We start from the raw sequence: 57,671 nt of genomic DNA, 5'->3' as shown, positions 1-57,671 counted from the left end.
GTGAAGACTACCGAATGGTCGCGTGGGTTGTCCGTGTCGGTGGGCGGGTCGGGGGTCGTGTCGCATGTCGGCGCGGTGGCCACGCGACTGTTGGCCGACCGGGTCGGGTTGACCGGGGCGTTGGCCCAGGTCTTGGCCCGGCGGCGGTTCGTCCCGGGCCATGATCGGGGCCGGGTGCTGGTCGATCTGGCGGTCATGATCGCCGACGGCGGGGAGGCGACCGCCGACATCGACGTACTCCGCCACCAGGACCAGGTGCTCGGCCCGGTGGCCTCGCCGGCCACCGCCTGGCGGGCGTTGAAGGAGCTGACCCCGGCCCGGTTCGCCAAGATCGCCAAGGCGAGGGCGCGGGTCCGCCGGCACGTCTGGGACCAGTTCGACCAGGTCCCGCCGTCGCGGGTGGCGGGCGCAGACCTGGGGACCACGGTCGTGCTCGATGCGGATGCCACGATCCTGATCGCGCACTCGGAGAAGGAATCGGCGGCCCCGACCTACAAGCACACCTTCGGGTTCCATCCGATCGCGGTCTGGTGTGACTGTGAGGATGGTGGGTGCCATCCGGGGTCGTGATCTGACTCGTGGTGCGACTGGCGTTGATGCCTTGGTGTTGAGCCGTCGGTCCGGTCCCGGGTGGCACCCGCTACGACAAGACCGCCACCATCTACCGAGCCGGACTCCTCATCGCAGGCATCTTCCTCTGGTCAGCCCACTGATCCAGAAGAAACGCCCTAGCTCACGGTCACGCTGTCGTAGACCGTCGTGGACAGGTCGTTGGGGTTGCTGTCGGCATGGCTGACCAGTCTCAGGGTGTACGAGGTGCCCGCCGTCACGGCCGCCGTGAGCTGGAGGAAGGACCCGCTGGTCGCGCAGGTTCTCGGCAGCAGCGTGGCTGTGGTCCCGGTCGTGTTGTTGGTCAGGGTCACGGTCGCCCAGTCGTACTGCACCGTGTCGACGCAGTTCATCCTGTACCAGAGCGCCAGCGTGCTCTGTCCACTCTGCACAGTGAATGCCTGCGACACCGCCGAGTCCTTGTTCGCGGCGCCGAGCCTGGCGGCGTAGGTACCCGCCTGGACGGGGCTGGTCACGGCCGACGCCGTGCCGGTGCTCGTCCAGCCGGTCAGGTTCCCGGTCTCGAAGCCGCCGTTGGCCAGCGGTGTCCCGCCACCGGTACCCAGCGGGACGCGGTAGATCCCCCGGCCGAACGTGGCGGCGAAGACGGCACCGGTCGCGGCGTGGTACTCGATGTCGGTGACGGGGGCCAGCGGCAGTCCGGTACCGAGGCGCGACCACACGCCCGAGCGCCCGGCCGCCGTGAAGACCCCGACGTCGGTGGCGACCAGGAGCGTGTCACCGGGCGCGGTGACGATGTCGTTGACCGGGGCCTGCGGGAGGTTGCCGGTGATGTTCTGCCAGGTCAGGCCGGCGTCGGACGTGGCGAGGACCTGCGGGGCGCCGCTGCCGGCCCGGTACCCGGACAGGGTCACGTACGCCCGGCTCCCGTCGATCTTCACCCGGGTCACCCACGGCTGCCCGCTCAGCGCGAGCCGCCACGACGAGCCGCTGTTCGTGCTGACCCACACGCGCCCGTCATCGGTACCGGCGTAGATCACCGGGCCCTCCGCAGACACCGTCGTCAGGGTGCCGTACGGGTATGCGGGGTCGCGGCCCGGGCCGCCGCTCAGGTCGGGGCTGATCACGGAGAAGGACTGGCCGCCGTTGGTGGAGCGGTTGAGGCGCTCTCCCCCGAAGTACACAGTGGAGGGATTGTCCCTGGCGAACTCCAGCGGTGAGAACCAGTTGAACCGCGCGGAGGTCGCGCCCCCGAGGGACTGCATGGAGGAACCGCCGTTGGTGGAGCGTCCGCAGGCCCCGTTCTGGGAGCAGGCGAAGACGTTCTCCTGGTTGGCGGGGTTGATGAGGTTCTGCTCGCCGTCCCCGCCGTAGTAGGAGTTCCAGCCGGTGCCGCCCCACGTGCGCAGCGAGCCGTTGTCCTGCGTGCCGCCGGAGATCCGCGTCGCGTCCTGCGCGGAGACGGCGACGCTGTAGAACTGGGTGAACGGCTGCACGGTGCCCTTGATCCACGAGTTGTTGCCGCCGTTGGAGTCCGAGCGGTAGGCTCCGCCGTCGTTGCCCTCGTAGACCCGGCCCGGCACCTTCGAATCCCAGGCCATCGCGTGGTGGTCGACATGCATGCCACCGATCGAACCCCAGGTCGACCCGCCGTTCGTGCTCTCCTTCAGGCTCACGCCGGGCGCGAAGACGTGGTTGGCGTTCGCCGGGTCGACCCAGACCTTCCCCGTCCACCAGACCGCGCCGCCGACGCCGGGCAGGCCGGTGGTCGTGAAGCTGGCCCCGTTGTCCGTGGAGGCGTAGAAACCCTTCTCGTGCCCGTACGAGCCGTAGGTGGACGTGATGACGTAGACCTTGCCGGTACTCGCGACCGCGACGCCGATCCTGCCGAGCTGCACGCTGGAGTCGAGGCCGACAGTGTCACCGGGGCTCTTCGTGGTCACGTTGGACAGCCGCGTCCACGTCGCCCCGCCATCGTTCGAGCGGTAGAGACCCGAGCCCGTACCGCCGTACCGGCGCAGGTCAGGCTCGCGCAGCCGGTCCCAGAGCGCTGCGTAGACCCGGTTCGGGTTGCTCGGGTCGATCACGACGTCCACAGCACCGGTCGTCGCGTTCGGGCCGGCCAGGACGCGCTGCCAGGTCGCGCCGGCGTCGGCCGTCCGGTACACGCCCCGGTCGCCGCCGCCGCGGAAGAGGGAACCGGTCGCGGCGGCGTACACGATGGCCGGGTTGGCCGGGTGCACCGCGATCGCACCGAAGGTCGCTGACGTGGGCAGGCCGGTGTTCTGCCAGGTGGCGCCGCGATCCGTGGACTTGTAGACGCCGTCGCCCTCATAGGTCATGCTGCCGCCGCCGGGGTTGGCCTCGCCGGTACCCGCGTAGAGCGTCCCGTCACTGGCCGCCGCGAGCGCGCCGACGGCCTGGGGCGCGGTGTCCGACCAGGCCGGCTGATAGGTCATGCCCTTGTCGGAGCTCTTCCACACGCCCCCGCTGGCCGCAGCCAGGTACACGGTGTCGGCCAGCGCCGGATCGACCGCGAGCCCGGTGACCCGGCCACCCACGCTGGACGGCCCCTGAGCGCTCCACGCGGCCCCGGTCACGGGCAGGCGGCTGGCCTCGTCGGCGGCTCGCAGCAGCGCGCGCCGTGGCAGGCCGTGCCCGCCGGACAGGTCCTGCCGGGCCTTCCACTCGCCCGGGGCTGACGGGCCGCACCACTGCTCGCAGGCCGCCAGCCCTTCCCCGTCACCGGCTGCCGTGCCGGGCGGGGGCGGTGCGGCGAGTGCGGCGAGTGACGGGACGACGAGGGTTCCGGACAGCAGTACGGCGGCGAGCAGCCGCTGGCCTGGGCGCATCTGACACCTCACAACATCGACATATGTGCATGCTTCGGTGTCGAGTATGTGAGGTACCACTGCCCGGGACAACCGTGGTGGCCGGACTGGCACATCCGCAGCAGGGCCTCCCGGCTCCCCTTGGCGATGCCATAGTGGACGGATGACGCTAGGGGTAGCGGAGACGGACGGCGGATACCTGGCCTACGAGATCGGAGGGGCCGGGCGGCGGGTGGTCATGCTGCACGGCGGGCTGCTCAACCGGTCACAGTGGACAGCCGAAGCCCCGGCCCTGGCCGCGACCGGGCACCAGGTGGCCTGGATGGACGCGCGCGGGCACGGCGAGTCGAGCACACAGGCTGGCCCGTACCACCCGCACGAGGACGTGATCGCGCTGCTCGACCATCTGGGCTGGGCTGACGCGACCCTGGTCGGGCTGTCGGGCGGGGCGCGGGCCGCGATCGACGCCGCGCTGGAGCATCCGGAACGGGTCGCGGCGATGCTGCTGGTGGCGCCCGGGTACAGCGGTATGGAGCTCCACGATCCTTTCGTCACCGCGTGCGACGCCGAGATGGCCCGGTCGGCCGGCGCCGGAGACCTGGCAGGCTTCACGGAGGCCTTCCTGCGGGCCTGGGTGGACGGGCCGATGCGGCAGCCCGGGGACGTGGACCCGGCGGTCCGGCTGGCATGCCAGGAGATGGTCGCCGGCACGCTCGCCCGGCACGCGGCCGGCGGCCCGCCCGAGTGGGAGGAGGCGGGGGCAGCAGACCGGCTCGGGGAGCTGGCCATGCCGATCGAGGCCGTGATCGGGAGCCTGGACTCCACCGACATCGCCGCGGCCGTGCAGAAGATCGGCGCGGAGGCGCGCGATGCCCGCGTGAGCGTTGTGGAGGGCGCCGGGCACGTGGTGAATCTCGACCAGCCGGCCGCGTTCGGCAGGCTCCTGGCCGCCTTCATGCAGCGGACGGTATTACCGGAATAGGCCGCCCAGGCGGCGGCCTGCGCCCATACTGTCCTCAAGCGCGAGTCGCTGCGGGGGAAGGTGGGCGCGATGAGTCACGCGGCCGGGCCGGAAGACAAGAACGGCAGGTCCTGGCTGACACCGAAGCTCGTCCTCGGTGCCGTCATCGGGATCCTCGCCCTGGTGTTCGTGTTCCAGAACACGCGCAACGGCCGGTTCACGTTCCTGTTCTGGGAGGCCAACGCCCCGGCCTGGCTGTGGATGCTGGTGCTGTTCCTGGCCGGGATGGTCGTCGGCTCGATCTTCCCCTGGTTCCGCCGCCGGCGCGGCTAGCAGCCAGGGCTGCCGGGGTGGGTCATGCGGCGCTGGAAGAAGTTCCTGCTGGTCACGGTCTCGGTGGTGGTGGTCCTGGGCGTGGTCGCCGCAGTGGCACTGTGGTGGTTCGTGCGGACCATCCCCGACCGGCTCGTGGACAGCCAGGTCGACCGGCAGTACTCCACGCCGTCCTACCAGGGTGCGCGGCCACCGGATCTGACGCCGTTCGCCGCCGACCTGGGCGCGGTCTCCGACGCGCAGCTCGGCACCTGGGACAGCCAGATCGCCGGGGCTGACATCCGGGGGCTCCGCGAGCAGATGGCCGCTGGCCGGCTCACCGCCGAACAGCTCACGCTGTACTACCTCAAGCGGATCGAGAAGTACGACTCCGGCAAGCTGCGCGCCGTCCTGACGGTGAATCCCGACGCGCTGACCGTGGCCAGGGACAAGGACCGCGAGCGGGCCGCAGCCACGCCGGGGCTGGGGGCGATGCACGGCATCCCGGTACTCCTGAAAGACAACATCGCCACCGGTGACCGCATGCCGACGACTGCCGGTGCGGCCGTGCTCCGCGACGCGCGTTCCAGCCGGGACGCCTTCATCGTCGCGAGGCTGCGCGAGGCCGGGGCGATCATCCTCGGCAAGACCAACCTCAGCGAGTGGTCGTACTACATGGACTCGGAGGCGCCCAGCGGGTTCAGCGTGCTGGGCGGGCAGACCCGCAGCGCCTACGGGAAGTACGACGTCGGCGGGTCGAGCTCCGGGTCAGCGGTGGCCGCCTCGGCCCGGCTCGCCGCGGTGACCGTCGGCGCCGAGACGACCGGTTCGCTGATCTATCCCGCCTCGCAGAACTCGGTCTTCGCCCTGCACCCGAGCATCGGCCTGCTGAGCGGCGACCGCATCATCCCGATCTCCGGTGCGGTGGACACGGCTGGGCCGATGAGCCGCACCGTCCCGGACCTGGCCGTGCTCCTCAACGGGCTGCGCGGCCCCGGTGCCACCGGTACCGACGCCGAGGCCGCCCGTTCCCTGGCTGCGACCGACTTCACCACGTTCCTCAGCCCGGGTGGTCTCAGCGGGCTCCGGGTCGGGGTGCTCCCGTCCGGCGCGCCCCGCGACGGCGACCAGGAGATCAAGGACAGGGCGATCGCGAACCTGAAAGCCGCAGGTGCCGTGGTCAAGGACGTCAGCTTCCCCGAGGACGACGTCACGTTCGTCACCGGCACGCACGGCGACGTGCTCCGGCACGACTTCCGGCGCGACGTCGACAGCTACCTGACCGAGACCGCGGCACCCGTCGCTTCCCTGGCCGAGGTCGTCGCCTTCAACAAACAGGATCTCGCCAACCGGGCACCGTGGGGGCAGAAGCTGCTGGAGGAGGCGTTGGGTGACCCGGGTCCCGACCACGCGGCCGAGTCACGGGCCAGGGCCAGGGCGGCGATCGACCGGACACTCCGCGACAACCAGGCCGACATCCTGCTGAGCCTCGCCAACAACGATTCCATCGTGTACGCCCACGCCGGCTATCCGGCCATCAGCGTGCCCGCCGGCTACCGCGCCTCCGGCGAGCCCCTCGGGCTTACCCTGATCGGCGGCTACCTCGACGACGGCAGGCTCATCCGGGCGGCCTACGACTACGAGCAGCGCTTCAAGCCCCGCAAGGACCCGGCACTCTAGGAGCTATCGATTCTCAGTACCTCGACGCGGTCGCGGCCCGTGCCGAACACCGCGACGGGGTGCCCGTGCGCGACGGCACGGCGGACACCAGAGTCGGGCAGCTGGTACTCGCGTACCGAGTTGGTCGCCAGGACGTAGTCGTACTGCGCCCACTCCCCCGGCACGTCCGGATCAGCCCCGACTTTCGTGAACCACACGACGTTGTCCCGGTCGAAGCCAGCGCGCGTCAGGTCCAGCCAGAACACGTCGTCGACCATCAGGCGGCTGTCGCGGGGCACGTTGGCCAGTACCCACGCGCGGGCCTCCGCGATCGGCGCGTTGGCGTCGGCCATCGCGGGACCGGACACTGTGGACACCCACCTGGGCACGGTCAGCGCCGTGGCGACCAGGGCCCCGCTGGCGACGGCGATGACGGCCAGCCGGTACCGGCTGCGCGCCGCCCACAGCCAGCCCCAGAACGCGGCACCGGCCCCGGCGGACAGCAGGGCGGCGAACGGCAGGAGGCCGATGATGTAGGGCACCGGCAGGTACCCGCCCGGCCGCGCCCCGGCCACCACCAGCAGCACGAGCGCGAGCACCAGTGGCCGGAGCCGCCGGACGGCCCACGCCGCCGGAGCCAGGGTCAGCGTGAGCAGGACCGGCACCGGGTCCAGCTCCAGCCACAGCGCGACGATCCGCCGGGCCAGGCTGTGCTCGTCGAGGAGGCTGCCGCTGGAGTCACGGCCGGCCAGCTGGTACGCGATCCCGCCGAGCAGGCTCACCCTGTCCCGGCCCGGCAGCAGTTCGCCCTTCACGACGGCGAAGAGGACGTACACCGCACCGGTCATGACGAGCAGCGTGCCGCCGACCGCGAGGGCGTACCGGCGGATCTGCGGCTCGGCGGCCCGCCTGACCTGCCACACGAGCGCCGGCAGTGCCAGCAGCAGGGTCTCCCTGGTCAGCACGGCCACCCCGAAGCACACGCCGGCCCCAGCGAACGCCGACAGCCGGCCGCGCGGCGAGGCCGCCAGCAGGAACGCGGCGAGGAGCCAGGGGACGGCGACGTTGTCCAGGTACACCATGCGGTGGTAGACCACGGCGAGCGGCGAGAAGGCGAACAGGGTCAGGGCGACGGCGGACGCCCCGCGCGACAGGCCGAAGCGGCGGCACAGCGCGAACAGCAGCAGGCAGCTCACGAGGTGCGCGGCGAGCATCGCCTCCCGCCCGGCCAGCACCGCGTCGGCGTACCGGCCGAACCCGCCGGTCAGCGCCGCCCACCCGCTGATCTGCACCCACCCGGCCGGCGGATGGTCGTACCAGTAGGTGTAGTGCGTCAGCTCGCCGAGGTCGCTCACCGCCCACGCCTGGGCGACGTACGTCCCCTCGTCGTCCGTGTACTGCGGATACCGGCCCATCCCGATCGCCTGCACGGCAAGGCTCAGCAGGGTGAGCGGCACGGCGATCACCAGGGACCGCGCATGACGGGCGACCCAGGTGCGTATGGCCGTGAGCGGCGCGGCCGGGACGGTCACGGGCACCGGGCGCGCCTCGGTGACGGCCATCCGTTACGCCTGGCCACTGAGGGCGCGGTGCGCGCCGACGTGCTCGGTCTTCTCCCAGTCCCGCCGGCCGCGCACCTCACGCAGCACGGCACGGATCGCCGCGAACGCCAGCAGCACCTGGTAGGGGAAGGTGCCGAGCACGAGGAGGACGTAGTCCCGGATACGGGCGCGGACCTTGTAGACGGAGGCGAACTCCGCCAGCCCGCACAGCTCCACGGTCAGCGTCACGGCGGTGGGCACCGCTGGCAGGAAACTGATCAGGACCACCAGCGTCGGCACTCTCGCCCAGATCATCAGCGCCGCCGACACCGGGATCATCAGCCCGGAGAAGGTCTGGAGAAAGGGCATGGCGAGGGTGTACCTGGCCAGCCAGCGCTGCCGCCACGTCGGCAGCCGCCGCCACTCCCCCTTGCCGAGTACCTGGAGGAAGCCCTGGTCCCAGCGGGTCCGCTGCCGGATCAGGCTGCCCAGCGTCGTCGGGGTCTCCTCACGGGTCACCAGGTCCGGATCGTAGGCGACGGCCACCCTGGCCCCGTCGGCGGACATCCGCACGCCCAGCTCGCAGTCCTCGGCGAGGCACGTCTCGTCCCAGCCCCCGCCGAGCCGCAGCCACGTGGACTTGATGAACACCGTGTTGCCGCCGAGCGGGATGAAGCGCGCGTTGGCGTGGAAGTGCAGCCGGCTCCGGTACCAGAAGAAGTATTCCAGGCAGTTGCGCAGCGCCCACCAGCTGGAGTCGTGGTTCATCAGCTGGACGCCGCCCTGCACGACATCGGCACCCGACTCCTGGAACTGGCTGTCCACGTGCGCGAGCAGCGCCGGGTGCACCTCGTCCTCCGCGTCGAACACGCCGACCACGTCCCCGGTGACGTGCGGGAGGGCGGCGTTGAGCGCGGCCGGCTTGCTCTTGGGGACCGAGTCGTCGACGATCACGCGGATCAGGTCCGGGTGGCGGACGGCTGCGGACACCGCGACCGAGCGTGTGGCCGTGTCGTCGTCCCCGACGATCACCAGGATCTCGAAGCCCGGATGGCTCTGCGCCGCCAGCCGGTCGAGCGTGTCACCGAGCACGGCCTCCTCGTGCCGGGCCGCGACGAGCAGCGAGAACCGGTGCGCCGCCGGGCGCAGCTCGCCGGAGAACCGGGTCGCGGCAAGGGTTTCCGGCGTCCGCCAGGCGTGCAGCATCCACGCGAGCGTGGTCGTGGCGACGACGGCGAGCAGGATCGACGCGACGACCAGGGCACTGATCCCAGCCGTCTCCCACGCGGTCAGCGGGCCGGCCGACCTGCTGCCCGAGGCCGCGTACGCCGCGGCCGGCGGCCCGGCCCAGATCAGCGCGGCGGCCACGAACAGCAGGCCGGACACGCCCCGCCCGCTGTCACCGGCCGCCCGGCCGCGCTTCTTGTCACTGCCGGCTGTGGACACCGCTGCTCCAGTCATGCGTGTGCGGACGGATCGCCAGGCGGCGATGTCCGCCGGCCCGGCCAGAATAGGGCGGATCCGCCTGTACGCGACCGGCCGTAAGGCTGAAATGAAGTGTCCTCAACGCGACAGCCGCCCCTGCACCCGGCCGCTACTGTCCACTGTGGGTCCGGCGGAACGTGAGGGGGCGGCGCGGATGCTGGTGCTGTCCGGCCGGTACGAGCTGGTCGCCCTCGTCGGCCGGGGCGGCATGGGCGAGGTACACCGCGCGACGGACCTCAAGCTCGGCCGCACGGTCGCCGTGAAGATGCTCCCGGCCGAGCTGACCAGGCACGCGGACTTCCGCAGCCGGTTCCACCGCGAGGCACGGCTCGCCGCGCAGCTCAGCCACCCGGGCATCGCCACGCTGCACGACGTGGGCGAGCACCCCGGCCCGGCCGGGGAGATGCTGCCCTACCTGGTGATGGAGTTCGTCGACGGCCGCCAGCTGGCCGATCTCGGTACCCCGGCCGCGCTGGGCGACGTGCTCGCCGTCGCCGGCCAGGTCCTCGCTGCCCTCGGCCACAGCCACGCGCGCGGCATCGTGCACCGCGACATCAAGCCGGCCAACATCCTGCTCACCGAGGGCGGCGTCAAGGTACTCGACTTCGGCATCGCCCGGGCCCTCGCCGAGACGGCCACCCGGCTGACCTCCACCGGCACCACGATCGGCACCCCCGCGTACCTCTCCCCCGAGCAGATCGACGACGGGCCGATCGACGGCCGCGCCGACCTGTACGCCCTGGGCTGCCTGCTGTTCGAGCTGTTCACCGGGCATCCGCCGTTCACTGGCGACTCGCCGTTCGTGGTGATGCACCAGCACCTGAGCAAGCAGCCACCAGACCTCGCGGCGCTCCGCCCGGACCTGCCAGCCACCGTGGTCACCACCGTCCACCGGGCCCTCGCAAAACACCCCGCCGACCGCTTCGCGAACGCGGCAGAGATGCGAGCCGCGCTGGCGGTGGGACTGGGCGGCGACACTCGACCGTCCACTAGGGAATCCAGCCCGGGATTCCTGGTGGCGGGAGCCGAGGTACAGGCGGCGGAGAACGCTCCTGAGGCAGGGCTCGCCCTGCTCCCTGTGACCGAGCCAGAACCGGGACATGGGCAGCGACAGGGGCCTGGATCTGGACCGGGTTCGTTGTCGCGGCCGGGGTTGGGGGCAGCGCCGGAGCCGCTCCTCGGCACCGTGCCGGAGCCAGGGTCGGTAGGCATCGGGCCGCCGCCGGGTTCAGTTCCGGCCGCCGCGCCGGCCGCATTGTCAGCCAGCCCGCCGGCTGCCGAGACAGGTCAGGAGCCGGGCTCTGTTCCGCCGCCGCTGGCCGGTAGTAACGCGGCTCCGACGGTCGTTTTGAGCGTCGCGGAGCCAGCCCATACCCGTGTGCTGCCCGATGAAGCCACATCCGGGCCGGTGACATTCCTGCCCGGGCGGGCTGCGGCTCCGGCTGGGCCCGCTCAGCTGGTTCAGGATGTTCCGGCGTGGCGGGAGACCGGGTCTCCCTCCATAGCCGAGCGCCCAGAGGCCGATCCCCGGCGGCCGGCGGCTGACCGGGCCGGGTGGCGGGTGCGGTTCGATCCGACGATGGAGGGGGTACTGGCGCTGGCTGGTGCCGTGCTGGCGTGGCGGCTGGCTCAGGCTTCGGGATCGGCGGCAGGTGAGACGGGCTGGCTGGCGTCCGCCGCGCCGTGGTTCGCAGGAGCCGCGGTGGTCGCGTTGCTGTGGTCGGCCCGGCTCGCCGCCGTGCTGGCCTGGGCTCCGGCCGGGCAGCTGGCCGCGGCGACGCTGGTGACGGACGGGGGCTTCGACCTCTCGGCGGCCTTCGGGGCGCAGGCGCCCGCCGCACTCGTCGCGGGGCTCACCGTGGGCGTCGCGGCGCTTTTCTGCCTGGTCGGGTTCTTCCGCAGCAGGGTGCGGGGCGGGTTTCTGATCGCCGGGTTCTGGCTGATGGGCGGGATGTTCGTCCAGTACTTCGGGCCGCACACGCCAGGCGACCAGCGTGCGGTGTTCTGGATGGCGCTCGCGGGTGTCGTGGCCGTGACCGCCGCGCACGAGCTGTGGGCGCGACGGCCGTAGAGGTCCTCTCTCCATGGCGGTGGTGCTATGGCGAGGTCCAGGTGGCGAGCGGCAAGCAGAATTCGAGGGCGGATGCCGGTGTTGTGAGCGTGGGAAGTGCTTCAAAGTAACCGCCGTTCCGGGTGGGGGTAACCCCCTCCGCCCCGGAACTCTCTATCGGACAGTCATAGCTTTCCTGCTGGCCTTTCGCCGCCGCCGCAACGCTGGCGAGCCCGTGAAATGCCACAGCGCCCCGGTGCTCTCCCCATGATGCGGGAGGGCGCCGGGGCGCTGCGCTTGCCGAGCTACTCGTCTTCATCTTCCTCGTCGTCCGGGTGGACCCAGTACAGACCAGGCTCTCGCCCGTCCGGAAAGTGAATCATGCACAGTTTCCAGCGGTCGCGTTCGTCGGGCGGGACGACGCCAAGCGATTGGGCGTAGGCGGTCAGCTTCAGGGTGTCAATCCCGGCATGGGCAAGCAGGTCGGACATGATCTCAGGGGCGGCTTCCACTGGGTGTGCCGCTAGGTCGTAGGTCATGCCATGTCCTCCAGTCCGTGCCCGTTGCCCTCGTAGATGTCCACGCGGATCAGTCCATTCTTCCGGATCGAGTACACCGTCAGCGTGTATCCAGGGGGAAGTACGTCGCGCAGGTTCTCCTCGCAGCCGTCGTCTCCTTTGCATGGGGTCGCGTTGATGTAGAGGCTGGCGTTCCTGATCTGGTCCCGGCGCATGATCGCCGCAGCGTGTCCCTCCACATGCCATGTCATCGTGGACTCGGACCGCCACGGTTCCCTGATTCCCGCCCCGCCTGAGGCTGGCCCGTCCCCGGCTCGGTAGACCTCGGTCAGGGCACGGCCGTCGGCAGACCACAGCTTGCCTTGTGCACGGCTACGGCCACCGTACGGCGGAATCTCAGTGACCTTGGCATTGTCGGGCGGCGGGGGCGGCGCGGGAGGCTTCGGCGTTACCGGCCCCGCTCGCGGCTGAGCACTGACGGCCGGTGCCGCGCTTCAACCGATCAGGTTCGCCGCTGCGTTCAGCGCGTCGCGGGTGCGCTCGATCAGGGCGTTACCCATGCCCGCCGCTTCCTCGATGATGCCCCGGATATGCAGGGCCTGCTGCACAGCGTCGCTGTGCCCGCCGGCCTGGAAGTTGTAGACGGCACTGTCGCAGTTCTCCATAGCGCCACCCAGGATGCTCATCAAGTCTTCTTCCATGAGGCGCACGACCGCGCCGCAGCCCTCAGCGACATCTTCCATGTAACTCAAGACAGGTCACTCCCCAGTAGCTAGAGGTGCTTTATGGACCGTTGTGCCTTGCGGGCAGTGATGGGCCGAGTGGTCAGCCGCCTGCCACGGGCGCGGGGCGGGTTCCTTCACAGCCCATGAGCACAGGGCGATGACCCCTGCCCGGGCGCAGCACGTGCCGAAAGTGAGCGCCAGGGCGACGGCGGTCAGGGGGTCTCATCGGCGGTGGTACAGCCCGGCGTGCACCGTGCACGGCTGGTGAGACTGGCCCTGGACCTCGTGCCGCTGGAGCCGGGCCTTGAGGTGGCCCAGCTCGTCACGGCACCCGTTCACCGCAGAACAGGTGACCTTGATGGACAGGCCGATCACGACGACTCTGCCTGGTCGAAGACGAGTTCCGCGAAGGCGTCAAGCTTGCCGGGGTCGGCGAGGTCGCCCGGCTGGTAGCCGTGGCTGAGCATGAACCAGTCCAGCTCGCCACGGGTCGCGATGATCCGGCAGCCTGCCGGGGCCTGCCGTCCGGCGGAGTAACCGAACTCTCCGGTGTCGTCCATGAACAAGATGGCTTCGGGTTGGTTCGGCTGGTAGCTGGCTGCGAAGTCTTTGATCTTCGCGCCTAGTTCCTTGCGCTGCTCGGGTGTGGAGTTCAGCATGGTTGTAGCCCCTTCGGGGATAGAGGGGGCCGGACAAGAGCTGCCCAAGGCTTCCGGCCCCCTTGCTCGGGTTGCGAACTCAAGCAAGGCCGCCGGGTTACTCCTCGCCCTCCTCCTGGTCCTCGCCGTCGTTCGGCTTGCCGTTGACGTGGGTGCTCATGGGCCACCGCCTCCAGGCACAGGAAAGGGCGGCGGGTGTCCGAGACTCGGGGAGTCCATGTCGACCGCCCGCCGCCCTTGAGGCTGACCGATCAGCCTGTGACAGAGAAGCTACGAGAAGTCATGCATCAATGTGATTGCTGAGTGCTATGCGTCGATGCCCATTTTGGACGCCAGCGAACGGAGGTCGTCAGCCACGGCACGGCGCTTCGCCCGGGTGATCATTGACGCCACGGCGGACCGGGCGGAGGGCATGACCCGGACATACTGGGGGGCGACGTGGCAGGCGCGGCCCACCATCACGACGGCCTCACGTTCGTGGCCGCCGATCGCGGCCAGCGCCTTCCCAAGATCTAGATAGTAGCTAGCCTGGCGGCCCCTTAGCTTCGGCAGCCGGTCCGGCTGGACGTCCCGCCCGATCTCGATCACCCGGTGCGGTTCGCCAAGCTCATGCGCGACAGCCATGCTCCACAGGCCAACGTTGGTCGGCCCGAAGCCGAGCAGATCGTACTCACCCCCGGCTGGCTCCCCGAGTGAGGCGGCCAGGTTTGATGCCTCGTGAAGATGGTCCTGATGGCCAGCGCCACCCGTCACGGCCACGTGAAGTGCCTGCCGGAGATGGAGCATCCCGTACGCCTGCCTGACAACCGGGTTGCTCAGGTGGGGCTCAAGCTCGTCGCGGGCAGTCTGAGCGATCCGTGCGGCGGTGGCCGAAGATTCGACTGGAGTCACTTGCAGGAGCTGGAACTGTGCGACACCGAGCCTGGCGATGTCGTCGTCTTCTCTGGCTACCCGAACGGCAAGGTCGGCAGCTTGCCAGGCCAGATCGCGATAGCCGAGCGCCCGCAGGCACGATGTGGACAGCGCGGCCGTGTGGCTCAGCCATGTGCGGTACCGGTAGGCATCTCGAAGCAGGTCAGGCAGCAACGGCGCAAGGCCAGCGAAGTCAGTGGCCGCGCGCAGATCCCCGGCGGCCAGAACATCCGCCGCGAACTGCTCGGAGCTTCGGCCAGTTGGACGGGCCGTTTCGCCATAGATGTCCACAAGGGCGGCGCGGATGACGGGGACAGCCGCAGCCGCCTTCGCTTTCGCGGGGTCGGTCGGATCACCGGGAAGCCCAGTCAAGTCCGAGACAGACACGGCCAGAGCCTTTGCCAAGTCCAGCAGCGTGGAGCGCCGCTCCACAGTCCGCACGCCCGACTCGATCTGCGATAGATACGGCTGAGACATTCCGGCCAGGCCCGCAAGAACTCGCTGCGTCATACCCCGCCGCTTGCGCCACAGCTTGACCCGCTCACCCACGTCCTCCATCCCACCAGCGTACGGTTCATGCCATCCGGTCGATAGCTGCCAGCAATGCCGATCATGAGCAGTCGGCCCGCCCGGGAAAGCTCCAGGACGGGCCGATCTGATGCGTCCGCCGCGTCCGCCAACCGTCCGGATGATCTTGAAAGCCGACCGGGACAACGATCAACGACGACGTACGTTCATGCAGGTCAACGACAAGTCACTCACGTTTCCCCAGGTCACCGGCTCCCACTTTCTACAACCGGTGCTGTATCCGCCCTCGAATTCTGCGCAGTCCGGTCGGCTCCCGGGGCCGCCAGAGCGCCGCCAGTCATTGAGTGAGGACCTCTTTGATCACGTGCGGGACAGGCCGCTCTGGGTGGCGCTGTCCGCGAGGTCGAGGGTGCCGGACTGGCAGGTGAAGGTCATGGTCGAGTCGGGGTACGCCGCGCTGGCCGAGCCCTGGTGGACGTCGTCGACGTAGACGTCCCTGGCGAGGCTGCTGGCTCCGTAGCGGAGGGTCACCGTGCCGCCCGACGCTGTCCAGCTGAACCCGGCGGCCCCGGTGATGCGGACCTTGACGGTGTGGCCGTCGCGCTGGCCCGCGTACCAGACGCCGGCGCTGGGCATGTCGACGCTGCCTGTCCCCGAGCCGCCGAAGGTCATCAGGTACCCGGGGCTGGCCAGGCTCACGCGGATCTTCCCGCCCTCGCTGTCCGGGAGGTCACCGATCTGCTTCTGCAGCAGCCACACGCCGGGCAGGCAGCTCGTGCCCTGCACGGGTACCGGGGCGGGCTGCGCGGGGCTCGTGGCGGGCTGAGTGGCCGCTGGGGCAGGGGTACGCGACGGCGGGAGCATCGGGACCGTGGGGCCAGGAGCAGGGCCGGGGCCGGGCGCGACCGGGTCAGGTGGTGGTGACGGTGCCCCGGTCTGGGGTGTGTACGGCGGGCGCGAGTCCGTTGTGGTGGGCGTGGCGGAGGGCGAACCGGGAGCCGGTCCGGCCCGGAGGGTCTGCCAGATCGACACGCCGCCAGCGATCAGTGCGCCGAGGACGGCGGCCAGTACGGTCGCCACGGCTGCGATGACGACAGGTTTCGTTCGCTGAGGTGCTGGCTCTTCGGCCATCCGACGCTCCAGGTACTTCGCGGCCCCACACCGGCCGCGCCGCGCTACAGAAGACTTCCCATCAGAGCAGACGGCGGGCTGGTTACCCGGTTCCTGTCGTAACGCGGACAAGCTCCGCGATCATGGCGCTGTGCCATGCCGGGCAGCAGGGATTGACGATCGCCACTGGATGACGGTTGACTGGACGCACATTCAGTACACAGTGGAGGGAGCACCCATGATCCGCCGCATCCTGCTCGCCGGGGCCGTCTGCGTGGCGGCTGCCGCCGTCAGCCCGGCGCCGGCCCAGGCCGTGCCGCTCTATGGTTCCGAGATCAGGTACTACCAGGGCAGCGTCTCCGGCCCCGTCATCGGCGGCGCCTACCGGGCCTGCCGGTCCGGCGTGTGGGAACGCTGGGGCACCGTCACGCCCGTCTTCACCGAACGCCGGTTCTACTGCAACTGAGCGCGCCCTCAGGCTCCTCAGCCGAAGTCGTAGACCGTGACCTCGATCCCCGCAGCGACCAGAGTCCGCTCGACGAGCGGCTCGACCAGCTCCCACCTGCCGCCGGCCAGGCCGCAGCCGATCCGGGGCATGTGGACGGAGGCACCCAGGGCACTCGCGTGACCGGCCAGCGCGGCCAGGCACTTCCCGATCGCCTCGTACCGGACGGGCGGGCCGGCACTGCCCGTCCGGGTCCCGCGCTGGCCGACCATGTTCGCCACCCACAGATCCGGCTGGACCTGCACGAGCCGGGTCGCGCCCAGCCCGAAGCCGTTACCGGCCCGGCCCCGGTGCCAGGCGCGGTAGTCGCGCTCCGGCTCCGGCCACCGCCGGGAGATCGCGAGCACGAACCCCTTACCCCAGCCGCCCAGATCGTTGCACACGTGCGCGACGACCTTCGGACCCTTGGCCTGCGGGCTGGTCGCGTCGCCTTTGAGGTACCGGATCGTCATCGGGGCAGCATGCCAGCCGGGCACGACAGTCTCACCTCCATTTTCAGGCTGGCCGGAGTGCGACGTGGATGCCGATGTGGACGCCGGAGCTGGCGCTGGTCGCGGTGCGGATGCCTGTGCCGCCCGCGCTGGGCTGGGTGACGTCCGAGGCTTCCGCCAGGGCGTCGCGCGGCAGGTCGGCGTTGGGCGAGGACGCCTCGTACCGCTCCGTGCCGCCGGGCGGGGTCACGCCACCCTCGGCGTTGACTCCGGCGAGGTGGATCAGCCGGGTACCAGCCACGGTCGTCGTGATCGACGGCGCATCGATCGACGTGTCGGCGGTGGCGTCGGCGAGCACGCCCGAGGCGTCGACGGGGCTGGCGGTGGAGACTCCGCGGTAGGTGGAGATCCCGCCAGCGACACGCCGCGCGAGTGCGCTGTTCCAGGTGTAGCTGGCCGGTTCGGCTCCGCCGGCCACCCGCACGTACACCAGGTGACGGAGCTGGCCGGGGATCGCGGCCTGCCGGACCTCCGTCCAGCCGGCCGGGGCCGTGATCGCCGAGTCGTCGCTGTTCACGACGACCGAGGCGACCATGACGTCCCCGCTGGCGGTGCCGGCCGGGCGCTGGATGGCCATGGCGATCCGCCCGGCGGCCGACCCCGAGGAGGCCGAGGCGACGAACGAGATGCCCGGGGTACCGGAGGCCGGCCTGAGCGCGAGTACCGACGCGATGTGCACCCCGGCCTGCGCTGCCGTGGCGGTGCGCGCCGTGGCCGGCCCGGCGGCGGGCTGAGCCACGTCGGCCGCCTCGGCGAGCGCGTCGCGGGGCAGGTCGAGGTTCGGTGAGGTCACGTCGTAGCGTTCCGCCGTGTCGGCTGCCGGGGTCACGCCGCCCTCTCCGTTGACGGCGTTGAGATACACGAGCCGCGTACCAGGGACGGTGGTGACCAGGGCCGGAGCCTCGATCTCGGTGTCGGCGGTGCTGTCGGCGAGGGCGGCCGAGACGTCGACCGGGTTGCCGGGGTCGGCCCCGAGGTACGACGAGATGCCGCCGGCCAGCCGCCGGAAGTCCGCTGTCAGGGACCAGGTGTAGGTCGCGGGCTCGGAGGCACCGGCCACCCTGGTGTACACGGCCTGCCGGAGCTTGAACGAGATGGCGTCCTGCCGTACCAGGGTCCACCCGGCCGGGGTCGCCAGGCCCGGGTCGTGGTCGTTGACCACGATGGACGCGACCATCAGGTCCCCGGGTGCCGTACCGGGCGGCTTGCCGATCGTGATGCTGCTGCGGCCCTCTGGCGAGCTGTCGGAGGCCGAGGACCGGTAGGTGATGCCGGCCGACTCGATGTAGGCGGCCGTGTACGTGACGGGAACCTCGGGCAGGGTCACGGTGTGCGTGGCCGTCCCGCCATCCGACCAGGCCGCGAACTCCCAGACCTTGCCCTGCGCGTCCTGTGGCGACAGCGCGGTGAGCTCGCGCTGCGTGCCGGCCACGCCCCGGATCATCGCCGGAGCGGTGAGCGGCTGCCCGTCGAGCGTGAGCCGGAGCCCGGCCGGGGAGGTCGCGAGGGTGAAGTCCACCGTGGTCGGCAGGATGTCCCGCGTGACGTGGTGCGTCAGGCCCGCCGAGTCCTTGACGGTGAGGTGGATCCGGTAGAAGACGTCAGCCGACATCTCCCCCGTCCTCGGGATCTCGAACGAGCCGGAGGTCTGCCCGGACACCGGCCCGAGGAACGGATGCACGTGGTCCTCGTGGTGGAACACGACCTCCCAGGTGAAGGCCGGCGGCGGCAGGGTGCCGTCCTCGGTGTCCGTCCCGGTCCCGGAGTAACTGATCGTCTGGCCGGCCACGTACTTCGCGCCCGACGGCGGCTGGCCGATCACCGCCACCGGATGGTCGTTGTCGATCACGCGGAGCAGTGCCTCGGCGCTCACGTCCGTGCCGAGGCTGTTGGACACGCGAACCCGGAAGCGCGCGTTGTCGTCGGCGAGGCTCGCCGAGGGGATCGTGTACGTCTGCGAGGTCGCCCCGGGGATGTCAGCCCCGTCGCGCTGCCACTGGTACGCCAGCGGCGCCGTGCCACTGGCCGAGACCGTGAACGACACCGGGTCGCCGATGGCCACGGTCTGCGGCTGCGGATCGCTGGTCACCATCGGGGCGACGGCAGCGTCGTAGGAGATCCGGGTGACGGCGGCAGGGTTCTTGTCGGCGCGGGTGAGCACCCACATGTACCCGTCGTCGGAGACCGCCAGATCGATCACGAACCTGAACTTGGTACCGAACGGCTGCACGGCCGCGTTACCCGGGTTGAGCTGCCGGATCCACGAGGAGCAGTAGTCACCGAAGAAGTACTTCCCGACGTACTGGCCGGGGAACTGTGCCGTCTTCGGGTTGTAGAAGACACCACCCGTGATGGCGCAGCCGGTGGTGGCGATGTCGCCGTCATGCTGGTACGCGAAAAGGGGTGTTGTGAAACGGGTGTCGGTGGACGGGCCCTCCACAGTGGGCCAGCCGTAGTTCGCGCCGGCCTGCCCCTCGTTGATCTCCTCCCACGTGTCCAGCCCGACATCGTTGATGAAGTACCGCCCCGTGCCCGGCTGGAAGGCAGCCGTGAACGGATTGCGCAGGCCCAGCGCCCAGATCGCCCGGTTGATGCCGGTCGTCTGGCCGTAGAACGGGTTGTCCGGCGGGATCGTGCCGTCGGCGTTGATCCGCAGGATCTTGCCGAGCGGGCTGGTGAGCTGCTGGGCCTTCACGCTCGACGCGTTGTCCCCGACCGGGATGTAGAGCTTGCCGTCCGGCCCGAAGTGGATGTCGCCCCCGTTGTGGACGAGCGCGGTACCGAGGGTGGGCAGCTCAAGGATGATCTTCTCGCTGCCGGGCACGGCCTGGTCGCCATTGGCCGTGAACCGGCTGACCCGGTTGTGCGGGGTCGGCGCGGGGGCCGTGTAGTACAGGTAGAGGTAGCTGTTCGCCGCGAAGTCGGGATCGAAGGCGATGCCGAGCAGCCCGCGTTCGCTGCGCGCGTCCACGTCGAGGGTCAGGAAGGGCTGCGGGAGCATCGCGCCGTTCTTGATCACGCGGAGCGCACCGGCCTGCTCCGAGACGAAGATCCGGCCGTCTGGCGCGAGTTCCATCGCGGTCGGCGCGGTCGGTGAGGCGACCACCGCCTCCGAGAACCCGGACGGGACGACAGCGTGCGCCGCCTCGGGCAGCGCCGTCACCGCCAGCGCCGTCACCAGCGCGGTCGCCAGGAGTCCTCGCGCCGCCCGCGCGAACGGAATCGACAGCGGAATCGCCATCCGGGTGGCCCCCTCATCGCCCAGCAGTCACTCCACAGGTCACATTGCCGTTTGGATCGTGCCATGCAGGGCAAAGGCCGCGAGACGGTTCACGCGATTCAGCCGGCGGCGGGGGCTAGTCCGCCTGGCTCTGGTCCCAGGACACCGTACCCATCGCACACCTCCGGCTCGCCTCGCAGCACGCCGGTCACGGACCGTACCGGCGCCGCAAAGCTAGGAACCGCCGCGTGCACGCCACTGCAATCTCGCTGCAATGCCAGGTCAGGGCGCTGTTCAGGGGTGCGACAGGCCGGGCGGCGCAGCCGAGGAGACTGCGCCGCCCATACACCGTCCGGTACTGGCTACTCCGCGTAGCGCTGGCCCTTGGCCTGGGCGCTGTAGCCGATGCTCCAGATGTAGCCGTCCGGGTCGGCGAACGTGCCACCGTATCCGCCCCACGGCGTGGAGGCCGCGGGCTTGAGGATCGTGGCTCCGGCCTTCCCGGCCTCGGCGAGGATCTCGTCGACCCGCGCCTCGGTGCGGACGACGTAGGTGAGGGCCAGCCCGCTGAAGCCGCCGCCCTCGGGGCTCGTGCCCATCTCGGCCGCCAGGCCCTCGCGGCCGTAGAAGCCGACGAGCGGGCCGTCTTCCAGGGCGAAGAACACCGACACGCCGTAGTCCTGGTCGATCTCCCAGCCGAGCCCCTCGGTGTAGAACTGCTTGGTCCGGGCCATGTCCCCGACTCCGAGAAGGATCGCGCTCAGGTTCGCTTTCATGCGTTGTCTCCTGTGGTGGAAAGTGCCAGTGAGGTTGACGCCAGTCTTCAAGGAGACGTGAAGTTGATCAACGACACCTTCGGAATGGTGCGATGAGCGCGGCTAATCGCCGGCGGGCATCGCCTCGCGCTGGGCCACGACAGCTTCGGCGAACGACCTGAGCATGACCGTCGCCGCATCGGTACGCCAGAGCAGGCCCCATTCCAGCGGGGGCGCGTCGTGGATCGGCACGAACGCCAGGGCTGGCCGGTTGTAGTGGTAGCGGTCGTCGGCCGCCCAGCTGGCTGCCATGAAGACGCCCTTGCCGGAGGCCACCAGCGACCATGCCGTCTCCCACTCGGCGACAGCGAAGGCTGGCTGGATCGGCCGGCCCCCGGGTGTCCGCGCCGGGATGTGATGCCTGATCCAGTAGTCCGGCGGCCCGTCGACGGTCACCACGTCCAGCCCGGCGAGGTCCTCCATGCTGATGGCCTGCCGCTGGGCGAGCGGATGCCCGGAGCTGACGACGAGCACGCGCGGCAGGGAGAAGACCAGCGGGCCGGCGGTCAGGCCTGGTTCCTCTGCCGGGCGGATCGTGAGCTGGAGGTCGAGTTGCCCCGACTGCAGGCCTCCGAACGGGTCGCTGAGCGGCACCTCCCGGATCTGGATGTCACAGTCCGGGTTCGCGGTGCCGAAAGCCGTGGCCGCCGCGAGGACCAGGTCACCGGACCAGGCGGACTGCACGCCGACGCGCAGGACACCGGCGAAGCCGCGGCCGGTCGCCGAGGCTCTCGCGACGGCGTCCTGGATCTGCCGGTACCCGGGTACGAGGTCCGCGCGAAGCTGCGTGCCGAGGTCCGTCAGCCGCACCGTCCGGTTGTTGCGGTCGAACAGCAGGCCACCGAGCTGGCGCTCCTGCTTCTTGATCGACTGGCTGACCCGGGACTGTGTCAGGCGCAGCCGCTCGGCTGCCCGCCCGAAGTGCAGTTCCTCAGCCAGGGTCAAGAAGATCTCGATCTCCCGTAATTCCATCCGAATGCCACAACCCTGTCATTAGCAAAACTCATCACAGCCTCAAGCAAGATTAATCATCCATCGGGACTTCGCACATCACGGTTGGTGCGCAGGGGCGGCGCCGCCCGGGATCCATTGAGGACCGGCTCGCCACAACGGTATGGCAGCCCGAGCCGCACCGGGCAGCCAGCGTGACCACCCACCTGCACAAGCCGCCCGGCCCAGGCGGACGAATGAGGAAACATTGCTTCCGGCGCGAAACCCGACGCCCCCTGCCGCCGTGCTGCCCGACTGTGACGGCGTGCTCGTCGACAGCGAGCCGGTGCTGAGCCTGGCCCTGCACGACGAGCTGGTCAGGTACGGCGCGACCGTGCCAGCTGGTGAGCTGCTCTCCCGGTGACCCTGCCGCCCGACTTCGCCGACTCGGTGACCCTGCGGGACCGTCCTGCCGCTTCGGCTTCGTCCCGATCAGCAACACCGAGGTGTACTGGCACGTGACTCAGGCTGTCGCGTTCGTTGCTTCGCGGCAGGGAACGCATGTCTGTCCTATGTGGCTGGACGATGGTCCGACGTGAGCGGGCTCCTGGCGGAGGTGGCGGTGGCGCTCTGGCTCGCGGCAGGTCCGGCCGGGGCCGGCACCGCGCCGGTCCCGGCCGGCTCAGCTCCTCCGAACCCGCCAGGCAGGCCACGACCAGGCCGGACGGCGCCATGTGAGGCCCCGCGCGGGCGGGCACCGGCCTGGTGCCCGCCCGCGCGGCTTCCTCGTTACGCGCGACCTACGTCACGGAAGATTGAAATAGGTCGAACTCCACTCGTAGTTGTAGTGGTGCCATCCGCCGTAGATGCCAATCGTGTAGAAGACGACGTAGCCGGATCGGTATCCCTTGAGGTCAGCCGCGCGCAGGTGCTCGGTCGAGAAGATCCCTGTGTAGCACGCGTCTCCGTGCGTCCAGGTCCGGCCCGCGAGCATGGTGCCACCCGCCGAGTACACCGAGACGCCGATGCCGAGCCCGTAGCCGTCGCAGTAGGCGTCCCGCAGGTTGTACGAGAAGTACAGCGAGTCACTGAGGCTCATGACTCTGAGCTCATGGTGGCCGTACTGGTTGTCCCTGACCCAGTACCCGTCGGCGTGGGCCGGGGCGGCGAAACCGATCGCCGCGACTATCGACACGACCAGCGCGACCAGGACACTGCGAATGGATCGCTTCATGCACCCTCCTGCGTGTTCGGTCCGTTGTGGACCAGGCGTCGGCGCGCCAGATGCCCGCGCCGGAAGCAGGCTAAAATCGCCGCCTTACCAGGTCCTTACCACCGCCGGACCGCAGGAGATCCTGGACGGGGCGCTAGGCCGGCATGGCCAGGCCCTCGCGCCAGCGGACCAGGACTGCGAGGTCGCGGGACGGCTCGACCCCGAGCTCGCGGCGCAGGAGGTCACGGTAGGCGGCGAAGCCCCGGCGTGCCTCCACCCAGTTGTCCTCCTCGATGTGCGCCTCCAGGAGGACCCGCTGGGCGCTCTCGCGCAGCGGTTCGGAGTTGATGGCCATCATGGCGGCCTCGACGGCCTCGCCGTGCCTGCCCATGCCGCTCAGCAGGCGGCTGAGGGCTTCGAGCGCGTGCAGCATCCGCTGGCGCATGCGCTCGCGTTCGGTGAGCGCCCAGTCGTCGTAGCAGCCGGGCAGCAGGTCGAGCGCGCCCTCGAACCGCCCGGCGATGGTCAGGTCGTCCGGGCGGGGCCTGCCGGACATGAGCCGGGCCGCCCACTCCCCGATGACGTGCACGTCGACGGCCACGTCCTCGCGTAACTCCAGCGACCACTTGTCGGAGTCGAACACGTCGATGTCGGCGGCCTTGAGCCGCCACAGCGCCGAGCGCAGGTTGCCTGCCGCGCGGCGGTCCGTGCACAGCGGCCACAGTGCGCCCGCCGCGTGGCAGCGCTCGACCCGGCCCCTGCGTAACGCCATGAAGGCCAGGAGCCGTTTACTTCCCTCCGGTACCTTGATCCGGTTGCCGTCCTGGGTCACGTACGGCCCGCCGAGCAGATGCAGTGTGGCCGGGCCAGCCTTGCCACGAGCGCGCGTACCCTCTGGTGCGCCGGTCCTCATGGTTCCCCCTTCAGCCGTTCGCACGTGCCGATAGGGGTATGGTGTGCCGAATATTGCCTGCTTGCCCCCGAAATGCGGAAACTCTTATCAATAAGCGAACATGGACGGTAGTGCCGTGGACAGTGCTCGCGGGACTGTCAGCGCGGCTGCCCGGCCGGCGCTAGCCCGGCGGCGGCCTGCGGAACACGGGCGGCCTGTCCTCCTCCGGTTCGATGGGCGTGCCGCGCCGGGCACCGACGAAGATCACGATGGCCTCCGGCTCGCGTCCCTTGTCGAGGGCCGCCCGGATCTCCCCGTTGTCGAGGGTGCCGTCCGGGCGGACGAGCAGCGCCAGCAGCCCGGCCCGCGCGATCATGAGCGGCTGGCGGTCGGCGGCCCGCGCGACGCCGACCGTGATCCAGCGCCGGTCCTTGAGCTTGGCCAGCGTCTCCTGGAGCGTGCCGAACACGTCCTCCGGCACCGGGACGGCGTACTCGTCCGGCGGGTAGGCGACCTGGCCGATCTTGTCCTCCTCGCCGGGGAACCACTTGCCGCGCAGCAGCTCCACGAGGCGGCGGGCGGCACGCTCGACGTCGTCGACCAGGTACACGTCGACCAGGTCCTTGCGCGGGGTCACAGTGCAGCCGGCCTCGCGGCGGCGAGTGAAGGCGATCCACGGGTACGACGGGGTCGCGGTGCCGGGCAGGTCTGCCGGGAGCGCGGGCACGAGGATGTCCACGCGCGGCGGCTGCTGCCCGTCCGAGCTGAGCGGAATGCGGTCGAGGTGCTGGGCTTCCTCGATGGCGCCGGCCACGTAGTCGGCACGGGTCCGGCAGATCCGGGTCTCCACGCCCGGGCCGAACAGCGCCCGGACGTAGGAGGCGATGGCCTCGCTGGCCGGCGGGGCCGGCAGGTACCCGGCGGGCGGCAGCTCACCGAAGCCGAGGTCGCGCAGGCCCGGCCACTGCCCGGCCGAGGCGGGGATCGCGTTCTCCATCGTGGAGATGGTCTCCTCCAGCCAGCGCGGCTTGACGTGCTGGCGGGCCAGGTGGGCCTTCAGGTTCTCCAGGGCGCCGTTCAGGTCGGCGTTGGCCACGTTGACCGGGGTGCCGACGGCGGCCCAGGCGACGGACAGGTGCGCCTGGAACTGGAGTACCTGGGCGAGGAACACGTCCCACGGCCGCATGCCGAGCCGCTCCTGCCAGACTCGGCGCGGAGAGGTGCCGTCGATGTCGCGGCGAGCCGTCCACACGTCGAGCAGCCAGAAGCCGTCCGCCCGGGCCAGGATGCCGAGCGGGACGCCCTCGCCGCCCGGCGCGCCGGCCGGGTCCTGCCAGTCGCGGCCGGTGATCGGCGGGACGGGCAGGCCGGGGCCCGCCGGGATGAGCCAGGGCGCGCCGCGTTCGCGTTCCCGTTCGTAGTACGCGGAGGCGAGCCAGTTGCGCCAGCGGAACGTCTCGCGCGCGCTCAGGCCGGACATGGTGTCCTCACGGAGCCGGATCACGACGCCCTCTGCCGAGTACGGGCGGATGGGCGCGCCGGGTGAGCACGGGTCCTCGCAGAGGTTGCCGTAGACGTTCTCCTCGCCGTAGAGCCAGCTCGCCGGGACGACCTCGACGACCCAGAATCCGTCGTCGGCCGGTACGAGGTCCGCGAGCGGGATCTTCACGACCTGGTGGGAGCGGAGCGGGCGGCCGGCCGGGCTGATCGCGAGGCCGGGGCCGGCGTGCAGCTCGCCGTCGTCCATCCACAGTGGATAGCCGTGCACGACGCCGGTACCTGCGGCCAGGCCGGCCGACAGGGCCAGCTCCCGGGCGTAGTCCTGCATGACGGTCAGGTGCTCGGCGCGGAGGAACAGGCCGTCGGCCGGGTTGAGCCGGGTGATGCCGCCGGACGCAGAGCTGGGCGTGCCAGTGGTCATGGCCGTGCCTCCTCCGGAAGAGCGGCGTGCAGCGGGTTCGGCAGGGTCAGCACGGCGTCGTGCCCGTCGTTGACGGTGCCGGGCGGCCCGCCTGCCAGCCCGGCGAGCGGGACGACCGGGCCGGAGCCGAAGATGGGCGTCTCGCCGGTACCGCGCACGATCAGCCGGATCACCTCGTTGACCGGGCGGTCGGCCATCGTCACCGTGACGGTCAGCGTGTCCTCGTCGTAGCGGACGTGGTGGAAGTCCTCGTCGACCCAGCCGCGTTCCGACAGCGACGTGATGGCGACCGCCCGGCGGGACACCGAGCCGGCCACCAGCGGGCGGGTGACCATGAAGGTCAGCAGCGTGGCGTCCTCGTTCCAGCCGACCGTCTCCGGGATGACGCGCGGCCCGCCGGCGTCGGCCTCGCCGCTGTCGTGGAGGAGGCCGGGGGCCAGGCCGCAGGTGAGCTCCTGGATGGTGGTCGCCGGGATCAGCGCCGTGCGGGCACTGCCGTTGACCCGGACGCGGAGGACCTCACAGCAGCCGTCGTTGTCCCGGACGTCGATCTCCACCCGGGCGAGGGTGACGGCGGCGTCTTCTTCCAGTACCGGGAAAAGGGTGTAGCCCTGGCCACCGGGGTCCGGAGCCGGCCGCAGCTCGGCGGCGTCCTTCGCCGCCAGGCGCCGGAACTCGCGCAGCAGCGCGGCGGCGCGCTCGGCCGGCGGGTGCTGCACGACAGCGTGCTGGGCGGCGTGCGCTTCCTCGCCTGCCGGGTCGTCCTCCCAGACCTTCTCCAGGCCGAGCAGGACACGGACCCGGTGGTAGGGGCGCCAGCGGGACGGGCACGCGTCGTGGCGGAGGGAGATCCGGGCGGTTTCGAGGATGCGGGAGTACTCGTCGTGGCGGCGGTTGATGTCGCAGGGATCGGACAGCGTCGGCACCGGATTGCCTGGGCAGCAGTCGAACTCGACGACCAGGCAGCCGTGGACCGTCCTGGTCGAGCACTCCTTCTCCGGTGGTTCGAGCCCGGTCACCCAGTCGCGCAGGTCGAGGCACCAGGTGCTCTCCGACAGCAGCTCGCGGCCGACGCCGTCGATGGCCAGGCCCGCCGAGGCCGTCAGGTTGCGGACGCCGTCGACGCCGATCTGGTAGCCCCAGACCACGCCAGGCCCGTGCAGCCACGCCGAGTGCAGCATCTGCTTGCCGCGCGGGTTGCCCTGCATGGTGCGGAAGTCGTCCTCGCCGAGCAGCATCCCGTACGCGACGCGCAGCGCCAGGAACGGATTGACCGGCAGGTCGCCCGTGCAGCAGGACTCACACTCACAGGGCTGCTGTTCATGCGCCGTCATCAGGTCTCCTCGGAGGCTCGCCGGGGAAGGGCAGTGCCGCCTTCGCGTACTCGCGGCGGATCGCGGTCACCAGGTGCCGCTGGCAGATCGGCCGGTCCTCGGCCGCTGCCAGGAACGCCGCCGCGATGGCCGCGTTGCGGATCCAGCCGCCCGGCACCGGGTACAGCCGGGCGAGCATGGTGAGGTCCACGCTGGGGGCGAGGATCCCGGGCGGCAGGTGCAGCGGCCACAGCGCGCGCCGGCCGTCGAGATCCGGGAGGCCGAACTCGACCACGGTGTCCATCCGGCGGAGGAAGGCCGGGTCGATGTTGTGGCTGAGGTTCGTGGCGAGCACGGCCAGGCCGTCGAAGCGGTCGAGGCGCTGCAGGAGGTACGCCGTCTCCAGGTTCGCGTACCGGTCGTGGGCGTCGCTGATCTCCGTCCGCATGCCGAACAGCGCGTCGGCCTCGTCGAGGAACAGCACGGCCTGCGTGCGCTCGGCGGCGTCGAACGCTGTCGCCAGGTTCTTCTCCGTCTCCCCGATCCACTTCGACACCACGCGGGACACGTCGACGACGAGCAGGTCCGTGCCTGCCGCCGTGGCGACGGCCTCGGCCGCGAGGGACTTGCCGGTACCGGGCGGGCCGGAGAACAGCAGCCGCGTGCCGCGCGAGGCCCTGGCCCGTTCGCGCAGGCCCCAGTCGTCGAGCACCACGGACTGGAGGGCGAGGCGGGCCACGGAGTCGCGGAGCTGCCCGGCGATGTCCTCCGTCACGACCAGCCGCTCCCACGGCACGTCCGGTGTGGTCAGCGTCATGCCGGCCGGCAGTGTGAGCCCGGCCCGGGCCCGGATCAGGGCCGGGATGTCGGGCAGGCCGATCTCGGGGGCAGGCAGGCCGGCCTGGTCGCTGGCGTCGACGGCCAGCTCGGCGATCAGCGCCGGGTCCAGCGGGTACCGGGCGGCGAGCCGGCCAGCGTGCTCGGCGAGGTGCGGTACCGCGCTCCGCCACGCCTCCCGGCAGTCGTCCACGTCGGCCGGGCCAGCCGGTACCTGCTGCACGGGCCGGCCACCCGGCGCCCGGACGCTGCCCGGCGCGGCGCACACGAGAATCGGGCCGGGCAGGTCGCGCGTCGCGAGGACGGGTACCACGATCGAGCCCTCCGCCGGGGGCGGCACGACGATGACGGGCACAGCCCCTCGCACCGTCGCGTGGGCGACGAGCAGGGCGATCGCCCCGTGGTCGTGCGGGGCTGGAGCTGCTGCCACCAGCGGTACACCTGCCTCTGCCGCGACGGCGGCACAACGGCCGAGACCTACTGCCTCGTCCGCGCTGGTCAGCAGCAGGGTCCGGTCACCGCCGTTCGCGATGGCACTCACCGCGCGCTGCACGGCCGGGGTCTTGAGCCAGTTCCGCAGCCCCGCCGGAGCCTCAGGGACGCCACGTCGTTCCATAGTGGACGGCCAGGATTCGTTGCCGTGCAAGGCTTCCCAGAGCCGGTCCGCGAGAGTGAGCGATCGTTCGTAGAGCGGGACGGCCGGGTCGGCGATCCGCAGCAGCCGGTGCCGGACAGCGGCACCCTCGGTCAGCGCCCAGCGCAGCGCCACGCGGTCACCGATCAGCAGGGCGGCCAGCCCAGCCGTCACGCGCGGCTCGCCGTGGACGTTGAGCGTGCGGAGCGTGGACGCCAGGCCCTCGTGTTCCTCCGGAAGGCCCGCGAGCAGGATCAGGTCCTGGTCGAGCAGCCCGAGCCGGAACCGCTCGGACAGCACGTCGAACGGCCCGGGCTCCCCCGACGGCTCCCCCGCCTCCGCGGCCCACGACCGCAGGAAGGCCACGGCCGTCCCGCCGTCCGGCCCGACCCGTTCCTCGAGCACCGCAGCGATCCGCAGGGCCAGGCCCGCGGCCCGCGCGGACAGGTCCCTGCTGAGCACGATCGGGTCAGACATAGCGGAACACCACCACGCTGCCCAGCCACGGCACCCAGCCGGGATCGACGTCGAGCCCGGCGCGCCGCACGCCGACGTCCACGCTGTCCAGTGGCAGGTGGACCTCGATCCAGCCCGGCTCGGCGAAGACCAGGCCGTGCCGCGCCGCCACGCCCAGCACGACCGCCGCCGGGTCCTCGTCAGGATCGGCGGCCAGGCGGGTGGCCGTCGCCTGTGCCCAGCGTGCGGCGTGTGCCGCGACCCGGTCTTTTTCCTTTGTACCTGCTGCCAGCAGCCGGTCCAGTTCCCCAGCCCGCGCGGCGTCCAGCCCAGCGAAGGCCAGCACGGCCGGGTCGTCACGCGGGGCCGGGACGAGCGCGCCCGCGATCTCCCGCAGCACCCACGGCACCGGCCGGCCGGCGAGCACGTCATCGGCCAGCAACTCCTCCGGCATGCCGGCCTCGCCCGCTGTCGCGATCAGGAACAGCAGGCCGGCCCAGCGGGTCTCCCGGACAGCGGACTCCTGGACGACAGGCCCCCGGGCAACGGATTCCTCGGCGACCGGCTCCCGATCCGGGGAGACCCTGGGCACCGGGCGGGCGCTCGCCAGCAGTTCCGCCACGCGCGCGGCGACGCCGGTCGTGACGTGCTGGGCGAGGGCTGCTGGTTCCGTGCTCGCGACGAGCAGGATGGCCCAGGCTTCCAGGGTGCTCTCCGCTGACGGATCGGCGGAGCGCGCCCCGATCCGGAGCCTCGACCGGTGGATGTGCGCGGCGAGCGGCGCATGGCGCAACAGGGCGTTCGCCCGCGCTTCCGTCACGGCGTGCGCGGCGCTGCCCGGCTCGGGTACCGGAGCGAGGGGCTGGAGTGTGCTGTGGCCGGTGGAGGCCTGGTAGACCAGCGCGGCGATCCGGGGCCAGTACCCGGTACCGAAGAGCCGATGCAGGGCCGCCCAGCCGATCTGGGCGGCCACCTGCACCAGGGCCGCGGCGGCCAGCTCGGGACGTGCTCGCAGTGCGGAGAAGGCGATGCCGGCCGGGTCGCCGGACGGCACGTCACCCGGGGCCGGGGCAGCGGTGCCGGGCGTGACCCGGACAGGTATCGAAGCAGCATCGGCATTCGTGCCACTGTGGACGATCACGGGTGCCGCGGGCGGCGGGGATGTGGCTGGCGTGCCGGGCAGGAAGCCCAGGAGGCGCCAGGCCCAGGCGCGGGTGAAGGTACGGGTCGCGCAGCCGGTGAGCACGTCGGCGAGCGCGGCCGGTGCTGCTGGATAGTGGACGGCCTCGCCGCTGCCGAGCGCGGCGCGGAGCGCTTCGAGGAGGGCGAGCGCCCAGCGTTCCTGGACGTCGGCGTCGCGGCCGGACAGGTCGAGGGCGACGGGGACGTCGAGCCGGCGGACCAGCCACTCGCCGGGCGGGAGGCTCACCGAGCTGAGCGCCATCGCCAGGCCGCCGTTCGCGAGCCCGTTCAGGAGGGCGGAGACGCGCGGGCCGGGGTCGGCCCCGTCCGGGGCACGCCGGACCGTGGCGCTCAGGCGGGAGATGGCGAGGCTGGTCATCCGACACGCACCCGGCCAGCGACGGAGGTCTCCCCCAGCCGTGTACCGGTCGCGGCCCGGCCGAGCACCACCGGCCCGCCCGTTTCGCCGACCACTGCCGGGCTCCACGGCACCGAGGGGCCGACGAAGGACGTGAGTGCCACCCGCAGCCGGGCGCCGACCCGCATGCCCGGCCCCAGCTCCAGCAGCTCGTACCGGGTGTGGGCCGGGCGGTGGGCCTCGGTGATGCCGAGCGTGACGGCGCGCTGTTCCTCGCTGAGGGTGCCCGGTACGAGCAGGCAGAACCGGTGCGCCGTGCGGGTGTAGGAATCAGAGCCCGCCGCCTGCCCGCCGACCATGAACCGGCCGAGGGTACCGGTCTGCCGGGCCGAGCCGCCGACCGCCGGTGCCGCCGGGCCGTGCGGGCTGAGGCCCAGCACCGTGCCGCCCAGGCCCCGCAGCTGCCACTCCTCGACGATGACGGGCGGGCGGCCGAGGTAGATGCCGATGGTGCGGATCAGGGCTGCCCTGGTACCACGCCGGCGGAACAGCGTGTACGCCTCCGCGATGAGCTGACGCCGGGCCGGCTCCGGCCAGCGCCGGTCGAGGACGAGCCCCGCGAAGCCGGCCAGCCACGACAGGGCCTCCTGCGGGGTGGCGTGCGGGTCGGCCAGGACGGCGCGGGTCGCCGACCTCAGGTCGAGGTCACGGAGCACGCCGTCGGGCAGCGCGAGGAACTCGTACATCGCCTGCGCGTCACCGTCGTCCCGTGACCAGGATTTCGGCAGGGCGTCGAGCAGGCGGTGACCGGGGCGCTCGATCCGTACCCCGCGCACGCGGGGCGTGACGCGTTCCGTGCCGGTGAGGGTCAGCTCGATCCACAGGTACCGGCCGGGCTCGGCGCCGGCCAGGCTCTCGTACGTCTCGAAGCCCTCGTCCGGGCTGTACTGCCGCCACGGCACCTCCGAGCCGCCCGGCCGCTTGAAGAGCGCCCGTCCCGGCGCGGCCTCGCCGAGCAGCAGCGCCGACGGCAGCGGCGGCCCGTCCGGTACCACGCCGGGCCGGGCACCCCGGTCGGGCGGCGTGTACGGGACCGGGTCGGGGACGTCGTCGGCGTCGCTCGTCAGGTACCGGATGGCCAGGGCTGTGCCCGGGGGCAGGCAGGCGTCCACGAAGACCCGGCCCCAGCGGGTCCGGTACGCGCCGCTGTCGAGGCGGTAGCTCACGACCGTGCCCCGGGTGACGTGCCGGGCGGCGGAACCGGCTGTCCGGCCGATGGTCCCGCTGGCCGTGAAGGCGACCGTGCCGTCCGGGCGGGCCGCGATCGCCCCGCCGTCGTAGCCGGGGGCCGCGAGTGGTTCGAGTTCGAGTCCTGTGCCCTGCTGGTACCGGAGAAAGGGTTGTCCTGGCAGGCGCGCGATGACGACTGTCTTATCTGGAGTGATCTCGATGTCGGTGGCCCCGGCGACTTCCAGGAGGATCGCACCGTCTGGGGTGGTGACGAGCGCTTCGCCGCCATCTGCTGGCCGCCAGAGGATGTACAGCGGCCCGCCGTGGCGGGGGGCGGCGATCCGGATCGGGTCGAGGCGCTCGTGCCAGCACGGGACGGCGAGGGGCGGGCCCGGCAGCGGGCCGCGCCTGCCGTCGATGACCATCAGGCAGTACCGGCCGCTGGACCTGCGCACCAGGACCGTGGCCCTGCCGCAGGCCGCCGTGATGTCGACGGGCCGGCCGCAGACGGGAACCTTCCGGAGCACCCGGCCGGACGGCAGGTCGACGACCGTGACCAGCCCGGCTCCGGTTTCGGCGATGTAGAGCCGCTGGCGGCTGCCGGCGGCCAGCGCCCCGGGCTTCGACAGCCCGCGCAGGCACAGCCGCTCGCCGGTGACGACGCCGGCCGGCGGGCTCGACCAGAGGCCCCCGCAGTGCTCGTCGAAGGCCAGTCCGGAGGGCTGCGGCCAGTCCGGGGCTGGTTCCGGGCCGCATGTGCGCTCCACGCGGTCCTCGTGCCAGGTCAGCTCGACGCCACCGCCCGGCAGGAGCGCGGTGCCGTCGTGGGCGCAGCGCAGCCATTGTCCGTTCTGGACAATCATGCTCAGCGCCCGGCTGTCCATCAGCACACCTCCGGCGGGAGTGGTACCGGAACGGCGTCGGGCGGGGCCGGCTCGTAGGGCACTCCGGGCGGCAGGGGCTGCCCGCCGGTCACGGTGATGTCCGCGAGTTCGGGGACCTCCCAGCGTTCGAGCTCGACGAGCTGGCTCGGGGTGACGGACGGCGGCTCGGTGAGGATCAGGCCTTCGAGGTACTCGACGCCGTCGACCTGCACCGCGATCGCTTCGAGTTCGGCGCGGCGGACGGCGCGGCCGAGGGGCCATCCGGAGCCGTCGGGGCCGTACGGGGGCAGCGGGGCCAGGTACTGCCGCAGGATCAGCTCGACCCAGCGCCGCACGGCGTCCACCTGGTACCCGTCCTTGACGCGCACTCCAGCCGACACGGTGATCCGCCGGTACGTGGGCGGGATGACGTACAGCTCGGTGGTGACCAGCCGCCGCTCGTCCAGGTACCGGGCGACCCGGCGCAGGAGGGCGTGGTCGGGCATCGGCGCGTTCGGCTGGTACCGGTCCTCCGGCGGGAACACGACGACGCTCACCACCCCGGCCGCCCGGATCGCCGGGGTGTCCGGGTGCAGCAGCGGCAGCGTCTCGGCGCGGGCCACGCCGGTCACCTGGGCGGCGAGTTCCGAGAAGTCGGCGGCGATGACGGCCCGGTCGCGGCGGTGTACCTCGGCGGGGATCGCGTCCAGCGCCTCGGCGAGGCTGGCTGGCTCGGCGCCGCCCGCCGCTGGCAGGGGGTTCGTGACCCGTACCGGGCCCGGCCCGCTGATCGCGGTGATGGTCCCGGCTCCCGTGTTGCCCGCGATCCCGCCGCCGTAGCGGTAGCTGAGGACGCGGATGCGCTCGCCGGGCTGGGGTACGCGCCCGTGTCCGAAGTGGACGATGCCGGTCTCGTAGTCGACCGCGAAGTGCCGGTCGCCGGGGCCGGAGCGGATGAAGCCCGGTACTTCCTGCCAGTCCCGCCAGCCCTCCGGGCCCTCCTCGACCTGGAGGCGCACCGTGCCGGGCAGGACGCGCTGGCGGGTGAGCGCTGCCTGCTGGCCGGAGTCGCCCGTGCCGGCGCCAAGCAGCTCCGGTGCCGCCGCCGAACGGGCCTGGGTCGCGCCGACCGCGTTCAGCCCGACCCACCGGACCCTGCGGATCGCGTCACTGACCGGCCGGGGCCTGCTGACCTGAAGCCACGCCACGACCAGCGCGGCCTTGCGCTCGTCGGCCAGCGGCGGGGGGCTGTCAGCGCCACCTGCCGGGCGCGGGGCCCCGCTGAGGTCTGGCAGGGTCCTGGGCAGGGTCAGCTTCACGACGCCCGTGGTGACCATGCCGCCCGTGGTGTCCCCGGCCACTTCGAGGTTGGTGAAGCCGTTGGTGCCGTTCCACAGCCGCCAGAGCATGGCCGGCGGGTCCTCGCCAAGGTTCGCGGAGCGGAACACCGCCGCGTCGTCGGCGTCGAGCGCCTGCAGGCTGAACGGCCGGGCGATCGTCTCGTCGAAGGCCACGCCGACCGAGATCGTCCGGCCCGCGAGCCGGGTCAGGTCCGTGGCCGGCTTGCGGAGCAAAGCGATCCACAGCGACCGGTCGAGGGTGGCGTCCACGTCCAGCGGCTCCGCGCCCGGGGCGAGCGGGTCGGCTGGCACCTCGGCGGTGTCGTAGAAGCCTGCCGGGTCCTCGGGGGCCAGGCCACGGGCGATGCGGGCGTGCTCGCGGCGGTCACGCTCGGCGGCCGTCGTGGCGGGCGGGACGGCGGCCTTGCCCACGCCGATCACGTCGAGCGGCCACGCGTACACCTCGTCCTCAGTCTCGAACGGCACCGGGCCGGTCGCCTCCCGGCCAGCGAGGAGCTGCACGCCCTCGGCCAGCTCCGTCGACACGGCCAGCAGCACCCGGGCGGTGCGCGCGGTGCGGGGCTGCACGCCGAGCAGCCGGAGGAACTCGACCTTGGTGGCGTCGGGGATCTGGTTGAACCGGTAGAGCAGCGACTCGCCCAGGTACGCGAACAGCTCCAGCAGCGCGATCCCCGGGTCGCTGGCGTTGTGGTCCGTCCACAGCGGGGCGCACGCCGGTATCCGCCGGACGAGTTCTTCGCGTAGCTGCTCGTACGTCCGGTTGTCGAGGATCGGGCTGATCAGCGCCACAGCCCTTTTACCTGGTCAGGTAGAAGGGATAGACCACATTGTCCGGCCGGAGGTCCGCCAGCCGCACGTACGAGATCTCGATCCATACCAGCGAGGGTTCCTCACCGGGCGTCACCGCAACGTTGGTGACCTGGATCCGGGGCTCCCAGGTGGCGAGGGCGTTGAGGATGTCCTCCCGCATCGCCGTGCGGGTGGTCAGGGTGTTGGGAGCCATCAGGTACCTGCGCAGCCCGCACCCGAAGGCCGGCAGCATGATCCGCTCGCCCGGCTCGGTGTCGAGGATCGCCTCCACCGACTGCCGGACCAGTTCCATCCCGGTCACGTACCCGGCGCCGGGCCGCACGGGGAACCGCAGGCCCGTGCCCAGCCACTCGTCCACCACATCAGCCACGCCGCCGACACTCCCCCAGCCGCGTCACCGCACCGTTCTGGCCTCTTACGGCACCGCCGGTTTCGTGTAGTCGAAGAAGCCGATCTTCACGTCGGCGCCCTTGAACGCCGCGTAGTCCTTGCCGATCGCCACCAGCTCCTGCTTCTGGGCCGCCGTCAGGCCCAGGCTCGAATAGTTGATCACGATCTCGTCGACGATGATCGGCTGGCCGGACAGCTCGTAGCCTGGCCGGCGGAAGTACACCTTGCCGTGGTACTTGAGCATGGCCTCGTCGATGTCGCGCTGCACGACCGGCTCCAGCTGCGCCCGGGTCGTCTTACCGGTGAAGTCGTAGTTCTTGCCGGAGACGCCGGTGGCGCGGACGTTGGTCCGGGGCAGGAAGTGGTCGAGATAGTGCACCTGGCCGACCCCGGGATTCGGGATCCGGCTCACGCCAACGTTCTGGAGCACCGCGCCCGACTCGGCGGCGATGTCGCTGAGCACGCCGGCCGTCACACCCTGGACCAGCTTGCCCTCCCGCGCGGCCCACAGCTTCTTGTCGAACGTCGAGCGGAAGTTCTCGAAGTCGCGCGGGAAGTCGCGGCTCGTGCGGCCCGTCGCCGCCAGGTCGTCGCGGATGCTGACCACCCGCTCGCGGTAGTACAGGTTGTACCGCTCCCACATCAGCAGGTCGTCGGCCGTGGTCAGCCCGGGAGGCGGCTTCGTGATGTCCGGCATGTGCGGGTCGAGGTACTTGGCGATGTCGGCCGGGCTCTTGATCGCCTCGGCCGCCGACTTGCCCGGCATGCCCGGCACGCAGATCCGGCCGTTGGAGAAGCGGCACCAGCTGCCGTTCGGGCCGCGCCGCCACACGTGCTCGTTGGGCAGCCGCACCTCCACGTCGTAGCCGGGCACGGTGGACTTCGCCGTCTGCGAGCGCTGCACGATCGCCAGCTCCGCGTCGACCTGCTGCGCGGTGGGCGCGACCGGCCCCTTGCCCGCCTGGAGTACCCGCGCCTCGGCGGCCTCCACAGCCGCAGCCGGAGCCGGGGCCTTGGGTGGCACGGGCTCACCGGGCCGCGCCGTCGCGGGCAGCTTCGGCGGCTCGTGGAACGCCGGGCGGAGGCCGCCGAGCTGGCGGGCGACCGTTGCGAGGTCGACAGCCGTCAGCACAGCGGCGATCCCGAGCATGGTCCACTCGAACATGCCCGGCGCGCCCACGCCCAGCAGCGTCTTCTCCGGGTTCGCCGCCGCAGAGGACAGGACCTGCCTGTCCATCATGGACTTGAACTGCTCACCGACCTGCACGGCACCAGCACCCGCCGCCACAGCCCCGGTCGCTGCGGCGGCTGCTGCGAACCCGAGCCCGGCCAGCCCGCCCGTCAGCCCCGTCAGGACGGCGATGCCGAGCGCCATCACCATCTCCACCGCGAACTTGGCGACCTCCCGGTCCTTGCTCAGCTGGTCGAAAGCCGCCTTGAGCGCGGCGGGCATCCGGCCACGGGTGGCCGCCACGGCACCGGGCAGGTCGAGCGGGTGGATGCTGCCCGACCCGATCTTCAGGATCGCCTCGTCGGTGTTGCCGAGCAGCTTGTCGAAGGAGGACGTCACGGCGGCGAACAGCGCCTGCTCGCCAGGCATCACGTCGGCCTTGTACGCGTAGTGCAGCAGGTAGCCGGCGACCGGAGCCAGCACGGGCAGGGTGATCGCCGAGGCCGCCAGGCCCTTGCCTGCCGTCGCGGCCGTCCCGGCGTGGCTCTTGCCGGTCAGGATCCACGATGCCTTCAGCTCGGCCAGGAACGGGAAGTCCCGGTACACCAGGCCGAGTGCCGCGTCGGTACCGCCGATCTGGCGCTCGCGGAGCTTGCCGAGGTCGCGGCCGAGGTCCATCAGCACGACCTTCTTCGAACCCCAGCTCAGGCCGGGTGCCGTCATCTGGTGCCTGGCCATCAGGACCCGGGGCAGCACATCCGGCGCGGAGTGCGGCTGCGCGGAGTCCCAGAGCGTCTGCATCTCCGCCGGGAGCGTGTCAGGGCCGCCGTTCACCCGGACAGCCCGGCGCGCGGTGTCACGCAGGCCGGTCAGCGTCTTCTTCAGCTCACCCAGTTCGGTCGCGGCCTTCGCTGCGGCCCGGACCGCCGCGGCGAGATCTTTCGATGTGGTACTGGTGCCGCCGGCCTTGCTCTCGGCTTCCGGTCCGGCCTGCGCGGCGCTGACCATCGCCAGGAAGTCGGCCTTCCGGGCCTCCAGCGCCCTGCGGTGCTCGCCGACCTGGCTCAGCGCTGTCAGCCGGACCAGGGTCAGTGCCCGTTTCTCGAACGCGGCCCGTTCCTCGTCCGTCGCGGGCGGGGCCTGGTTCTCGAAGCTCGCGGCTGCCGCCTGGGCCGCGCCCGGCGCCGCGTTGAGCGTGCCGAGATAGTCGTACTTCTTGCGGTGCTCCTCCGAGTCGTACCAGTCCCAGGTATGCGTGTTCGCCGGGTCCATCGGCTTGCGGTGGATCACGTCGCCGGTGCCCTGGACGACGTGCGCGAGCTCGTGCGCGATCAGCCGGCGGCCGTGCTCGGTACCGGGCGAGTACATGCCGGCCCCGAACGCGATGTCCGTGCCACTCGTGAACGCCTTCGCCGCGACCTGCCCGGCGGCACTCGCCGCGTCCGGGCCGGTGTGGACGCGCACGGCCCCCAGATCCCGGCCCAGCCTCGGCTCGAAGAAGTCACGGGCCGGCTGGTCGAGCGGCTGCCCCGTACCCAGCGCCAGATTCACCGGCAGCAGCCCCTGAGCGGGCCCGGCCGCCGCCCGGTGCACCTTCGGCTCACCCGAGCAGCCCTTCCCCGCCGCGCACCCGGCACAACAGTCCCCTGTGGACTGTCCGGTCACCCGGTCGGCGACAGCGTCGGCCTCCCGCTCCAGCGGATCGTCAGGCTGGCTCACCGCGAGCTTCGGCCAGATCCCCGCCGCCGCGACAGCCCGGCGCACCGGCTGCTTCTCGTCCTCCTTCTCCGGCTCGGGACGACCGGGAGCCGGGGAACGGGCGAGGGTACGGAGACGGCGCATCGGACCGCCTCAGAGGAAGATCACGTCGAAGGACAGGCTCGTGTTCTTGTACTGCCCCTCGAACTTCTTCACAGCCTTCTGGATGACCGGCCGCATGTTCTGCGGGACCAGCGCGGCCTCGTAGACGAGGTACACCTGGTTGATGTCGTGGATCTCCCCCGTCTTGCGGATCACCCGGTGGCCGCTGTACTTCGTCACGGCCTCGTCGAGGTCCTTGCGCACCAGCGCCTCGGCCTGGTCAACCGTGCTGCCGTGGAACACGCTCCGGCTCTTGTTGGTGAAAGCGGTCGCCCCCAGCCCGGTCGAGCTGACGTAGAAGAAGTCCGCGCGCGTCAGCCACTTCTCCGCCGGGTTCAGCGGCCGGGCAGCCGACTCGCTCATCCACACCTGGCCGTAGACGGCCTTGGCGCGCTCGGGGCCGAGCGCGTCCTCGAAGACCTTGCGGGTCTTGGCCTCGAACCTGGCGCCCTGGATCTCCAGCCGGACGATGTCCGGCTGGGGCTGCATCGGGTGCGCGGTCCGGAACGACTCGAAGGTCCGGGGCGGGTCCGGCACCTTGCCGGTGCCCTTCAGCGCGTCCTCGATCATCCGCAGCCTGCGTTCGGCGTAGAAGACGTAGTCCGCCCAGTCGAGGTGGTCGGCGGGTTTCCGCACGGAGGCTGGCCGCTGCCGCAGGGAGGCGCGCACGGCCGCGACATCGGCCAGGTTCGCCGCGGTGACCCGCTCGGCCTGGCTGCCCGCTCCGATCCGGAGTTCCTCTGGCGAGTAGCACTTCTTCTTCGTGAACCGGCACCAGCCGCCGGACTTGTCAGCCTTCTGCCGCCAGGTGTGCGTGTTCTTCCCCCCGGTGCTTCCGGCGAGCGAGTGCTCGGCGGCGAACCCGGGCTCCCCGCTGGCCTTCTGGGCCGGCGTCTCCTTCGCGAGTTGCAGCTCACGGGCGGCGTCGCCGGGTGAGAGCGTCTCGGACTTGCCGGTGCGCTCAAGGAATCCCGTGTCGCGTGGCGGTCTCGCGGCCTGGGCCGCCTCCGCGTCGAGCTTGATGGTGACCGTTGGCTCGGCGTGGACCTGGCCCTTGCCCGCCGGCTGGGCACCGGGCCCCTTGCCCGCGCCCGGCGGGGGCTCGCCTGGCTTGGCCCGCCCGCTCGCCGCGCCCGCGAGAACCACCGTGCCCAGCAGCAGGCCGCTCATGGCCAGCCGCTGCAGGGCGGCCCTGCGTTCCTCCGGGGACAGCCCGCTGCTCATGATCGCCTGGTACTGCCGGATGAAGTCATGGGAAACGGTGATCATGACTGCGGTGTTGAGCACCTTCGTCAGCCCCTCCGCCAGCACGGCGGCCCGCTCGATCACGATCGTCATCCTGGTCACCCGGCCGGCCATCAGCGCGGCCTCCGCCGCCTTCGAGGCGATCTTTCCCAGCCCGAGTGACAGGATCGACGCGACGTCGGCGGCGATGAACAGCAGGGCCTTCGCTGTGTCCTCCGGCTTGCGGATACCCAGCTCGGACTTCTCCTGGAGGTCGGCGAGAGTACTCCCGATGCTGAAGCCGGCCGCCGCGACACCGAGCCCGGCCAGCACGCCGGGAGTCGCCAGCCCTGCGGTGGCCAGGATGATCGCCAGGCCAGCGATGCCGAGCCCGATGTAGCCGAGCCAGTCGCCGAGGGAACGGGGCTCGTCGGTCCGCAGCTCACCCTCTGAGTCGTCTGGGTTCGTCCAGTACAGCATGCCCTCGGGAAAGATGAGCTTGTTGTTCAGCCTGGCGAACAGGGCTGGCGGCGGATGCGACACGCCGAGCTGGGCGTAGCTGCGGGTGAACTTCTCCTGGTCGGACAGCCCGTAGGAGACCTGTGGCCTGCCTGGTGACGTGATGTCCCGCAGTACCCACTCGAAACCTTCCGGGTAGTGGAGCTCGTTCTGGGAAGGCGTGTGGGTGAGGTAGAAGTACCACGGGATGCCGTTGGCCACCTCGACGGACTGGCCGCTGTCGTCCTGGCTGGTGACGAACTTGTCCTTGGGATAGAACACCGCTCGCACACGCTGGGCGTCCGGGAACTTGCGCTGCATCTCCAGCTGCCGTTCCAGCAGCCCGGCCGCGTACGTGAAGGCCTGGACGGCGGGGTCGTTGCCGGGCAGGTAGCTGAGCACGATGGTGTCCATCGTGGTGGTCGCCGACCCGAAGGACCGGAGCGCCTCCGCCCACTGCCCGCCGGTGGCAGCCTCCAGGCCCCTGGTTTGCAGATCACGCAGCCACGGCCCGGAGGGCGGGCCGGCCACGTACACCGGGAACTGGAGCGGGGCCGGGCTGTGGCAGTTCGGGCACGGCTTCCTGGGCGGCGTCAGTGCGGCGCTCATCTGCTCGCTCTCCCGCTGCCTGGCCCGTTCCTGCGTGTCGACAGCCTCCGCCAGCGGCAGCAGCTCGCCATAGAACGCTGACAGCGCCGCCCGCGCGGGTGCCGTACCTTCCGGGGTCAGCGCGCCGGCCGCGACCAGGGCCTCCAGGACCACGGTTTCCTGGTAGGCGTTCACCCAGGCGTCGGCCAGGGCCGCTGTGACGGGAGGGCGGGGCATCTCCCAGGACATCGCCGGCCGTCCGGCCTGGACGAGCGGGGTGAACGTGGATGGCGGGAGAACGATTCTCGACGGCGGCTGCGCGATGGCCGCCCGGAGCACCGCCAGCCGGTACTGCGGCATGGCCGCCTTCATCGCGGCGATGTCGTCGGCGAGCGTGGTGCTGCGGCCGAGGAAGGCACCGTGCTCTTTCCGGTGTGACGCCTCCCAGCGCTGGTGCCGTTCCTTGCGCTCGCGTTCGGCAGCGGCCTCCGCGTTCCGCCTTTGCTGGGCCTCCCAGAGTTCCTGGGGGGTCTGGTGGCAGCTGCCGGGGCACACCGCGCCCGGTGGGGCCTTGGGCCGCAGGTCAGCACTGCGGAAGCCGCCTGGCTCGGGAAACTGGGCACTGCCGGGGAACATCGGCGTCTTGTGTTTCGCCAGCTGATCGAACATCCGCTGCTCATCGGTGAGCGGAGCCTCGCCAGTGATGTAGGCCCGCATCGTCGCCTCGTCCGGCGGTTTCGCCTCGGCCAGCAGCCCGCTCCCGGCAGGCTGGCGGTGGATGTCGCCGGTGAACTGGCCGCCGGTCTGGACGACGTGGGTGAGCTCGTGGGCGAGGAGTTTGCGGCCCTCCTTGGTTTCCGGCTGGTACTTGCCGGGCGCGAAGGCGATGTCGGAGCCCGCCGTGAACGCGTGCGCGGCGACGCGCGTGGTGGCGTCGGCGGCCTGGGGGCCGGTGTGGACCCGGACGTTGCCGAGGTCCGTGCCGAGCTGGGGTTCGAAGTGCTCGCGGTCGGCGCTGGCCAGGGGCTCGCCGCCGCCGAGGGCCAGCTTGGTGGCCAGGGGCGGGCCTGGCCCTGCGGCCGAGCGGTGGACCTTCGGGCCTGAGCAGTCCGAGCAGGGCTGGCCGGCGTCGCAGCCGTTGCAGGTGTCTCCCGTGGCCTGGGCGGCGAAGGCGTCGGCCTCGCGTTCGGACCGGTCCGCTGGCTGGCTGACGGCCAGCTTCGGCCACAGGCTGGCCTCGGTACCTGGCTGGCGGCGCGGCGCTTCCTGGGCCGGCCCGGTACCCGGCTCCGGCACTGGCTGCCGCGCCGGGGTTCTCACGGCCCGGCCCCGCACAGCGGGTCGGGCCGGGACGGCTCGGCGGGGGGCGGCGCTGGTTCGGGTACACCGGAAGGGTCTGTGACCGAAGCGAGGTCCTGGAGCAGGTCGTGGGGGAAGGCCGGGCTGGCCTGGAGGCTGGCGGCGATCCCGGGATCGGCCGAGCCGGGCGGCACGGTGATCCCGAAGACGTCGTTGAGCGCGACCCGGACCTGGAGGTCTGCCTGGGCGTCGGCCACGACGTCCACGTGCGCGGCGGCGAAGAACGTGGCGAGGGCCTGGATCTGGATGGTCAGCCGGGGGAAGCAGAACCGCAGGGCCAGCATCCACCACAGCTGGAACGCGAAGACGACGATCGGCAGGAACATCAGGAACAGGAACAGCGAGACGATGAAGAACAGCTCGAAGGCGAAGGTGCAGATCCCGCCGCCGCCGAGCGAGCCGGAGCCCGGCTTGGGCACGCCGCCGAACGGGTTGAAGCTCAGCCCGGAGCCGGGCGGGGTGCTGATCGCCAGCCCGCCGGGACCGGGCGGCTTGCCGGCCCTGGCGGCCAGGGTGCGCAGGTCGGGGGCTGTGATGGTCGCGGCCCGGTTCTTGGTGCCGTCCGGGTCGTAGGGGGCCGCGAGGCGGAAGGGTTCGGTGGGCTCGCTCTCGGAGACGCGCGCCGGGCAGTCGCCCCGGTCCTCGACGACGCGGCAGTGGATCTGGTAGATGGCCTTCTCGTCGAGCTTGGGCACGGGCCGCCTGCCGGGCGAGGCCGGGTCGGCCCAGTGCTCGGACGAGAAAGTCGGGATGAGGCCGAACCACAGCGCCCGCGTGTTGGCCGCCCCGCACACGCCGTCGCGGCCCGGCAGCCTCCACATCGGATAGTCCTGTTCGGACTCACCCGGGCGGGTGTCGCCCGGGTCGGCCCAGCGGCCGGTACCGGTGGCCGGGTCCACCAGCCACCGCTGGACCACCGTCCGCGCGCCGAGCTGGCCGATCAGGTCGCCGTGTGTGGCCTCGAAGCGCTCGCGTTCTGCCGGGTCCGCCCACCACAGGTCGTCCAGGTCGCCGACGTTGGTTCCCTTCGCCGACACGGTTCCCTTGCCCTTGTACTGGCGGTCGTACAGGTCGAGCATCAGGTCCTTGGCCAGCCGCCACGCCTGGGACTTCGTGCCCTCGTACGCGAAGCGCTGCCGGCGGAGCACGAACCGCACGGTCAGGTCCCGGTGCGCTCCGGCGCGCGGCAGGCCGGGCTCGTCACAGAACAGCTCGGAGACGACCGCGTAGAACCGGTCGTGGTTGGGCTGGAAGAGCTTGCGGAGTCCCGTGGTCACGAGCCTGCTGGTCGCGAAGCGTTCCCGGCCGGTACCGGGAGCGGGGAAGGCCACCGGCACCGGATACGACCAGCGGTCCTCCGGCGTGAACTTGAGGTGGTTGCTGGGGTCGGCGGCGAGCCGGGTCACGAACTCCGGCCTGTCGTACATCTGGATCGCTGGGGCGAAGGCACGCGGGTCGTTGAGCCCGAGCCCGGCTGATTCCCTGGCGTACCAGGGTGCCCGGAACTGGTAGCCGTGCCCGCCGCCGGTCACAGCAGGTTCCCGAGCCCGGGGGTGTAGGCGGGTGAGATGACGAACGCCTCGGCCATCAGCGTCTTGCAGATCACGTTGCCGTTGAAGGTGGAGATGGGCGCGTCGACGTTGACCAGGATCGCGTTGACCTTCACCACCATGTTGGACTTGACCTCGACGGTGCTCACGGTCAGCTTCACCTGCGCGCCGCTGGCGTGCTCGACCAGGATCTCCTGCGCGCCGTCGTCCATGACGACCCTGTGCCCGGACTTCATGGTCACCGAGACCTTCGGCGCCGGCCCGTCGTCGAACTCCAGCCTGCTGTCCGCCCGCGACCGCCAGACCCGGATGTTGTTGGGTTTCTGGTGCTCCGCCGCCTCCTTGGCCTTGCCGTTCCAGGCACACCCGATGATGTACGGGCGGCGCAGGTTCCCGGCTTCGAAGGCCACGACGACCTGGCTCCCGACCTCCGGCACGACCTGGAAGCCCTGGTTGTTGTCCGCGTACGGGCTGCACAGCGTCGCCCAGGCCCGCACCTCCCGGTTGCCGTCCGTGCCGAGCCAGGGGAAGCTGACCTCCACCTTGCCCTGGTACTCCGGGTCGGCGATGGTCGTCACGAGCGCCGGGTAGACGCCGAAGTAGCCGGGCGCCGATCCGTCGGGGAGAGTGTGCATCAGCCCGCCTCGTTCACTGTCGGCCGTTCCGCGTCGAAGTCGGTACGCAGCCCGGAGGTGTGGTCGAAGGTGTGCCGGACGCGGGTCACGTAGTAGCCGGGCCCGTCGAAGGGCGCGCCGACCTGATCGAGCCGGAGCCTGCTGCCGACCATCAGGTCCGGCGTGCCCCGGGTGACGCCGGAGCACGTCACGAACCGCCGGCCACGACGCAGCATCTCCGCCCTCGCCCACGACCGGGCCTCCTCGGCCGTCAGCGCCACCTCCCGTACCCGGTAGGACGCCGACACCCCCAGCGCGCGCTCGACGACGCGCGGCCCGGTCCGCCCGCCGCTGGTCTCCGCCTCCACCACGTCCGGCCCGGCCAGCTCGTTGATGACGCCCTTCGCGGTGGCGTCGTACCCGCTGATGACGACCGAGCTGCGCTGCCCGGCCAGGTCGGCGCACAGCCGCGCGGACAGCAGCTGGTTGCCCTGGACGAGGGTGAGCGTCGTGCCCTGCCTGCGCGGCCGGGACGTGAAGTGCAGCGTCCGGCCCGCGCACCACAGCTCGGCCTGCACCAGCCGGGCCCGCTCCCGCAGGAACGCGAGGTCGCTCTGGTTGAGCTGCTGCACGAAGTCGTACCGGGGACCGTCCACCGCGACCTCCGCGCTCAGCCCGTGCTCGCGGGCGATGGCGTCGGCCAGCTCGGCGTCCGTCACCTTCGTGTACGTCCGCATCCGCCGGGTCATCCGCAGCCGCATCAGCGCGTCCTCAGCCATGACGATGACCTGCGCCGGCTCGCCGTCGGCGAACACGGCCTCGATCCCGGAGATCACGCCGTCGAAGACGATCCGCTGGCCGCCGGCGTCGGCACCCAGGCTCACCTTGACCGGCTTGCCGAAGTCGATCCGGCTCCCGTCCAGGTGCAGCATCTTCGCCGGCGGGCCCGGCGCTCCGGCCCCGCTGGCCGCGAGGTGCACGCGCAGCGTCCGCAGCCCGGCGATGTCCTCGTCCACGTCGAGGCGCAGGCAGTCCCTGGCCAGCTCCGGCGCGACCTCACCGTCCACAGTGAACACCGGGGAGACCGCGGACAGCCCGGGCTCAGTCATCGAAACCCTCAGCGCGTACCCGGCTCGCCAGGCACTCGGCCCTGCGCCGCGCGTCCAGCCAGCGGCGCTCGGTCACCCAGGACGGTTCCTTACCGCCCGGCTGGGCCGCACCGGGCGAACCGGCGGCACCCGGAGCCGGAGCCGCCTGGCCCTGCACGTTCGCCGGCAGGACCTCGGTGTGCAGCTCGCCAACGTGTACGCCCATACCTGCATGGTTCGTGCCGGTCTGTCACTCCTGCGTCACGGCGTGAACCGCCAGGGCGCGGTACCCGGGACACGCGAGGGCGGGGCCTCGGCGGTCCTGGCCCGGGCGCCGATCACGATCCGGCCGCCGGCCACCGCGCCGCCAGCCGTCACGACGTCGGCCCGGTGCACGAGCGGGATGTCGCGGCCGTAGCTGACGGCGCGCGGATCGGGAGTGCCGGCGGAGACCGTGAACGAGGCAGCGGGTACAGAGAAAGAAGCTCTTGCCGCCGCAGTGACCGCCGAGACGTGCGCAGCGACATAGTGATCCCGGCTGGCTGACAGCCCACCGCCCGCCGAGAGAGCGAAACCGGCCGAGGCCACAGCGGACACCCCGCCGCCAGCACCTGCGGAGAATCCGGCCGACGCGCTGCCGGTGACAACGGCCCCGGCGGTGAAGCCCGCCTCGCCGGACACGACGGCCCGGCCTCCGAAACCCGCACCTGCACCTGCACCCGCGCTCGCGCTGAATCCCGCACCTGCGGAAGCCCCGGCCGCGAACCCTGCCCCGGCAGAGAAGCCAGCTCCAGCAGAGAATCCCGCTCCCGCGCTGAATCCGGCTCCGGCCGACAAGCCTGCGCCGGCCGAGAACCCTGCTCCGGCCGCGAAGCCCGCCGAGACGCCGATTCCCGCCGAGGCCGAGACGCTCGCGCCGAGCTGGACCTGGGCTCCGGCGGCCAGGCCGAGCGGGCTGGTGAGGCCGTTCATGGCCGAACGCCAGCCAGCAGGGTCCTCGTCGAGCCTGCTCAGCAGCTGCTGGATGCTCTCACCTTCCCTGGCCAGCGCCGCCTGTACCGGGTTGGGCGTGCCGCTGCTGCCCGGCCCGCCCCTGCCCGGCCGCCCGCCGGGTTCGGTCGCCTCGGTGTCCGTGCGCGCGCCGGCCCCCTGCTCCAGCGCCTCGAACTTCAGGTTCTGCTCGGTGATGGTGATGCTGAGCTTGGCGCGCAGTGCCCTGCCGTCGAGGTCGAAGTAGTCGATGTCCTCGGTGAGCTGGGTGACGATGCCAGCGAAGTTGAACGTTCCCCAGAGGAACTGCACGCGGGGCGGCGGCTGGGCCGGCTTGGACCGGTCGGGCTCGACGAACTGGCGGATCTCCTTCGTCCGTTCCCTGACGTCGAGCGGCTGGCCGTTCCCGTCGCCTTCCGCCGTGTCGAACTCCAGGTCCATCGTCAGGGTCGCGGACTGCTGCGACGGGTTCTGGCGGCGCTGCGTCCGCGCCGTCGCGCCGCCCTGGTCGATGTTGTTGTTCCGCTGGATCTTCAGCGAGCTGGGGTTGAACTGCACGGTGATCGGCGAGCCCTCGGTCTTCACCGGCAGCGGCTTGCCCTTGCCCGCGGGTTTGCCGTCCTTGAGCCGGTACAGGACGGCCTTGGTCAGCTGGGTCACGGCGAGGCCTCCAGGGTCAGGCCCTCGTGGGCGATGTGCAGTTCCTCCATCGCGATCTCACCGGTCTTCGCGTTGAGCGTGGGCCCGCTGACCTTCATCGGCAGGCCGCGCACGAAGGCCCAGTGCGCGACGACGTCCACGTTGGCCGGATCGCTGACCCGGATGTGCCCGTCGCAGCGCACGATCGGCAGCTCGCCACGGACCATCCTCGTCAGCCACGCCCAGAAGTTGTTGTCGGCGTAGCCGCCATCTCCCGGATAGATCATGCCGCGTTTGAGCACCAGGGGCTGCAGTTTCACCCGCCCGACGCGGCGGACCACCCCGTCGTTGAAACCCCCTTCCAGGTACTCCTTCACGTCGGCGTCCAGCATCAGCCCGCTGCACTCGGCGAACCCGCCCGTGCCGAACAGCGCGGCGTCCTCGCCGTACCCGCTGCGGTGCAGGCTCACCGCGAAGCGGAACGACTGGACCAGCAGCGGCTCGGTCACGGCGCGGCCTCCACGTGTACCCGGCCGTCGGTGTCCTGGCTGATCCGCAGGACCAGGTACTCCAGCGGGCTGGCCGGGGCCACGCCCACCTCGGCGATCAGCCTGCCCTGCCCGAGGGACGGCGGCGTGTTCAGCCGGTCGTCGCAGTGGACGAAGAACGAGTCGGCCTCGGTGCGCCCGGCGAACGCCCCGGCCCGGCCCAGTGCGCGCAGCAGCGCGGTGATCGTGTCGGAAAGCTGGGCCCGCAGCCCCGCAGTGTTCGGTTCGAAGACGAGCCACTGGCACTGGCGTTCCAGGGTGAGCGCGAGCATCGTCATCAGGCGGCGGACGCTGAGCTGCTGGTAGGCGGGGTCGGCTGCCAGGGTTCTTGCGGCGGTCAGGCGGAAGCCGTCGCGTTCCTCGCGGAAGACGTTGACGCCGTGCAGGTGGAGCTGGTCGTGGACGGCGTCGGTGATCCGGTCGGTACCGGCGACCGCCCCGGCCGCCAGCTCGCCCGCCGGCCCCCACGGCAGTCCCAGCCGGCGTTCCCTGGCCGCGATGATGCCGACCGCGAAGATGGACGGCGGCACGGCTAGCGCCTCGTTCTGCGCCGTCCCGGAGCGGCTGACCCGCAGCCACGGGTGGTACGCGGCGGCGTAGCTGCTCGTGAACCTGGCCCGCCACCGGCTGATCCCGGCGGCCGGCAGCCCGGGCGGCACGTCCAGCAGCACGACGAACCTGCGCCGCAGCTCGGCCACCGCCACCAGGCGCGCCTGCCGCTCGGTCATCTCGCCGAGCTGTTCCGGGTCCCTGGAGTCGAGCAGTGCCGGCGGTACCTGGGCGGGCGCGTAGGGCACGGCGCGGGCCGGCTCAGGACACGGGCTCACGCAGCCGTCCACAATGGTCACTCTGGTCCGGGGGTGGCAGCACGAGCCGAACGCCGGCGCTGTCAGGTGTTCCGTGCACCGGTCGCGCGGCACGTCCGCCACCACCTCGGAAACCGGCTCCCCGGTCGCGCCCCGCCACGACCAGAACAGGTCCGGCACGCACAGCAGCCCGATCTCCTGGTCCCGGCCCAGCAGGTCCACGCCCAGATGCTTGCGCTCGTCGAGGACGTCGGCCCCGGCCGGGTCCTCGTCGAAGAAACTGTCCACGGTGATCTGGTGCCACCGGTCGGACCCGGCGTGCACGAGTTCCCCAGCGGCCTGCCGGAGTACCGGCCCGTCCGGTTCGAGGGTGCCGAGCCAGCCGGGAGCCGTCCGGACCAGCGCGGACTCCGTGGCCAGCACAGCGGCCGGGTGCCGGGGATGCCCGGGGCGGAGTCCGAGGCCGCTGATCCGTTCGCGGCGGGTGAAAGCCGGGTCGGGATCGGTCAGGTCAAGCACCCCGCCGATCACCTCACCGTCCACTTCGGAGGCTTCGACCTCGGCGTCGAGCCCGAGCAGCAGGTGACCCCGGAGATCACGGCTGGTGCCCGTCACCCAGCGGTACTCCCCCACGGCAGCCAGGCCAGCCCCGCGCAGCCGCAGCAGCGTGCCCACCGGCACCTCGGCCCCTGCGGGCGGGCGGAGCATGCCAGGCTCCGGCACGGCTGCCCGCCATGTCGTCGTCACCTCGTACGAGAAGCGGATCGCGAGCCCGTTCCCCCACGAGCCCTCGTCGGCGGCGACCAGTTCCAGCGCGCCGGCCCGGTACCTGGCGACCGCACCGGCCCCGTCCCCGGCCGCCGCGACCCGGACGATCACCGCCCGCGTCCCGCCCTGCGCGAAGAAGGCACGGACGGCGTACGGGAGCATGCGGTCCGGCCCGCCGCCCGGCCGCTCGTACCCGCCGAAGATCCGCTGGTAGTCCGACCAGCTCGTCACGGCCACCGGCACGTTCACCGGCCCGCGCAGCGCCACCCCGCAGAACCCGGCCACGTCCAGCCGGACGGGCTGGAGCGAGGGCCCGGCTGCTGCCGGGGACCGGTACACCCCGGGCGCGCCGAGGCTCAGGCCGGTGACGCTCATGCGCTCTGGAAGTCGATCCGCTCGGCGACGAGGTGCAGCTCCTCCATCGCGACCTCCCCGCCGCCCTTGCCCGCCAGGGTCGGCCCCATCCACTTCTTCGGCTGGGCCGCCAGCAGCACCCACCGGCAGACCGGCGCGCGGGCCTCGTCGAGGAGGGTGATGGTGACGGTCTGCGGGGAGTACAGCCCCTCACGGGTCGCCTTGAGCCAGGTGAACAGCCGCAGGTCGCCGATCAGGCCGCGTTTCAGCGTCACCTCGTCCGTGGAGTTGATGTTCGGGATCTTGCGGACGTGGTTCTCCTTGTCGTTGCCGTTGCGGTACTCGGAGAACTTCACCTCGCTGCCCAGCCCGCTCACGTCGGAGAACCCGGCGACGATCTGGTCCTCCCCGCCGGCGTCGCCGAGCTTGACCATGAAGTTGAACGCACCGTACGGGTTGTCACGGACAGCCATCGCACGCCTCCAGTGTTCCGGTGATCGTGGGACCCCTCATGTCGCTATAGCGACATGAGGGGTCCCACGTACTAGCTCTGCCGGGCGTCGGCCGTCCACTGGCCGATCCGGAAGATGACGAACTCGGCCGGGTAGGTGGGCGCGACCCCGATGTCGCAGATCAGCCGCCCGTTGTCCAGGTCGTTCTGGCTCATGGTCGTCCGGTCGCAGCGCACGAAGTACGCCTCCTCGGGCTTGGTGCCCATCAGCGCGCCCGAACGCCACGTGACCAGCAGGAAGTCCTCGATGGTCTGCCGGACCGAAGCCCACAGCCGCTCGTTGTTCGGCTCGAACACCACCCACTGCGTCGACTTGTCGATCGAGTGCTCCAGGTAGATGAACAGCCGCCGCACGTTGACGTACTTCCACTCGGGGTCGGAGCTCATCGTCCGCGCGCCCCAGACCCGGTTCGCCCGGCCGGGGAAGAACCGCAGGGCGTTGATGCCCTCCGGGTTGAGGACGGACTGCCGGTCGAACGTCACGTTCGCCGCGAACTCCGTGATGCCCAGGACGACCTCGTTGGCCGGTGCCTTGTGGACGCCGCGTTCGATGTCGCTGCGGGCGTAGATCCCGGCCGTGGCCCCGGACGGCGGCAGCTCCATAGTGGCTGGTGGTGCGCCCGGGTCACGCTTGGCCGTCGGGTCGAGGACACGCAGCCACGGGTAGTACAGCGCGCCGTGGGTCGTGTCGAACTGGCTGCGGAAGGCGCGCACCGACGAGATCGAGCTGTCCCCGGGCGGGTCGACGATCGCGATCCGGTACCGGAGTTCCTCGCAGTGCTGGATCAGGTAGTCGGCGGCGACCTTGTGACTGTCGGCGTCGAGCCGGACGATGTCGGGTGCCGTGACGATCGCGATGTCCTCGATCTCGCCGAGCGCGGCCAGCCCGGTCGCGGCGTCCCGCGCGTCGTCCGGCGAGGACTTGCGCCCCTTGAGGTCGTCGGGCGTGAGCGGCGCGCCCTCCGTCCCGCCGGTCAGGAACGTGAACTCCTTCAGGCTCAGCAGCGCGGTCAGGATCGCACCGTCGGTGAGGGCCGGCTGGCCCTGCGGTACCGACGTGTCCAGCCAGACCAGGCTGAACTCGTCGGCTGGCCGCTCGGCCTGCAGCACCTTCGTGATCCCGCGCGGGTGCGCCGAGCCGAGCTCGACCCCGGTGTACACGTCGGCACGCGTCCCCATCACCACCTCGATGTCGAAGGTGATGTGGAAGGCGCCCTTGGCCGGGTCGACGGGCTCGAAGGCACCGTTGTTACCCACGTAGCCGAGCTTGCCGGTCGCCTGGTCGAGGGCGACGATCTTCAGCTTCGCCACATCGGGCGCTGTGTTGTCCGCCGGCGGCTGGGCCGGGTTGTCGCCGATCTCGACGGCCGCGCCACGGCTCACGCCCGTCAGGCTGCCACTGACCAGCACGTTCTTGCTCCGGCGGAACCTGACCCGGACCTGGATGCCGTTACCGGCCCGCCCGGGCCACCGCGCCCGCCACACCGGACCGGCCCCGCCAGCCCCCAGCGGCAGGAACGCGAAGTTCTGCGTCAGGTCGATCGTCGCCGGGTTGCCGGCTGTCGCGAATGGATAGACACGCTGGACGTACAGCCGCCGGCCGCCGTTGCCGAAGAAGGCGCGGGCCGCGTGCGCGAGGTAGTTGGTCGTGTTGTCCAGCAGCCCGACCGCGTCCAGCCCGCCGAAGGCCCGCTCGAACTCGGTGAAGCTGGTCACCAGGGTCGGCTTCGGGGTCATCGTGACGCCGAGCGCGTCCAGCCGGTACGGGACGGGGCCGTAGGCCGTCAGCCCCGCCATCCCGCACGTGCTCGTGGGAACGCCCTCGATGGAGCGTGACCTGAAGCTCGTCTCCTCGACGTACACGCCAGGTGTCAGGTACTCAGGCATGCTTCCCATCTCCCTCGCGACATCAGAACGGGCATCAGTCCGTGAACGGCAGGTCCTGCTGGACGGCGAGCACCGTCCCCGTCTCCACGGTCAGCGGCACGCGCCCACCGGCCGAGGCCACGTACCCCGGTGGCCTGGCCCGGCCGCGCAGCTGCGGGTTGTCCAGGCTGAACGGGGCCGGCGGGATCGCGGCGCGCGGCACCCACTCGACCGGCAGGTCCCCGCACCAGTCGGCCGGGTCCGGTGCCGGGGTCTGGGCAGCGGGACGGGCCGAGATCTCCAGGTCGATCGCGATCGTGCTGTCCACGGGCGGCGGCAGCAGGCCGGTACCCGTCACCTCCAGCAGGAACTCGCCCCGGTCGTCGCCGTGCGCCCAGCCCACCGGCACGCCGCCCGGCCCGAAAGCTGTGACGCGTGGCCAGCGCACCGGCACACCGCCCCGGGTGATCCGCCCGCGTACACCTGTCGTCCCCGGCGCGAACGCCGACGACGGAGCCGGCAGCAGCCAGGACCGCAGCAGCCGCGAAGCGACCGGCACGAACGGCCCGGCCGGCGGAGTCTGGTCTGCGGCCTCCAGATCCGCGAGCGGCCACAGCAGCAGCTCGAAACGGCGGGGCACGAACTGCCGGGCCAGGTCGCCGGCGCGCAGCACGACCCGGCTCGGCAGCGAGGGCACCTGCCGCTGCCGGAACCGGCCGGGACCGCTGTACTCCAGGTCCGTGCACGGCCAGGCCAGCCGGCGGATGTCCGGCACGGACAGCTCCATCGGGACCTCACGGCCCACGCGCACCGGTACCTGAGCGAGCCTGCCCGTCCGGCCGTCGATCACCTCGACGCCCAGCGCCAGCCGGTGCAGGACCCGGGTGCCAGCGGTGATGGTCATGCCGGTACCCCGTTGAGCGAGGAGGCGACCGTCGCCACCGGGCTGGCGGCCGTCGTGCGCCTGCCGTGGATCCGGATCACCCGCGCGACATAGGGCAGCGAGAGACGGTAGTCCGTGGTCAGCGCCTGGAAAGCCTCACTCATCGAATCAAGAGCCAGTTCATCCGGTACCACCTGGAGCACGTCCCCCGGCTCCCACTCCCCGCTCGGGTGCAGGAGCGGGCCGGTGAGGATGCTCTCGGACTCCAGTACCTGAGCCGTGAGGCCCAGCCACTCCAGCTCGCTCTCCACGACGGTGTCCCACGCGGCGAACAGCAGGTGCATGCGCAGCGGGATCCTCGGTACCCCGTCGGTGCTCGCGACAGCCGACCAGCCGGCCCGGGTCTCGCGGTCGACGCTGATCCGGTAGCAGTAGACAGACACCGCCGGGTACCGGATGACGGCCGTCGCACTGCTGTTGACCTCGTCGAAGTCGTTGGTACCTGCCAGCACGGCCGCCGGGCGGCGCTGTCCGGCCGGGATCGCCTCGGCGAACCGCCTGTTCAGCAGGTCAACGATGCTGCGCCCGGCTGCCACCAGCGCGCGGTGTCCAGCCATGAGCCGATCCTGGTGCCGCCTCCGTCACCACATCGTCGCCGCCCCCATGATCGCGGGACCCCTCAAGTCGCTATGGCGACTTGAGGGGTCCCACACGAGCTGCGACAGTCCGGTGACATTGGCCCGGCGAGACTACCGGTGGCCTGCCCGGGAAGGGAGCACCGGAATGAGCGACAACCCGACGCAACAGACGCAGAAGCCGCCACCGGAGAAACCGCCGGAGACGGGGTGCGGGGACTGCCAGCCCGGCCTCATCGACTGCCTGAGGTGCCGGACGCAGGCCATCGCCAGGCAGGCCGAGTACAACGCCACGGCGCAGCCGGAACTGGAAGCCGCGCAGAAGGCCTACGAGGAGGCGCGCCGGGCCTACCGGGCCAAGCGCCGCGACGTCAGCCTGGAGGTGCAGGACCTCCGGCACGAGAACAAGCGGCTGCTCGACCGGCTGCGCTGCCTGATCAAACAGGAGAGCGTGGTGCGCTGCCTCGACGACGCCTGGTGCGAGATCGCCGGGGAGCTCGACACGTGCACCGGCACGCCGATCTGCTGCTCGGAGAAGGTGACACCAGCCCCGGAGGTGCCCGATGTGGACTGGGACTGTGGCGCGCCGCTCCTGACCGACGACGAGTACGAGGCCCTCGAAGCCGGCGCGACCGCCCACAGGAACCGGGCGGACAAGTTCAAGGCGTGCTTCGAGTCGCTGGTGAAGGAGCCGGAGGAACTCGGCAAGCGCGTGCAGGAGATCCGGGCCGCGATCGACGCGATCACGGCAGGCCTGGCCGCGGACTCCGCGACCGTCGACCTCAAGGAGCTGTACGCGAAGGCCCTGGTCGCCCGGCGCCACCTGCGCCTGGTGTGGAACGGCTTCAACGAGGCCAAGGACTACGCCGACTGCCTGTGCCGGACCCTGACCTGCTGGTCCTCGGCGAGCGCCGCGATCTCGAAGCTGCTCGGCCGGCTCGCCTTCGAGGAGTGCAGGCGGGCAGCGGACCAGGCCCGGTGCGAGGAACTGCGGAAGAACACGGTGGACCAGATCCTCACCCGGTACGAGAAGCTGTGCCCGCAGGACGACTGCGAGGGCGAGGACACGCCGGTCGACCCCGACTGCGAGAAACCGCCGCCCAAGCCGGACCAGACCGCTGAGTGAGGGCTGGCTCCACAGGGTGGTGGCGGCGAGGACGGGGCGTTCTAGGACGCCAGGCGCCACCGCTGGTTGCCGTTGCTGTTGCAGAACTCCAGGGTCACCTGCTGCCCGGCACCGTTGTTGACCACGCACCGGTTGCTGGTGCCCGCCATGATCTGCCCCGTCGAGGAGTTGAAGGTCCAGTCGTAGTCGCCGAACGAGATGGGCGCGCCGAGCTTGATGCTTCCGGTGTAGTCCTGCTGCATCTGGAGGCTCTGGGCGCTCTTCGGCGTGACGCTCTTGAAGTGGTTGCCCTCCAGGACGACGAAGGCCCAGCGCTGGCCGGTCTCGTTCCGCCAGGACTGCGCCATGACCGGCGTACCGTCCCCGGTACCGGACACGGTCAGCACACTGCCGTCCATTGTGGAGATGATCGCCGCGCTGGACGGGTTGAACGCCCCGGACGGCGGGCCGGCCGGGGGCTGGGGCTGGTTCGGGGTCGGCTGCGGTGCCGTGCCGCCCCCGCCGCCCCCGCCGGGAGGCGTCCCGGTACCGGTGCCAGTGCCGGAACCGCTCCCGGTGCCGGTACCCGAGCCGCTGCCGTTACCTGTCCCGGTCCCTGTTCCCGTCCCGGTGCCGGTGCCCGGTGCCGTGCCGCCTCCGGTGGACGGGCCCGTGCCCGCGCCGTTGCCCGCGACGGGTGTCGAGCCGGGCTGCGGGCTGGCCGCCGTACTGCCTGAGCCCGCAGCGTTGGGAACACCCGTCGTCACGCTCTCCGCCCGGCTGTTCGTGCTGGGCTGGCCGCTGCCCGAAGGCCCGGCCTGGTGCCCTTCGCCCTTGCCGCGCTGGCCGAGCCACTGACCGGCCAGCAGCGCACCGGCCAGCGCCACGACGAGGGCGGTCACCCCGGCCACGACCAGAATCCGGCGCCTGGCCGGACCTGCGGCTGCCGGAGGAGCTGGCGGCGGTGGCGGCAGCGGGACGTTGATGACCGCCTGGGTCGGAACGGCTTCGGTCGGGCTGGAGCTGACCGTCTGCCCGGCGGTACCTTCCAGCGCCCGGGTCGTGGCGAGCACCGGCCGCATGCCGGTCAGCGCGCTGGCCAGCCCGGCGGGCATCCACCCGGCGGCCTCACCACCCCGGCGGGCCTTCGCGTACCCGGCGATCACGTCGTCCGGGCTCGGCCGGTCGGCCGGGTCCTTCGCGAGGCACGCGGCGGCCAGCTCACGCAGCGCGGCGTCGGGTACCTTGCCGAGGTCCGGCTCACCCTGCGTGATCTTGTAGATCAGCTCGGCCTCGCTCGGCGCGCGGAACGGTGGCGCACCGGTCGCCGCGAACGCGATCACCGAGCCGAGCGCGAAGACGTCGGTGGCCGGGCCGGGATCCTCGCCGCGTAACTGCTCCGGGGCCATGTAGGCCGGGGTGCCCATCCGGACGCCGGTCTGGGTCAGGCCGTCCTGGACACCCTCGGCGCGGGCGATGCCGAAGTCGATGACGCGCGGCCCGTCGGAGGCGAGCAGGACGTTGCCGGGCTTGAGGTCGCGGTGGGTGATCCCGGCGGCGTGGATGGCCTTCAGCGCCTCGGCGATACCTGCGGCCAGCCGCCACACGCCCTGGGCTGGGAAGACCCCGTGCTTGCTGACCGCGACCGCCAGCGTCGGGCCGGGGACGAAGGCCGTGGCGAGCCAGGGCCGGGTGGCCTCGGCGTCGTGGCCCAGCACCGGGGCGGTGAAGATCCCGCTGACCTTCGCCGCGATGGCCGCCTCCCTGGCGAACCTGCTGCGGAACGCCGGATCCCTGGCGAACGGGTCCTTGACCATCTTGACCGCGACGGGCCGCCCTGCGGGGGTGACGCCGAGATACACCCGGCCCATCCCGCCCTCGCCGATCCGGCCGAGCAGCCGGATGTCCCCGGCGGCCGTCGGCTCGAAGTCGTCGATCGGCGTCAGCTCGACGCCGAGCTCGGGAAGGGTGGGGACCACGTCGTGCGCGTCCTCGGTCATCCGTTGTCCTGTCGTCGGTCCGGCGTTTGCCCAGGCGGCGGCTCCAGCCCGCCGGCAGTGCCCCGGAGCCTATCCCCCGGCGGCAAGCCGCTGCCGGGCACACCATCCACTGTGTACCCTGCGGCGATACTAATCGATTGTGGTGGATATCCGGCCGGGCTCGGCGACCTCCGCGTACACGCCGAAGCACGCCGCCCGGCCGAGCCCGGCCAGTTCCCGGCGATAGTGCCTGGCCAGGAGGCCGAGGAGGCCCGGGTCGGCTGGCGCGCCGGGGTGGCTGGCGCCGGGGATCGCGCAGCGCGGCGTCGGGTACACGACCCGGAGCAGGGCCTCGCCGACGCGCAGTTCCGTACCGGGCTCCGGATCGCCCGGCAGGTCGAGGACCAGGTTGGGCCGGAAGCGGATCGCGGGAACGGCGGCACCGGCCAGCCCGGACAGTGCGGCCAGCGCACCGGTCGTGACCAGGTGCACCGCACCGAAGTCCACGAACCGGCCGCCCGGCTTCGCCCCGCCGATCTGCGTGACCAGCTCGTCACCGGGCGCGGCCCCGGCCATCCACTCCGGGACCATGCCCTCGTCGCCGGGCATCAGCCGGTGCAGCCGCGCCCCCTCCGGCACGGTCCGGGTGAGCCGCACATCCCGCCCGAGGTACTGGCTCAGCGCGGCATCCGTACCGGGCTCGCCAGCCACGTGGGACTGTCCACTGAGCTGGACCAGCGTGTCCTCACCGGCCGTGCTGACCCCGACGTGGAGCAGGCCGCCCCAGCGCCGGGGCAGCTTGGCGCTGGCGATCGTGCCGTCTGCCGCGTCGGCGCACGCCCAGCGCCGGTCGCCCGGCAGGCCGGCGGCGTCCAGCGCGGCCTCGGTGAGCGTTTCCGGGCGGGCGCTCTTCACCGGGTACCGGAAAATGCTCTTGATCATGAAGGCAGCCTAGCCGCCCCGGAGCGAGCGCTCAGCAGCCGATCGGCAGCGGGTCAGCTCCGGAGAGGTTGCGGATCGCGGCCTCGCCGGTGGCACGCAGCGTCGGGAACAACTCGTAGGAGTTGATGGTGCTCAGATACTGGCCGTCGATCCGGTGGACCGGCAGGCGGTGGCCGTCGATGAAGACGTTGTGGCAGAGCCGGGCGTCTCCGGTGCCACGGTCGTTGAGCACGAGCAGGTGGCGGCCCTCGTAGACGGCCGAGTAGACCCGCGGCTCGCCGGGCGCGGCGTGCCCGGTGCCGGGAGCGCCGAGCACCGCCGCGGCCGCGAGCGCGACCACAGCGGTGCCGGTCCGGTAGGTGCGGCCAGCCATGTTTACCTCCACAGATAGACGTCTATTGTGGAGAGTCT

General features: G+C 71.5%; 44 protein-coding genes and 2 pseudogenes. 7 read left to right on the top strand and 39 right to left on the bottom strand.

Annotation, left to right across the window (positions count from 1 at the left end; translation table 11 throughout):
- Positions 1 to 537, top strand: a pseudogene (locus tag A3G1_RS37610) (transposase); the annotation flags it as partial.
- Between the two features lie 191 nt (positions 538 to 728).
- Here A3G1_RS37610 and A3G1_RS37605 read toward each other — a convergent pair.
- Positions 729 to 3,422: a VPS10 domain-containing protein gene (locus A3G1_RS37605; protein ID WP_083937204.1), complete on the bottom strand. Its 2,694-nt coding sequence runs from the start codon at positions 3,420 to 3,422 to the stop codon at positions 729 to 731.
- A 142-nt stretch (positions 3,423 to 3,564) separates the two neighbouring features.
- On the opposite strand from A3G1_RS37605, the gene A3G1_RS0130470 reads away from it, so the two are divergent.
- From A3G1_RS0130470 to A3G1_RS0130460, 3 genes are all read left to right on the top strand, one after another.
- Positions 3,565 to 4,383, top strand: a complete 819-nt coding sequence (locus A3G1_RS0130470; protein ID WP_018353294.1) for an alpha/beta fold hydrolase — start codon at positions 3,565 to 3,567, stop codon at positions 4,381 to 4,383.
- Between the two features lie 69 nt (positions 4,384 to 4,452).
- Complete coding sequence (locus tag A3G1_RS0130465; RefSeq protein ID WP_018353293.1) at positions 4,453 to 4,695, top strand: LapA family protein; 243 nt, start codon at positions 4,453 to 4,455, stop codon at positions 4,693 to 4,695.
- A 24-nt stretch (positions 4,696 to 4,719) separates the two neighbouring features.
- Positions 4,720 to 6,354, top strand: coding sequence for an amidase family protein (locus tag A3G1_RS0130460; protein ID WP_018353292.1), 1,635 nt, complete (start codon positions 4,720 to 4,722; stop codon positions 6,352 to 6,354).
- Here A3G1_RS0130460 and A3G1_RS0130455 read toward each other — a convergent pair.
- A complete protein-coding gene (locus A3G1_RS0130455) occupies positions 6,351 to 7,895 on the bottom strand; it encodes an ArnT family glycosyltransferase (RefSeq protein WP_018353291.1) in 1,545 nt (514 codons plus the stop codon). The genes A3G1_RS0130460 and A3G1_RS0130455 overlap by 4 nt on opposite strands.
- 3 nt (positions 7,896 to 7,898) lie before the next feature.
- Positions 7,899 to 9,335 (bottom strand): glycosyltransferase family 2 protein, encoded by a 1,437-nt coding sequence (locus A3G1_RS0130450; RefSeq protein WP_157641509.1) that lies wholly within the window; start codon positions 9,333 to 9,335, stop codon positions 7,899 to 7,901.
- Positions 9,336 to 9,513: 178 nt separating this feature from the next.
- On the opposite strand from A3G1_RS0130450, the gene A3G1_RS39230 reads away from it, so the two are divergent.
- Positions 9,514 to 11,430, top strand: a complete 1,917-nt coding sequence (locus A3G1_RS39230) for a protein kinase domain-containing protein (RefSeq protein ID WP_169437626.1) — start codon at positions 9,514 to 9,516, stop codon at positions 11,428 to 11,430.
- A gap of 284 nt (positions 11,431 to 11,714) precedes the next feature.
- Here A3G1_RS39230 and A3G1_RS0130440 read toward each other — a convergent pair whose 3' ends face one another.
- The 7 genes and pseudogenes from A3G1_RS0130440 to A3G1_RS40985 form a co-directional block, all read right to left on the bottom strand.
- Positions 11,715 to 11,948 (bottom strand): hypothetical protein, encoded by a 234-nt coding sequence (locus A3G1_RS0130440; protein WP_018353289.1) that lies wholly within the window; start codon positions 11,946 to 11,948, stop codon positions 11,715 to 11,717.
- Positions 11,945 to 12,340, bottom strand: a pseudogene (locus tag A3G1_RS39975) (DddA-like double-stranded DNA deaminase toxin); the annotation flags it as partial. The gene A3G1_RS0130440 and the pseudogene A3G1_RS39975, both read right to left, overlap by 4 nt.
- 81 nt (positions 12,341 to 12,421) lie before the next feature.
- Positions 12,422 to 12,613 (bottom strand): hypothetical protein, encoded by a 192-nt coding sequence (locus A3G1_RS40990; RefSeq protein ID WP_157641473.1) that lies wholly within the window; start codon positions 12,611 to 12,613, stop codon positions 12,422 to 12,424.
- 261 nt (positions 12,614 to 12,874) lie between these two features.
- A complete protein-coding gene (locus A3G1_RS41250; protein WP_018353287.1) occupies positions 12,875 to 13,027 on the bottom strand; it encodes a hypothetical protein in 153 nt (50 codons plus the stop codon).
- A complete protein-coding gene (locus tag A3G1_RS0130420; RefSeq protein WP_018353286.1) occupies positions 13,024 to 13,311 on the bottom strand; it encodes a hypothetical protein in 288 nt (95 codons plus the stop codon). Before A3G1_RS0130420 ends, A3G1_RS41250 begins: the two co-directional genes overlap by 4 nt.
- A gap of 306 nt (positions 13,312 to 13,617) precedes the next feature.
- Complete coding sequence (locus A3G1_RS0130415) at positions 13,618 to 14,781, bottom strand: helix-turn-helix domain-containing protein (RefSeq protein WP_018353285.1); 1,164 nt, start codon at positions 14,779 to 14,781, stop codon at positions 13,618 to 13,620.
- Between the two features lie 330 nt (positions 14,782 to 15,111).
- Positions 15,112 to 15,831 (bottom strand): hypothetical protein, encoded by a 720-nt coding sequence (locus A3G1_RS40985; protein ID WP_157641507.1) that lies wholly within the window; start codon positions 15,829 to 15,831, stop codon positions 15,112 to 15,114.
- 268 nt (positions 15,832 to 16,099) lie between these two features.
- On the opposite strand from A3G1_RS40985, the gene A3G1_RS0130405 reads away from it, so the two are divergent.
- The gene (locus tag A3G1_RS0130405) at positions 16,100 to 16,327 is read left to right on the top strand and encodes a hypothetical protein (RefSeq protein ID WP_018353283.1); all 228 of its coding nucleotides are present in this window, start codon (positions 16,100 to 16,102) and stop codon (positions 16,325 to 16,327) included.
- A 17-nt stretch (positions 16,328 to 16,344) separates the two neighbouring features.
- On the opposite strand, the gene A3G1_RS0130400 is transcribed toward A3G1_RS0130405, so the two are convergent.
- The 26 genes from A3G1_RS0130400 to A3G1_RS0130270 all read right to left on the bottom strand — a co-directional run bounded on the left by A3G1_RS0130400 (position 16,345) and on the right by A3G1_RS0130270 (position 53,216).
- A complete protein-coding gene (locus tag A3G1_RS0130400) occupies positions 16,345 to 16,818 on the bottom strand; it encodes a macro domain-containing protein (RefSeq protein WP_018353282.1) in 474 nt (157 codons plus the stop codon).
- A gap of 43 nt (positions 16,819 to 16,861) precedes the next feature.
- The gene (locus A3G1_RS39220) at positions 16,862 to 20,098 is read right to left on the bottom strand and encodes a PQQ-dependent sugar dehydrogenase (protein ID WP_018353281.1); all 3,237 of its coding nucleotides are present in this window, start codon (positions 20,096 to 20,098) and stop codon (positions 16,862 to 16,864) included.
- A gap of 341 nt (positions 20,099 to 20,439) precedes the next feature.
- Positions 20,440 to 20,853 carry a VOC family protein gene (locus A3G1_RS0130390; RefSeq protein ID WP_018353280.1) on the bottom strand — a complete coding sequence of 138 codons (414 nt, stop codon included), beginning with the start codon at positions 20,851 to 20,853 and terminating at the stop codon, positions 20,440 to 20,442.
- Positions 20,854 to 20,955: 102 nt separating this feature from the next.
- Positions 20,956 to 21,864: a LysR family transcriptional regulator gene (locus tag A3G1_RS37585; protein ID WP_018353279.1), complete on the bottom strand. Its 909-nt coding sequence runs from the start codon at positions 21,862 to 21,864 to the stop codon at positions 20,956 to 20,958.
- Positions 21,865 to 22,627: 763 nt separating this feature from the next.
- Positions 22,628 to 23,056, bottom strand: coding sequence for a hypothetical protein (locus tag A3G1_RS0130375; protein WP_018353277.1), 429 nt, complete (start codon positions 23,054 to 23,056; stop codon positions 22,628 to 22,630).
- A 133-nt stretch (positions 23,057 to 23,189) separates the two neighbouring features.
- Positions 23,190 to 23,948 carry an AfsR/SARP family transcriptional regulator gene (locus A3G1_RS37580; protein ID WP_018353276.1) on the bottom strand — a complete coding sequence of 253 codons (759 nt, stop codon included), beginning with the start codon at positions 23,946 to 23,948 and terminating at the stop codon, positions 23,190 to 23,192.
- 160 nt (positions 23,949 to 24,108) lie between these two features.
- Positions 24,109 to 25,848 carry a hypothetical protein gene (locus A3G1_RS0130365; protein WP_018353275.1) on the bottom strand — a complete coding sequence of 580 codons (1,740 nt, stop codon included), beginning with the start codon at positions 25,846 to 25,848 and terminating at the stop codon, positions 24,109 to 24,111.
- Positions 25,845 to 27,182, bottom strand: coding sequence for a hypothetical protein (locus A3G1_RS0130360; protein ID WP_018353274.1), 1,338 nt, complete (start codon positions 27,180 to 27,182; stop codon positions 25,845 to 25,847). Before A3G1_RS0130360 ends, A3G1_RS0130365 begins: the two co-directional genes overlap by 4 nt.
- Positions 27,169 to 29,109, bottom strand: coding sequence for an ATP-binding protein (locus A3G1_RS0130355; RefSeq protein WP_018353273.1), 1,941 nt, complete (start codon positions 29,107 to 29,109; stop codon positions 27,169 to 27,171). The genes A3G1_RS0130360 and A3G1_RS0130355 overlap by 14 nt, the downstream gene beginning before the upstream one ends.
- Positions 29,102 to 30,649 (bottom strand): hypothetical protein, encoded by a 1,548-nt coding sequence (locus tag A3G1_RS0130350; RefSeq protein ID WP_018353272.1) that lies wholly within the window; start codon positions 30,647 to 30,649, stop codon positions 29,102 to 29,104. Before A3G1_RS0130350 ends, A3G1_RS0130355 begins: the two co-directional genes overlap by 8 nt.
- A complete protein-coding gene (locus A3G1_RS0130345) occupies positions 30,646 to 32,742 on the bottom strand; it encodes a phage tail protein (RefSeq protein WP_157641506.1) in 2,097 nt (698 codons plus the stop codon). The genes A3G1_RS0130350 and A3G1_RS0130345 overlap by 4 nt, the downstream gene beginning before the upstream one ends.
- The gene (locus tag A3G1_RS0130340; protein WP_018353270.1) at positions 32,742 to 34,871 is read right to left on the bottom strand and encodes a putative baseplate assembly protein; all 2,130 of its coding nucleotides are present in this window, start codon (positions 34,869 to 34,871) and stop codon (positions 32,742 to 32,744) included. Before A3G1_RS0130340 ends, A3G1_RS0130345 begins: the two co-directional genes overlap by 1 nt.
- A gap of 7 nt (positions 34,872 to 34,878) precedes the next feature.
- The gene (locus A3G1_RS0130335) at positions 34,879 to 35,262 is read right to left on the bottom strand and encodes a GPW/gp25 family protein (protein ID WP_018353269.1); all 384 of its coding nucleotides are present in this window, start codon (positions 35,260 to 35,262) and stop codon (positions 34,879 to 34,881) included.
- 45 nt (positions 35,263 to 35,307) lie between these two features.
- A complete protein-coding gene (locus A3G1_RS39215; RefSeq protein ID WP_018353268.1) occupies positions 35,308 to 38,295 on the bottom strand; it encodes an eCIS core domain-containing protein in 2,988 nt (995 codons plus the stop codon).
- Between the two features lie 9 nt (positions 38,296 to 38,304).
- Positions 38,305 to 41,943: an eCIS core domain-containing protein gene (locus tag A3G1_RS41550; RefSeq protein ID WP_211216412.1), complete on the bottom strand. Its 3,639-nt coding sequence runs from the start codon at positions 41,941 to 41,943 to the stop codon at positions 38,305 to 38,307.
- Positions 41,940 to 43,514: a hypothetical protein gene (locus tag A3G1_RS0130320; RefSeq protein WP_018353266.1), complete on the bottom strand. Its 1,575-nt coding sequence runs from the start codon at positions 43,512 to 43,514 to the stop codon at positions 41,940 to 41,942. Before A3G1_RS0130320 ends, A3G1_RS41550 begins: the two co-directional genes overlap by 4 nt.
- Positions 43,511 to 44,167: a phage baseplate assembly protein V gene (locus A3G1_RS0130315; protein WP_018353265.1), complete on the bottom strand. Its 657-nt coding sequence runs from the start codon at positions 44,165 to 44,167 to the stop codon at positions 43,511 to 43,513. Before A3G1_RS0130315 ends, A3G1_RS0130320 begins: the two co-directional genes overlap by 4 nt.
- Complete coding sequence (locus A3G1_RS0130310; RefSeq protein ID WP_018353264.1) at positions 44,167 to 45,255, bottom strand: phage late control D family protein; 1,089 nt, start codon at positions 45,253 to 45,255, stop codon at positions 44,167 to 44,169. Before A3G1_RS0130310 ends, A3G1_RS0130315 begins: the two co-directional genes overlap by 1 nt.
- Positions 45,248 to 45,460 (bottom strand): hypothetical protein, encoded by a 213-nt coding sequence (locus tag A3G1_RS0130305; RefSeq protein WP_018353263.1) that lies wholly within the window; start codon positions 45,458 to 45,460, stop codon positions 45,248 to 45,250. Before A3G1_RS0130305 ends, A3G1_RS0130310 begins: the two co-directional genes overlap by 8 nt.
- 35 nt (positions 45,461 to 45,495) lie before the next feature.
- On the bottom strand, positions 45,496 to 46,884 hold the full coding sequence (locus A3G1_RS0130300) for a CIS tube protein (protein WP_026212676.1): 1,389 nt from the start codon (positions 46,882 to 46,884) through the stop codon (positions 45,496 to 45,498).
- Entirely contained in the window at positions 46,881 to 47,372 is a 492-nt protein-coding gene (locus A3G1_RS0130295; RefSeq protein ID WP_018353262.1) for a phage tail protein, read from the bottom strand. Before A3G1_RS0130295 ends, A3G1_RS0130300 begins: the two co-directional genes overlap by 4 nt.
- Positions 47,369 to 49,360, bottom strand: coding sequence for a phage tail sheath family protein (locus A3G1_RS39205; protein WP_018353261.1), 1,992 nt, complete (start codon positions 49,358 to 49,360; stop codon positions 47,369 to 47,371). Before A3G1_RS39205 ends, A3G1_RS0130295 begins: the two co-directional genes overlap by 4 nt.
- Positions 49,357 to 49,812: a phage tail protein gene (locus tag A3G1_RS0130285; protein ID WP_018353260.1), complete on the bottom strand. Its 456-nt coding sequence runs from the start codon at positions 49,810 to 49,812 to the stop codon at positions 49,357 to 49,359. Before A3G1_RS0130285 ends, A3G1_RS39205 begins: the two co-directional genes overlap by 4 nt.
- A 71-nt stretch (positions 49,813 to 49,883) precedes the next feature.
- Positions 49,884 to 51,737 carry a phage tail sheath family protein gene (locus A3G1_RS0130280; RefSeq protein WP_018353259.1) on the bottom strand — a complete coding sequence of 618 codons (1,854 nt, stop codon included), beginning with the start codon at positions 51,735 to 51,737 and terminating at the stop codon, positions 49,884 to 49,886.
- Positions 51,738 to 51,771: 34 nt separating this feature from the next.
- A complete protein-coding gene (locus tag A3G1_RS0130275; RefSeq protein WP_018353258.1) occupies positions 51,772 to 52,620 on the bottom strand; it encodes a hypothetical protein in 849 nt (282 codons plus the stop codon).
- The gene (locus A3G1_RS0130270; protein ID WP_018353257.1) at positions 52,617 to 53,216 is read right to left on the bottom strand and encodes a Pvc16 family protein; all 600 of its coding nucleotides are present in this window, start codon (positions 53,214 to 53,216) and stop codon (positions 52,617 to 52,619) included. Before A3G1_RS0130270 ends, A3G1_RS0130275 begins: the two co-directional genes overlap by 4 nt.
- A gap of 166 nt (positions 53,217 to 53,382) precedes the next feature.
- Here A3G1_RS0130270 and A3G1_RS0130265 point away from each other — a divergent pair, with 166 nt between their 5' ends.
- On the top strand, positions 53,383 to 54,360 hold the full coding sequence (locus A3G1_RS0130265; RefSeq protein ID WP_018353256.1) for a hypothetical protein: 978 nt from the start codon (positions 53,383 to 53,385) through the stop codon (positions 54,358 to 54,360).
- A gap of 41 nt (positions 54,361 to 54,401) precedes the next feature.
- Here the strand turns inward: A3G1_RS0130265 and A3G1_RS39200 are convergent, their stop codons facing one another.
- The 3 genes from A3G1_RS39200 to A3G1_RS37555 form a co-directional block, all read right to left on the bottom strand.
- Positions 54,402 to 56,339 carry a serine/threonine protein kinase gene (locus A3G1_RS39200; protein WP_051110712.1) on the bottom strand — a complete coding sequence of 646 codons (1,938 nt, stop codon included), beginning with the start codon at positions 56,337 to 56,339 and terminating at the stop codon, positions 54,402 to 54,404.
- 129 nt (positions 56,340 to 56,468) lie between these two features.
- Positions 56,469 to 57,260: an MOSC domain-containing protein gene (locus A3G1_RS0130255; protein WP_018353255.1), complete on the bottom strand. Its 792-nt coding sequence runs from the start codon at positions 57,258 to 57,260 to the stop codon at positions 56,469 to 56,471.
- A 31-nt stretch (positions 57,261 to 57,291) separates the two neighbouring features.
- Positions 57,292 to 57,633 (bottom strand): tyrosinase family oxidase copper chaperone, encoded by a 342-nt coding sequence (locus A3G1_RS37555; protein ID WP_018353254.1) that lies wholly within the window; start codon positions 57,631 to 57,633, stop codon positions 57,292 to 57,294.
- Between the last annotated feature and the right edge of the window lie 38 nt (positions 57,634 to 57,671).

The organism is Longispora albida DSM 44784, assembly GCF_000379825.1.
GTDB classification, from domain to species: Bacteria; Actinomycetota; Actinomycetes; order Mycobacteriales; family Micromonosporaceae; genus Longispora; species Longispora albida.
The sequence above is the reverse complement of the archived record's forward strand: the minus strand, read 5'-3'. Positions and strand labels throughout refer to the sequence as shown.

Excerpts from the sequence above, each read along its gene's own strand:
- A3G1_RS0130315 (WP_018353265.1), bottom strand. The coding sequence starts at position 44,167 with ATGCACACTCTCCCCGACGGATCGGCGCCCGGCTACTTCGGCGTCTAC.
- A3G1_RS0130280 (WP_018353259.1), bottom strand. The coding sequence starts at position 51,737 with ATGCCTGAGTACCTGACACCTGGCGTGTACGTCGAGGAGACGAGCTTC.
- A3G1_RS0130265 (WP_018353256.1), top strand. The coding sequence starts at position 53,383 with ATGAGCGACAACCCGACGCAACAGACGCAGAAGCCGCCACCGGAGAAA.
- A3G1_RS37580 (WP_018353276.1), bottom strand. The coding sequence starts at position 23,948 with ATGAGGACCGGCGCACCAGAGGGTACGCGCGCTCGTGGCAAGGCTGGC.
- A3G1_RS0130360 (WP_018353274.1), bottom strand. The coding sequence starts at position 27,182 with ATGACGGCGCATGAACAGCAGCCCTGTGAGTGTGAGTCCTGCTGCACG.
- A3G1_RS37585 (WP_018353279.1), bottom strand. The coding sequence starts at position 21,864 with ATGGAATTACGGGAGATCGAGATCTTCTTGACCCTGGCTGAGGAACTG.
- A3G1_RS0130350 (WP_018353272.1), bottom strand. The coding sequence starts at position 30,649 with ATGACCAGCCTCGCCATCTCCCGCCTGAGCGCCACGGTCCGGCGTGCC.
- A3G1_RS0130345 (WP_157641506.1), bottom strand. The coding sequence starts at position 32,742 with ATGGACAGCCGGGCGCTGAGCATGATTGTCCAGAACGGACAATGGCTG.
- A3G1_RS0130400 (WP_018353282.1), bottom strand. The coding sequence starts at position 16,818 with ATGACGATCCGGTACCTCAAAGGCGACGCGACCAGCCCGCAGGCCAAG.
- A3G1_RS39230 (WP_169437626.1), top strand. The coding sequence starts at position 9,514 with ATGCTGGTGCTGTCCGGCCGGTACGAGCTGGTCGCCCTCGTCGGCCGG.
- A3G1_RS39200 (WP_051110712.1), bottom strand. The coding sequence starts at position 56,339 with ATGACCGAGGACGCGCACGACGTGGTCCCCACCCTTCCCGAGCTCGGC.
- A3G1_RS0130310 (WP_018353264.1), bottom strand. The coding sequence starts at position 45,255 with ATGACTGAGCCCGGGCTGTCCGCGGTCTCCCCGGTGTTCACTGTGGAC.
- A3G1_RS37555 (WP_018353254.1), bottom strand. The coding sequence starts at position 57,633 with ATGGCTGGCCGCACCTACCGGACCGGCACCGCTGTGGTCGCGCTCGCG.
- A3G1_RS0130305 (WP_018353263.1), bottom strand. The coding sequence starts at position 45,460 with ATGGGCGTACACGTTGGCGAGCTGCACACCGAGGTCCTGCCGGCGAAC.
- A3G1_RS40990 (WP_157641473.1), bottom strand. The coding sequence starts at position 12,613 with ATGAGCATCCTGGGTGGCGCTATGGAGAACTGCGACAGTGCCGTCTAC.
- A3G1_RS0130465 (WP_018353293.1), top strand. The coding sequence starts at position 4,453 with ATGAGTCACGCGGCCGGGCCGGAAGACAAGAACGGCAGGTCCTGGCTG.
- A3G1_RS0130420 (WP_018353286.1), bottom strand. The coding sequence starts at position 13,311 with ATGCTGAACTCCACACCCGAGCAGCGCAAGGAACTAGGCGCGAAGATC.
- A3G1_RS0130285 (WP_018353260.1), bottom strand. The coding sequence starts at position 49,812 with ATGGCTGTCCGTGACAACCCGTACGGTGCGTTCAACTTCATGGTCAAG.
- A3G1_RS0130405 (WP_018353283.1), top strand. The coding sequence starts at position 16,100 with ATGATCCGCCGCATCCTGCTCGCCGGGGCCGTCTGCGTGGCGGCTGCC.
- A3G1_RS0130365 (WP_018353275.1), bottom strand. The coding sequence starts at position 25,848 with ATGACCACTGGCACGCCCAGCTCTGCGTCCGGCGGCATCACCCGGCTC.
- A3G1_RS0130355 (WP_018353273.1), bottom strand. The coding sequence starts at position 29,109 with ATGTCTGACCCGATCGTGCTCAGCAGGGACCTGTCCGCGCGGGCCGCG.
- A3G1_RS39205 (WP_018353261.1), bottom strand. The coding sequence starts at position 49,360 with ATGAGCGTCACCGGCCTGAGCCTCGGCGCGCCCGGGGTGTACCGGTCC.
- A3G1_RS39220 (WP_018353281.1), bottom strand. The coding sequence starts at position 20,098 with ATGGCGATTCCGCTGTCGATTCCGTTCGCGCGGGCGGCGCGAGGACTC.
- A3G1_RS0130390 (WP_018353280.1), bottom strand. The coding sequence starts at position 20,853 with ATGAAAGCGAACCTGAGCGCGATCCTTCTCGGAGTCGGGGACATGGCC.
- A3G1_RS0130450 (WP_157641509.1), bottom strand. The coding sequence starts at position 9,335 with ATGACTGGAGCAGCGGTGTCCACAGCCGGCAGTGACAAGAAGCGCGGC.
- A3G1_RS0130270 (WP_018353257.1), bottom strand. The coding sequence starts at position 53,216 with ATGGCTGGACACCGCGCGCTGGTGGCAGCCGGGCGCAGCATCGTTGAC.
- A3G1_RS0130275 (WP_018353258.1), bottom strand. The coding sequence starts at position 52,620 with ATGACCATCACCGCTGGCACCCGGGTCCTGCACCGGCTGGCGCTGGGC.
- A3G1_RS0130375 (WP_018353277.1), bottom strand. The coding sequence starts at position 23,056 with ATGAAGCGATCCATTCGCAGTGTCCTGGTCGCGCTGGTCGTGTCGATA.
- A3G1_RS0130415 (WP_018353285.1), bottom strand. The coding sequence starts at position 14,781 with ATGGAGGACGTGGGTGAGCGGGTCAAGCTGTGGCGCAAGCGGCGGGGT.
- A3G1_RS0130460 (WP_018353292.1), top strand. The coding sequence starts at position 4,720 with ATGCGGCGCTGGAAGAAGTTCCTGCTGGTCACGGTCTCGGTGGTGGTG.
- A3G1_RS39215 (WP_018353268.1), bottom strand. The coding sequence starts at position 38,295 with ATGCGCCGTCTCCGTACCCTCGCCCGTTCCCCGGCTCCCGGTCGTCCC.
- A3G1_RS0130455 (WP_018353291.1), bottom strand. The coding sequence starts at position 7,895 with ATGGCCGTCACCGAGGCGCGCCCGGTGCCCGTGACCGTCCCGGCCGCG.
- A3G1_RS37605 (WP_083937204.1), bottom strand. The coding sequence starts at position 3,422 with ATGCGCCCAGGCCAGCGGCTGCTCGCCGCCGTACTGCTGTCCGGAACC.
- A3G1_RS0130440 (WP_018353289.1), bottom strand. The coding sequence starts at position 11,948 with ATGACCTACGACCTAGCGGCACACCCAGTGGAAGCCGCCCCTGAGATC.
- A3G1_RS0130470 (WP_018353294.1), top strand. The coding sequence starts at position 3,565 with ATGACGCTAGGGGTAGCGGAGACGGACGGCGGATACCTGGCCTACGAG.
- A3G1_RS0130255 (WP_018353255.1), bottom strand. The coding sequence starts at position 57,260 with ATGATCAAGAGCATTTTCCGGTACCCGGTGAAGAGCGCCCGCCCGGAA.